The organism is Agarivorans sp. 2_MG-2023 (genome assembly GCF_030548085.1).
Classification (GTDB): Bacteria; Pseudomonadota; Gammaproteobacteria; order Enterobacterales; family Celerinatantimonadaceae; genus Agarivorans.
The window spans coordinates 1-57671 of sequence record NZ_JAUORQ010000013.1; the positions used below are offsets into that span (position 1 = coordinate 1).

Sequence of the window (57671 nt, forward strand, 5' to 3'; positions counted from 1 at the left end):
ACCTTCCGCTCCCTAACCGCGATCCCCTTGTGCCCCTGGGTCAACTGGCGCCACGGGCGCACCTGGGTCAACTGGGTCAACTGGGTCAACTGGGTCAACTGGAGCTATTGGACCTGCGGGCTCACTTCCCCAAATTATCTTGCCTTCAGCATCGTAAAGTACAATGTATTCAGCAGGGCTAAAGCTTTCTGCGTTTAAGCCTTGGCTTGACGGATCGTTAGTAAAATCCCAACCGCTTTGAACGTAATCACCCATGTATAACTCTAATTGAGCGCTTTTTTGACTGTCGCCTACCGGAGAAATTACGCCTCCTAAGCCCTCAATATAATACAAGCCATTTTCACTTCCCCAAGCATGTAGTGGGAAGCTTTTGTTCAGTTGGTTCGAGTCATAGTAAGCCGATACCACTAATTGCTCGGCACTAAAACCTTTGGCTATTTCATCGCTCATATCAAAGTAATAGCGAAAACGGATATCGCTTAATTCTTGAGGAGGGTAGGCCGTTTCATTAGTTAGGCGCAGGTTGATTAAAGCGCCAGAGGTATTGCCGTTACCACTAGGGTAAGCAATTTTTGCATCTATTCTCGCTCCGCTGTTGCCACGCGCTTCAGGGGTAGGGAAATCAACTAAACCTTGGCCACCATATAGATCTACCATACCGGCTAAAGCGCCGGTAAACCCTGCATTCATATCGGTGGCTACTTCTGTCATTGGGAAGTCAGCGCGATCACTTGAGAAGTTGTCGTTATCATCAGGCCCACCCGCTAATGCACCATACAAAATGTGTTTGGGAATAGTGGGGTTGTTAATATCATTGGTGCTGCTGCCATGCGATGAGCGGTGGTGTGCTGCGGTTTGCCAGTTGTCGCCGTAACCCACCATGTAGCTAATTTTGTATGGGTTATCACCCAAAATGTAGTTGATTTGATTGGTGGCGAAGTCGGCGAGTTGTTGCTGAAAACCAAGTTGTTGCTGAGTCTTGTCTAAATGGTTTCTATGAACCAATGCAAGCATAGCGGCCATTGCCGATGCGCGCGCAGAAGCAAAACCATCCAGATAGACCATGCCACCGGGAGTATAACGTTTGTTATTTAGCATTTGCTCTAGGTAGTTAGTGCTATGCAGCTGGTAGTCATAAAAGCCGTTAACGCGGTCGCTAGCGCTAAGGCTTGAGTCTTCAAGATAGCTATCTTGAGTCGCAACGGTTTGCATTAAATAATAAACCGCGTTACGAATGTCGTCCCAAGCTGGGTACCAAGCAAAGTGACCGGTGTTGTCGGCAATCGCGGTATAGCCGGCTTCTGCCTTATGTAAATAGTCGACTTTTTGGGTCGCCAAATATAACCAACCTGCCGCCCACGGGATCTCATCTTTAGCCCCAGACGTTGAGTTATAGTAGCTTTCTGCGTAGTTGTTCCCTAGGTCGTCTACCAATGATTTGGTGTAAGTGCCTGGGTTACCGTTGCCATTGTGATCGAAGTCTTTAGTGGCATAGGCGAAGCTAAATAGTTGCTCTGCATGTTTAAGTAGCTCGGCAGCATATTCAGCATCTTTGGGGTTGTTGATGCTGTTTTTCTTAAAAATGATTGAGGCAATAGTGAGTGCTGCAGCAGTTTGCCCCACCAAATCGGCGCCCGGTTTTTCTAAGGTAAGTTTTAATGCAGGGCGGTAGCTTTCTTTGCCATGAAGGCGTTTTAACTCTGGCCCTTGAACCTCTGGTGGAGCCCACAAAGAGTGATCTATTTGGCCATCACCCACTTGGGCGTAAAATTCGTTCTCTGCTACGTGCGCTTTAAGAAAGTAATCACTTACCCAGCGCATGTTATCGAGTGCATAAGGGAGCTGGCCTGATTGTTCATAAGCATCCCAAAACTCCAAAATACCCCAACCAAAAACACTGGCAGAAAATGCCATCGGTAAACCAAACTTAACGTGGTCGCCAGCATCACTCCAACCACCGGTTAAATCGAGCGATATTTGCTGTTTGAATTGGTTGTATTGGCCATCATCTAAATAAGAATCGCCGCGCCATTCTACTCGGTTGGGTAAAAAGCCATTATGGAGGGGGTTAGCAAGAAAGTTGTTATCTTGGCGAGGAAGGGGGCCAGAGCGTTGGGTATCGTAAAAGTATACGGATTTTTGTAGTGCTTCGGCGTAGTTATGATTTGCGTCGACGGCGTATAACGAGAAGCTACACATAGTGAAACAAGTACTGATAATCGCAGGGATTACCTTCGGTAAAACCGACATTCGAAAACTCCTTTTAATAGTTCAGCCCCAATATTATTGACGCTAATAGTGATACAAATTTACTTTGTGCTATTAAAAAGAAAGCTTATTGATTTTTTTGTTTTTAATGGTATGGGTTTATTTTTAGGCTTGCAAGAATTAGTTTCGACTAAACGGCTGATTGAAGTCATTGAGGTAAATTAGCGGGTGTTTTTTAACGCGGAGTTAACAAAAAGGTCTTATAGATGAGATGATTGCCTCTGCTCTTTCTCGGTTTATCTCAAAAAGAATAAGAGTGAGCAGCCTGGATTAGCTGCTCACTTAGTGGTTTAGCGGAAGCTGTAAGTCACACCTGCGCCAGCCATGGTATCTGATTGGTTGCCACCTTTACTGGTTTGAGAGTGGCTTAATGAACCTCGTAACATCCATTGATCTTCACTGCCAAAACTGTAGCCCGCGCCTAGTGCGATCGCGTTTGAACCATTAAACGACGCAACACCTACACCTACGCCAGCACCACCATTAAACTGCATTTGACTCATGGCGCTACTCATTGCCACACCATTCGATAAACGGCCTTCCATCACATCAATTTTATTGTCTAAGCGATTTATATCTTGCTGAGTTTTAGCTTGTAAGTTTTCAATGCTTAAGCGGTTATCTTCAATAGAGTTTCTATTGGCGTTAATCGATGAGGCATTTTTGCTGATGTCGGTGGTCATTTTTCCCGCAGCGCTTTCTGCACTGCGATTCCAGTTAGACTGCTCTTTCTCTGCTTCAGCGTTCCACTTACGTTGCTTCTCAACTTCGGTATGAATTGAGTTTCGGTTGTTACCGATTTCGTCGCCAGCACCTTTGCTTATCTCATCTAAGCGACTTTTGTTGTTTTCACCCAGTTTTTTATTATCTGAAATGTCTTTAGTGTTTTTATCAACGTTTTCGCCGATGCTTTTTTGCTTGTCTTCAATTTTGCCAATTTGCTTGTCTTGCTGGTTATTGCGGTCTTTCTCAGCGTTAATAGCATCTTTGTTTTTGTTTATTTCGCTGCTGTTTTTATCAACGTTTTCGCCAATGCTTTTTTGCTTGTCTTCAATTTTACCAATTTGCTTGTCTTGCTGGTTGTTGCGGTCTTTCTCGGCATCAATAGCATCTTTGTTTTTGTTGATACCGTTGCCGTTTTCTATTGAGCGCTGTTGGTTGTTATCTGCTTGGTCATTCCTACGATCAACTTCACCTTGGATTATCTTGGCGTTGGCATCGATCCCTTTCGCAGTGTCTACTCGGTTAGCATTTGCACTGTTAATCGCATCTTTTACCGTGATGTCCTTACCCTGTTCATCTTGTCCAATTACTGTGTTGTTATCTACATTGGGGTCATTTTCTACAAGGTGAGTTAGCCGTCGGCGACGAGCGATGAATGTAAATCCTGGGCTTGGCCATTTTTGAATTTGGCGTAGAAACCGCTGGCTGTTTCTATATCGCTAGCGTTGATGGTGCCATCGGCGATGCCTTTTACATACTCTGCCGCTATGGCGTGTTGCTTAGGTCGTGTGTCTGGACTGCCGTCCATGTACTCTCGCAGATTGTCTCTAACTGACTTGTCTGCAATGCCAGCGATAACCTGCGAAGATGCAGACCCAATTGAGTCTTCAATTATTGAAGGTAAGAACATTTCTTCGCTTTCAGTAGCGAAAGATGCTGTTGACAATAAAGTACTTGAAAGTGCTAGAGCAGTTAAAGTTTTTTTCATGGTTTTCTCTCTTAGTTATAAGGCCTCCTTGGCGGATTGATTGATAGTCATTTATCAAGTTTTGTTTAATGTTTTAAAAGTCAATTAACAAAGCGCGTTTGGTGAATTTAATTGTTTATCACTGCCCGTTTTTGTTTACAGGGGCTATTCTATTTATCTAAAAAAAATGCAACACTTTTATGAGAAGGGGATTACCCTGTTATGAGCGTTTAAGCGAAAAGGAGAGCCTATGAGTTTGTCTCTAGAGCAATTAGCGGCTTTTGTTGCCACAGCAAGATCGGGAAGTTTTAAACAAGCAGCGGAAGATTTGCAGAAACACTCGACAACTGTTGGTGAGCAGGTATCTAACCTGGAAATAGACCTAGGTTTGAACTTGTTCGACCGGCAAGTGAGAAAACTTACATTGACGACAGAGGGTAATACTTTGTTGGCGTATGCGGATGCAGTGCTAAATGAAACCAAGCATTTTCAAACAAAGGCTGAATCATTACAGGCTAAGGAGCCTGATGTTTTCCGTTTGGCAGTAGATACGACCATTAGTAGTATTGATTTGGCTCGCTGCTATAAAACGGTTTCTGATACCTTTCCTGCTCTAGAATTCAATGTTAAAAATGGTGACCCGTTTCAAGTATTGGAATGGGTGAGAAATGGCGAGGCTGAAGTCGGCGTGCTGACGTCTAACTTTATGTTTCATAAAGATATTACCCAAACACGTTTGTTCAATTTTGAAGTGGTGAATATTCTTGCTAGTGATTACCAAACTAGTGATGCATTGTTGCCCGACCAAGAGGTGAGGAACATTACTCAAATAGGTTTTGAATTTATTCGAGATGGCCAAGTGAGCAAACAACACTTAATTAGTAATCATATTTTCTACGCAAATAACGTTAATGAAATCATCAAAATGGTTATCAATGGTTTAGGTTGGGCAAGGGTACCGAGGTTTATCGCTGAACCCTTTATAGATCAGGGTTTACTAAAAACATTTAAAATTGAGAGTAATCAACATAGTGAGTGGTTTGTAGAAGCGATTCGACGTACCAATTATTACGCCAATCCGGTGATTAAGTTGTTCTTAGAGGAAGCTAAAAAGCTCCCTCACCGATAAGTTTTTATATGTTAGCTTCAAGCACTCAGTTTTTGTTTTACTCTTTCAATCAAAATGCTCTTGAGTTGCTTGGTTTTAGGTTTGTTATTTAAAGTCCATGGTACTGGCCTGCATTGTTCCATGGTTTTGAAGCCTAGGCGTGCAGTAAGTAAACCTGCGCCAATACCTTGTGCGGCTTTACCCGAGAGCTTTGCAGTAAGCTCGGCACCTAACAGGTCACTGCCCACATCGGTGATCACCTCGCTTGCGGCGGCATAAATCATATTGGCAAACACCGATTTAATTAAGCGGATCCGGCTTAAGTAGCCCAGCTCAATGCCGTATATTTGAGCCACTGACTCAATCATTTTTATGTTACGCCAAAAAATGATAAGCATGTCTACCAAGGCTAAGGGGCTTATTGCCACTAGCACTGCGGCTTCGCCAGACCATTTACTTATGGCTTGTTTAGCACGGTTATCTAAAGGTGTTAGCACGGTGTCGCTGTACAAGCTGACTATTTCACTACTGCTATGGCTGTCGTTTAGCCAGTTTTTCCAGGTTAGGTATTCTTGGCTATCACTTAAGCCTTGTAGCTTAGCGAGGTTTTCACAATAGGTTCTGGCTTTGCTGCTGTCGCTAGTTGCTTGTTCTAGGTAATGTTCGCCAAGTTGATGCTCTTTTTGGAACTTTTTTAAACGGCGTAATTTAGCCAACTCTCTCACTGCAATGGTCAGTAATCCGCCCACAATACTGGCTAATACTACGCTATAAATGGCGGCGCGAGTGGGCGAGCTTTGCCATAGTTCAGCAAGGCTTAAGGCGAGTTCACCTATTGCAATAACGACGGCTGCGCCAAACCCATATTTTAACCAAGGGCTGGTTTTTTGTGGCGTGAGCTCTATATCTAAGGGCTCTAGGTCGGCAATCTCGGGATCTTGTTGCCAATCTGTATCGTCGATGACTTGTTTGCTGGCTAGGGGCGCTTCTTCCTGATTGAGGGGAGTGTTTGCATCTTGTTCTGCGTTAAGCACTTGGCGTTGTTTAATCGGCGGATTCATTTAAATTTATCTCCTAGCAAAAACTCAATGGCTTGGTCGATGCGAATATGGGGTAACGCTTGATAAGGGCTAGCTTGCGGCGGCTGGAATGGGCTAAATTCAAACCCTTGTTGCTGCCAAAATGTGTGTTTGGGCAAACTGGCCGGCACTTCTCCGGGAAACAAAGTGGTTAACTGCTGGCTATCGACATCATTTTGTAAAATGCCCTTAATTGCGTTAATGGTGTGGCCATTGAGTTGGGCTTTGCCTGTTTGGGTGGCTTTGATAGACGCCAGCGCCATAATCTCGGTATTAATGCCTTCAAATTTTACGTGGCGTTTTCCTTCGGCAACCACTTCGCCGAGTAGGTTTACCAAGCGTTGATGCTGCTCGGGGGTTACGTGATCCGCTTTGGTAGCGGCAAACAACAGTTTATCTATTTTTGGGGAAAATAAGCGCCTCAACACCCCTGATTGACCGTAGTTAAAGCTATGTAGAATTTGGTTTACTGCTAGCTGCATATCGCCAAAACTATCGAGACCGCTGTTTAGTGGGCTAAGGCAATCTACCAATACGATTTGGCGGTCAAACTTTACAAAATGCTGTTGATAAAACTGTTTCACAACATGTTCTTTGTAGTATTCGAACCGCTTAACCAACAAGGCCAAATTGCTGTTTTTATTGGTTACTTTTGCCTTAGTAAGTTCTGGTGAAATGGGGAAAAAGGCGAGTACGGGCGCACCGGCTAATTCTCCGGGCAATACAAAGCGGCCAGGTTGAATATGATGCATGCCTAGCTCGGCTTTGCATTGATGCAAATAATCTGTGTAGTGCTGGGCTATGTCTGCGAGTTGGCTTTCATCGGCATTATCGTTAAGCGCTAAGGCTTGAGCCATTGCTTGCCATTGCTCGGCTAATTGAGCTTTGCGTGAATCTTTGAGGCTTAAAGCAATATGCTCACACCACTGGGCGTAATTCATATTTAACAGCGGTAAATCTAATAACCATTCACCAGGATAATCGACAATATCAAGATTAAGCGTGGCGGTGTGGTTGAGTTTTCTCCATACCAACGATTGCGGCTTGTAGCGCAGTTTTAATCTAATTTCACTTACCCCATGAGTTGGCGAGGGCCAACGAGGAGGCTGGCTTTGTAGCGCATCCATTCCGCCTTGATAATCAAAACTGGCTAAATGTAAGTGAGGTTGTGGAGTACGTTTCGACCCCAAAAAACGGTGATCACGGGCTAGTTGCCAGAGCGGCAATTGGTGGTTTTCGGCTCCCAATAATAGCTGGTTAACTAAAGAGGTGATGAATGCCGTTTTGCCTGCGCCACTTAAACCTGTTACCGCTAGGCGCAACTGTTTATCCATGGTGAGTTTGGCTAAGTCATCGGCTTTAGTTTTGATGCTCGATAGTCGAGAAAGATTCATGAATGCAGCAACAACCTTTATTAGAGTGATTAATAGTCAATATCGGGGCGAAGTGAGCAAGAATCAAGTTAGCAACAAACGGCACTGGCCTTGCTCAACAATGCCTAGGGGGTAAATGTATCAAATATTAACAAATGATTAGATTAAACTTTGTTCATGTTGTTTTGAGTCAATGGCTTTGTGTTGTGGGCTAAAGCGTTGCGCTGTTGGTTGTCTGCAGATACTTGGGGGTATTTATTTCGAATTAATTGGAAATATATTTTGACATTCTAGTCTTGTAAATCTATATTTCTGGAATATTCGAAATAATGGTTGGTCACACACCGTATTAACGCCACTAAACGGAGAAACACATGTCTGTATTTAACGATTCATCAAACTATGGTGAAAACAGCTTTATTAAAAACAAAGCCGAGATGCTCAATAATTTTTACGGTACTAGCGATGTTTTTCCTTATTGGGTTGCTGACATGGATTTTCAGGTAGCAAAACCGATTAGCCAAGAGCTACAGCGCATAGTGGAACGTGGCGTTTATTCTTATGAATTTAACGAAAGCGCAGTATTTCGCGCATTGTCGGCTTGGTATCAAAAACGTCATAATTTACCCCTGAATGAAGCTAATTTTACACAAGTGCCCGGAGTGTTGTCGGGTATCGCTCTATTGCTGCGTCAGTTTACGCAAGAGGGTGATGGAGTATTGATCCACACTCCGGCTTATCATCAGTTTGCTAACTTAATTGATAAGGCAAATCGCAAGGTCGTGAAAAGTGAATTAGTAAGCGATGGTTCTCGCTATCAAATAGACTTTGAGGATTATGAGCGCCAAATTGAGCAACACAATGTTAAAGCTGTCATCTTCTGTAATCCACATAATCCAACTGGCAGAGTGTGGAACAAAGCTGAATTAGCCCAGTTAGTTGAGATTTCGCAGCGCCATAATGTTCTGCTAATTAGTGACGAAATCCATTCAGACATTATTTATTCTGGCCAAGGGTTTACCAGCTTAACGAGCTTTGATTATGCCAACGTTATTGCTTTGATAGGCTCGCCTGCTAAAACCTTTGGTATGCATAGCATTGCTAACGGGTATATCTATAGCAATAACTCAACGCTGCTGGCTAATGTTAAGCAACAAGTAGCGGCATTGTATCTTGATCATGGTAATGCCTTTAGTGCGTTTGCCACTGTTGCAGCCTTTGAAAAAGGCGAAACATGGTTAGATGAAATGCTGGTTTATTTAGAGCAAAGTGTTAGTTGGATCAGTGATTTTATTGAACAATATATTCCCCAGATAAAAATGTACCAGCCTGAGGGGACCTACCAAATTTGGTTTGATTTTTCAGGCCTTGGTTTACCGGAAGAACAATTGAAAACCTTAGTGTTTAAAAAGGCCAAAATGGGTTTGACCCCAGGAAGTTGGTTTGGTGCTGAAGGTGTTAACTTTATGCGAATGAACATTGCGACTTCTCGTGAAAACATCATGGAGTCTTTTGGATTACTCAAGAACGCGCTTGAGGGAGTTAAGCCAAACCAGTGCAACCTAAAGGCTGCTGGTGAGGAAAAACCTAGACAATCTTGTTGTTAATGACCCGCAGAGGCCTGTTTTATTGCAGGCTCTAGCGCTCAGACTCTAGTGGTATTTCATCCCATCTCAATGCTGGAATACCTGAACGACATAAGCTCTAGTTTGGCAGAAGTACGCAGTTTATGTCGCTTAAATGCGCACACTGCGTCGATCCCATTTGTATGGTGATTGCGGAATATAATACTAACAAAGGGCGTTTTTTAGGGTTAGGTGCTTTTAAGGAGGCGTGTTGTTTACTCAAACTAAACGTTACTCTGGTTTGTCCAGTGTCACAAATGTAAGCCAGAGATAAGCCTTATCACACTGTTGGCTCACACTTTAGAACATCCTTTTTTCCCTCCATTGACACCAATCCATGAGTTAGTAAATTACCTCGTGTTGATGTTTTGTTGATTTTTATCGGTTTCAGCAAGGCGTTCAACAACATTTGTAACATACGCTAGATTGACCTCAAGGACTGATGATTTGCGCAGGAATGGTGGGGATCTCCACAATACCGACAGTATGGTTTTATTGGTGTTCATGTGAGTGACTGACGTGATTTTATAAATAGTAAACACCAAACTTCACCTGAGCTAGGTATTGATGCTCCTATTGTTCTGAAAGGTACATTTAAACTAAACGCGCATTCTACTAATCGGTCTTTGTGTTCATTCAATATAGTAATCAAGGGAAAGGATATACTAATAATGAAATGTAAAACCAAAGCGAATGCAATTAATACGTGCCTACTTGGCACCTCACTGGCTGTGTTCTCACAACTGGCTAGTGCAGATGTAATTTTACATGCATTTGATTGGCGATATTCAGACGTTGCCGCTAGAGCAGCAGAAATCGCAGAGATTGGCTATACCAATGTATTGGTGGCGCCACCATTAAAATCTGATAGCAGTAACTCACAGTGGTGGGCCCGTTATCAACCACAAGATTATCGCGTGATTGACAACAACCGTGGTAATAAAGAAGATTTTCAAAACATGATTAACGCATTGAATGCTCATGGGGTTAACACCTATGCAGATATTGTGATTAATCAAATGGCCAATGAGCGCGGTAATTCTACCTACTTCCCTGGCTCAGAAACGCTCAGCGAGTATTCAAATAACAGTGAGTACTGGAATCGACAAAAATTGTTCGGTGATCTAAGCAATAACTTATTTACCCCCGGCGATTTTCACGATGGTTTCTGTATCACTAATTGGACCAATGTTTGGGAATCAATGAACGGCCGTATTTGTGGTGGTAATGGTGACCCAGGCTTACCCGATTTAGATCCAAGTAACTACGTGCGTGAGCAACAACGCAACTATGTTCAAGCCATTAAAAACATGGGCGTAAGTGGCTTCCGTATTGATGCCGCCAAGCACATGACGACTTGGCACATTAACCAAGTGTTTAACGATACTATTAAACAAGATATGTACTTGTTCGGTGAGATTATTACTGGTGCTGGTGCGGGTAATGCTGATTACGATACTTTCTTAGAACCTTATTTACGTGAAACTTCACACAGTGCTTATGACTTCCCACTACTAAAAACACTACGTGATGCATTTGACGTAAATGGTAGCTTAGAGGCATTAGCCAATCCTAAATCTTGGGGTGGAGCGATTGACGGCATCCGCGCCTTAACTTTCACCATCACCCACGATATTCCAAGTAATGACGGTTTCCGCTATCAAATTATGAGTGAAGGCAATGAACATCTTGCTTACGCTTATATTCTTGGGCGTCAGGAAGGTGTGCCAATGGTATTTAGTGATGCAACTGGTGTTGACGGTGGTCGCTGGGTTGATGACTACAAACAAGATAACTTGAAAGCTATGGTGAAGTTCCACAATGGCGTTCAAGGGGCCGATGAAGAGGTATTGTATACCGACCAGTGTGCAATTGTTTTACGTCGTGGCCAGGCTGGCCTACTAGGTATTAACAAGTGTGGCTATGATAAAGACATTAGCGTTAATGCGAGTAACTTAAATCACTCTAAAAACTATGTTGACGTATTCACCGGCTCAAGCTTCCAAGCAAGCAGCAGCAATTATACCGTTAATGTACCTGCTGGCTCAGCAAGAATGTGGTTAGCAGAAACGGGTGTGATTATTGACCCAACAGGTGACGTTAATGTGAGCTTTACCTGTAACAATGGTAATACCAACATGGGTGATAGCGTTTATGCGGTAGGTAATAATAGCGCATTAGGTAACTGGCAAGCAGCCAATGCAGTGCAGCTAAGCCCTACGAGTTACCCAACTTGGACAGCCACTATTAAGCTTCCTAAATCAACAGACATTGAATGGAAGTGTATTATTCGTAACGAAAGCGATCCTAGCAATGTGATTCAGTGGCAATCGGGTGGTAATAACTCAGTTAATACTGGAACGGGTGCATCAACAACCGGGAGTTTTTAATCTCCTTGATGCTTGTTAGCGAAAATGTAGAAACTTAAGCGAGAGACGCTAGCCAATAAGCTGGTTTATCGAGCAATTACGTTTACATTATCGCGCTAACATTGATTTAAAGATAACAAAATCCGAGTGTGCTTAGTGGCTCTCGGATTTTTTATAGGCGTGTATCTAGGAGTCAGCGCTTTGTTCAAGCTGCTGCTCACTGAACTGCCATTACCTCACTAACTCTCCCTCTCTTTTCTCTGATGATTTAAATGGTTAAATTGTACATATTTTCCTAAAGGAGTATTAGAAGGTGAAACTCTTACACTCAAAAGTGAAGTGTTTAAATTATTTTTTAAGGAAATCTTTAACTCCCTGAAGAGGCTATCTATTATAGATGATGTTGGATGTACTAGTTGACATTGAGGATTATTGTGTAAATTATTTTAATAATATGGAACATTTTTGATCTTGGCACAGATTATAGAAAAATATAAAGTTTAAAATAGTAACCTTGTTGAGATAGCTAATGAATAGATAGAGTTGATAATTATTTAGATTTGTTGTGTGTAGAATTGGTATTCCAGTAAAATTTATTCTAGCTATTTACTCTAGTGTTTTAAAAAGTATTTTACTATTCTTAAGTTAATTTAAATAGAAGGAATCTATGATAGAGCCCAATATAGAAGATGTTAAGAAAACATTGAAAGAACATGACTTTCCAGTAGATGTTATTGTAGAGGTAACAAATTATTGTAACTTAAGATGTATTATGTGCCCATACCCTGACTTAACAAGATCTAAAGGGAATATGGAATTTTCTATCTTTAAAAAAATTATTGATGAGATATCAGAAGTTAGCCCGAAAACAAGGGTTTGGTTAGCGATAATGGGGGAGCCCCTGCTCTTAGGTAATAAACTGATCGATATGATTAAGTATGCTAAGAGTAAGAACGTTCAAGTCAATCTGAATACCAATGCAGTTTATTTAGATTCGGAATTTGGCCAGAATATCCTAAATTCTGGAGTAGATTACATCATCGTAAGTATTGATGGAACATCTGAAAACTCATACAGTAAAATACGGGTAAGGGGCGACTTTAATAAAGTAGTAGATAATGTATCAAAGGTTTTAGAATATAAATCTAAAAACTCAAAAATAAGAACCGAAATTGTGTCGCAGTTCATCGTGATGGAAGAAAATGAACATGAAGTAGAGGAGTTTAAGAAGTTTTGGCTATCTAAAGGGGCAATAGTTAAAGTTAGGCCAAAATTGGGCTGGGGAGATGCTGTCCAAGCAAGCCATTTGGAACAAGTAAGAACTGAAATTGAGCGATTCCCATGTGCGTGGTTGACTAGAACCGTGTCGATACATTGGGATGGTACATTTTCTCAGTGTGATGCGGACTACGAAGGAGTTTATAGCCCAGGAAGTTTATTAAATAACAGTATCAAGGAGATATGGGATAATAAAATCGCCAAAAGAAGAGCGAAACATTGGATTGGTGACTTTGATTTTGAACCTTGTAAAGACTGTAATGATTGGTTAGCTGGGCGCTCGTATTTTTATCATCCCGAATAAGGGGAATAATAGCGAGGTTAATGTTATTATTTATGGGTGTTTATTATTCTTATTGCGGTTTTTAGTGTTTTAAAGCGTACGGAATTTAATGGGTTTACTGAGCGACTTGTATATATGGGATGTTAATTTTAACAATGGTTTATTTTTTTATTAATATTGCGAGATTGGCTAATGCTTAGAATAGTGAGTCAGGGTAATATAATCTGCGCTATAAGAGCTATTAGATAGTCTATCCTATTCTGTGGGTTCTTCATTAACAAGCTAAGGTATTTATATCAGCTTATTAAGCAGGGTAAGGCTCAGGAGTAGCCATTACAGCTTATTCTTGAGCGTACCTTAATTGTTTTTGACCGAACGTGCGTTTAGCAATAGCAGCGGTATTGCTAAGGCGGATAAACCACCCATTATTAGGAATACACCAGAGCCCATTGGTTCGTATAAAGCACTGCTCAAAAAGGTGAGTAGCGCAGTCCCCATGTTTAAGGCGATGGCTGAGTACAACGCTTGTAGTGGAATAGCCTGAGAGCTTGGCGCTTCTGAGGCTATGTACTTAATAGCCGCCAATTGGGTTAGTGCAAAAGTAAGGGCGTGCATGCCTTGCGACAACATCATTAATGGCAGTATTTCGGTACTACCAAATATTCCCCAACGTAATACGCCACCTATAGCAGCAAGCAAAAACATTTTGTTGGCATTCCAATGCTTAAACCATTTACTGCCAAAAATAAGAATGCTCATTTCGAATACCACGCCAATCGACCATAAATAACCAATGGTCGATTCTGCATATCCAATACTTTTCCAATACAGTGTGCTGTAGGCGTAGTAAGCGGCATGTGAGCCTTGGATTAAAGCGGTGACAGTAATAAACAGCAGAGTGTTTTTTTGTTTTAGTACCGCCCATAAGCGGTGGTTAACGGGTTCGTTTTCACTGGTTTCATCCACCAAAGGTGAAGCAGGGGTGAGTAAACTAAGGCCCCACATTAATACTAGCGAGCCGATTGTGGCATACAAAATGAGCGAGTGAGAATAATAGGTGAGCCCAATACCCAGTAGCGTAGATGAAACAATAAAGGCGATAGAGCCAAATACTCTAACTCGACCGTAATCTAAGCGTAGTTGGCTAACCCATTTGGTGGCAACGGCATCACCTAAGGGAATGAGTGTGGCAATAAAAAAGTTTGCCGCTAGGGTGAGCACCGTTAGCCAGAAATAACCCTCTAACCAACACAAACCTGATACCACTAGAATGCTGGCGAAACTCACCCAGCGGATCCCTGGGAGCAAGTGTTTAGCCGATTTTATTCGTGGCATAAGTAACATATTGCCCATGAATCGAGCCAGCATACTAAAGCCTAATAACAAACCAATTTGGCTAGGGTCTAAGCCTTCACTTTCTAACCATAAGGCCCAAAAAGGTAGAAATACTCCCCAGGCAAAGAATAATCCTGAAAAATACAAACTTATCCAACTGGCTGCTTTGGGTTTAATCACTTTGCCGAACCTTATACTGCTTAGTGGCCGCATTATAGCCTTTATCTCCAAATAACATAGCGGATATTAAGCGAGATTTAGTCGCTAGTTTGCATCACCGTATTGATATTGATTTGATGGTTTTGTGTGGTCGGTTCTATGTAGGGTACGCAACTAGGCTTTCTAGTCGCTATAGCTGGTGATGTCACTAATCTAAAACTTATATTTCAAAAATACTTTATTTATCAATTAATAAAACTGAAATGAGCTCTACATAAGGTGTAGTCGTTTTTTACACTACCTTAACTTAGAGATTGAAATGGATAATCATTTTCCGCTAAAAAAGATGTTGATTGCTTCGGCCATTGCTGTGAGTTTAAGTGCTTGTTGGGATAACTCTAGCAACAATTCTTACAATGAATTGTCGATGGAGCTTCGTTTAATGGAAACGACCGACCTCCACTCAAATATGAAACCTTACAACTACTTCGCCTCTCCAAAAGACAATGCCTTAGGTCCTCAAGACTACGGTCTGGCTCGCACTGCGGTGTTGATTAAAGAAGCGCGAGAAGAAGCCCAAAACAGCATGTTGTTTGATAACGGTGACTTAATTCAAGGTAGTCCGATGGGAGATTATGTCGCTAATTTAGGTACCTCATACTTAGAGAGAAATATTCATCCAGTGTACAAAGCGATGAATTACTTAGCTTACGATGTTGGGAACATTGGTAACCATGAGTTTAACTATGGTTTAGATTATTTAGCTGCGGCTATCTCGGGAGCTAACTTCCCTTATATTAATGCCAACGTTTATCAGTTTGAAGGGAAGCAAACAACTAACAATGTGACGATTAATGAAGAGACCTGTGCGGTAGATATTGATAAGCACTTTGCTGGTAATTACGCTGCTTTCTTTGAGCAATTTGACCCTTACTTTACCCCCTATGAGATTCTAGAGCGTAACTTTACCGCTACCAATGGCACTACTCATTCGGTAAAAGTAGGGGTTATTGGTTTTACGCCACCTAATATTCTGAACTGGGATAAACGGTACTTGGAATGTAAGGTGATGCTGGCAGACATTAAAATGACTGCTGAGCATTATGTTCCCAAAATGAAAGCGGAGGGCGCCGATATTATTGTAGCGATTCCTCATTCTGGTTTGTCGGGTGGCGATCGTGATGGCGAGTTTATGGACAATGCTTCTTGGCAGTTAGCTCAAATTGATGGCATTGATGCTTTAATGTTTGGCCATGACCATAACAACTTCCCAACCGATAGTAATACTTATGACGGGATGGAAGGTGTAGATGCGCCCAACGGCAAAATATTTGGTAAGCCAGCGGTTATGCCGGGATTTTGGGGGAATCATTTAGGTGTGATTGATTTAACCCTAAGAAGCTCCAATGGAGGGGAAACATGGTCGGTTAAATCGAGTAGCGCTAGTTTACGGGCACTTAAGGATGACCCCAACCTGCAAGATGAAATGATTAACTACTTTGTCAGTTCAGATCACGATGGCACTTTAGATTTTATGGCTGAAGAAATTGGTAACATTGACGAGCCAATAAACAGTTATTTTTCAGCCGTTGAATCAGACATATCAGTGCAAATTGTAAACGAAGCGCAGTATTCACAAGGCTTGGCGTGGCAAGAGGATGGCGTGTTAGATGCAAGCATTACTATGCTATCGGTTTCCGCTCCCTTCAAAGGTGGTCGTGGTGGTAGAGAGGATTACACCAATATTGACGGTGATGCGCTAACTCGAGCCAGTGTTGCTGACTTATATGTGTTTGATAACAATACACCAGCGGTGCTTGAACTGACGGTGGCAGATCTTATTGAGTGGATGGAAGTAATTGTTGCTCAGCAATATCAAACCGTAGCAGAAGACGGCGACAGGTTATTGCACCAGCAATTTCGCAGTTATAGCTTCGATGTGTTTTTCGGTGGCTTTGATACCGATGGAGAAAGCTTGTTAACTTATGACATCGATGTAAGCCAAGCCCCTCGCTACCAAGTAAACGAATTAGGTGAGTTGGTATACGATGAAAATGGCGAGTTAATTCAAACCAATAGCCGCCGTATTGGCAATGTTCAATATGCTGGTGAGAATTTAGAAAACCAACTAACTAAAAAGCTGTACGTGGTAACCAACAACTACCGAGCTTCGCAAAGTTGGATGCCGGGCGTTGCTAACGCCACCGTCGCTCATGAAGATGAAGTAGAGTCTAACCGCGATTTAGTTAATCACTACTTGAATGCTAAATCGAACGATTTAAATGACCCTAGTGATATTTTGGAGTTTCCAAATGCTCACAACTTCACTTTAGTTGGCCCTGTTGGCCTTAGTGTTGAGTTTCTATCATCACAGTTGGAAGCCGCAGAAGGTTTTGCTAACCAGTATTTGCCGCGGGTAACACCTACGCAAGAGTTTGATGATGTAGCTGATAACGAGGGTTTTAGAGTGTTTACCTATACCTTTGATTAAGGGCATGTAATGACTTAAAGGTTTAGCCCCAAGTAAAATAGTAAAGGCGCACAGAAGTGCGCTTTTTTTGTAAGAAAGTTGCCAAAGGCTAGTCTAGTATTATTGTAGAACCTACGGTTTTTTATCGTTAAGTAAAGCAATAAAGGGAGCAACTGCATTCGCAAATTTACTTTTCTCTTAAGCCTATTTTTTTGTTCTTCTGTTTTAGCCGAAGGGCCTTATAGGTATGCGGCTATAGAGCATTTGTTTGAACAAAAAGTGGGTATTATTGTGCTCGATGCTGTTTACAAGAAACTTGGGCTGAGCATTGACGTTAATTCCTTACCAGCCAAGCGAGCTCAATCAGAGGCTAGTAATGGTTTGCTGGATGGTGAAGTAATGAGGATATGGAGTTATGGAGAACGAAACAGCCAATTAATTAGGGTGCCTACACCTTATTACTCATTAAATACCACCGCGTTTTATTTAACCGAGCGAGATTTGGCGGTGGCTACCTTGTCAGACTTAGCGCAATATAAATTGGTGATAGTAAGAGGGGTTAAACATACTGCCGATGTAACCGCCAGTTTTAGTGAGGTTGAGCAACTCAGAAATACCGATAAGTTACTAGAGTTTGTGAGCCGTGGAAGAGCAGACGTTGCGCTCACCAATAAAATGGACGGATTAATTGCTCTAGAGCGGTTAAAGCTAAACGAGCAAATTACCTCTTCTGCGCCACTGGCTGTATTTCCTCTTTATCATTACATTCACCGCCGAGAGTTTCATCTGGTTAAGAAGGTCGATAAGGTCATTCAAGATATGCTTAAATCTGGCGAGTTAGCCCAAGTGATTGAACAGGCTGAACAGAGGGTGTTGAGCCAATAACCTTAAAGCCAGTTCCTTAAGCCTGAGAAGTGTCCCGCAGTAGCTGTAAACCCAATAATATAGACGTGAAATAAAGACGATGCTGGCTTAAGCAAATATCGGGTCGAGTCAGTGATCTATTTCGGGTAGAGTGGCGCTTAAACTATAGGAGGATAAGTGATGGAGCAATACTCACTGCAATCACACCGAGAGTATCAGCAAATTAGCCAAGCTATGGCCTACTTGCTTGAACATCAACAGCATCAGCCTGAACTTGCCGAACTATCTGCAACACTTGGTTTTAGTGAGTCACACATGCAGCGTTTGTTTAGTCGCTGGGTGGGGGTTTCTCCAAAACGTTTCTTACAATATCTTACCTTGCAGCGAGCGCAGCAACAGTTGGCTGAGTCTAACTCGGTGTTAGAGTTAGCTTACGATTTGGGTTTGTCTAGTGCAGGGCGCTTATACGACTTGTTTGTGAATATTGCCGCAGTCACTCCTGGTGAAGCAAAGAGCTTAGGTGCGGGTATTCAAATATATTATGGTTGGGGGCTGACCCCTTTTGGCTGGGCGTTTGTTGCCAGCACAACAAGAGGCATTTGTCAGTTAAGCTTCTGCGAAACAGAAGATGATTCAGCTCCCTTAGATGAGTTGAATAAAGCCTGGCCCAAGGCGCAATGTTGTTTAGATGAGACGCTTAGTCAGCAACTATTATCTCAAGTATTTGACGGTGGAAATAGTCAACAACCCTTGTCGTTATGGCTAAAGGGAACAAACTTTCAGTTACAAGTGTGGCAAGCCCTACTTAAGCTGCCTTTTGGCAGTTTGTGTTCTTACCAATTTTTGGCTGAACAGGTGAGTTCTAGTAATGCGACACGTGCAGTCGCGAGTGCGGTGGCGAAAAACCCTATTGCGTTTGTTATTCCCTGCCATAGAGTGATCCGCAGTAGTGGAGCCTTAGGAGGTTATCGCTGGGGCTTAGAACGTAAGCAACTAATGATGGGCCGAGAAGCTGTGTTTAGTGAGAGAGCATTGAATGACCGAGCGAGTTAAATTACAAGCTATTAGTAGTGAGTTGTTAGCCGAGTTATTGGCATTGCAAGTAGGTGAAGCACAACAACATTTTGTTAAACCCATTGCGCAGGTTTTAGATGAATTAAGCGCCCAGCAAACGGCACATTTAATCTTAGCTAACAAGCAGGTGGTGGGCTTTTTTGTTATTGATGCCCATTACCCTTATCAGGCTGAGTTACCCTTACAGCAAAGTGTTTTATTACGTTCATTTTTTGTGGCTAGTCAGTTTCAAGGCAAAGGTTATGGCTTTGCAGCAGGCGCGCAATTAAGAGCTTATGTAGCGGAGCTAAATCCGTCTTTGCAACATTTGGCGCTTACCGTAAATTGTCGCAATAATGGGGCGCAAGCCTTGTATAAAAAGTGTGGTTTTGTAGACAGTGAAAAGCTGTATAACGGCGGGCCAGCAGGGCCACAACATCTTTATTTTTTGGATTTACAATAAGGGTGGGATAGAAGGAAAATAGGAAGCATAACCTAATCCCAGGTTATGCTTCTTCTTGAAGTTACTTAGGCAACTTCAACATTGGCGGCTTGTGGGCCTTTTTGACCGTCTTCAACGTCAAATGCTACTTTCTGGCCTTCTTCAAGTGATTTAAATCCATCCCCCAAAATTGCACGGAAGTGAACAAACACATCAGCGCCTGACTCTTGAGAAATAAAACCAAAACCTTTCTTTTCGTTAAACCACTTAACGGTACCAGTGCTCTTAGACATTGTGTCTCCTGAAACAATTGAAATATTACTCTATTTTTTAGTTTGCTTGGGTTTCGCAGCACTTAGTAATTTGTACAAATTATGCGCTGTCTCTTCAAGCGCAATCATCATAACAACAACTTATGGGCTAGGCATAGTGACAAAAGCAAGCAAAACAACTTTTGCTTGATAACGTTTTCAATCACGTGATGCATCTCACGAAAGTGGTAGATGAAAAGGCCTGTAAATTGAGTAAAAACTGGTGGATTTGGCTACTTAATGGTGTCGTCCAGCAAGAGTTTGTTGAGTAAAAGCATTAAAGCGCTGCTCTAAAAGTTTAGCGTTGCTTTCTTCGCCACTCATTGCCAACAATTGAGCCGCTACTTCAGCGGTGGCCCATTGGCCTTTTATTGGTCGAGATCGCAAGCCGTAACGGGATGCTTGTTCAGGTTGAATTGAAATTACTGGAAATTGATCAAGCCAGGGACTTTGGTGAAACATCTTGCGCGCTTCGCGCCAACTGCCATCAAGCATTATAAAAAGTGGTTTGCGTTTCGGCTCCAGCTCTACTTGGTAATGTACTCGCTCAGGCTGGCTAAAGCTTGCTGGAAAAACCACATAGGGCTGCCAATGCTCTTGTTGGCACAATGCAAGTAGCCCTTGGCAAGGCTCTTTGCGTTGCCAGATAAAAGCGTGGGTATCTGGAATTAAGTCGGCAATAAATCGGCCAGTATTGCTTGGGCGTAGCACTTCCATGTTGTGCATTAACAAAGCAAAACCACATTCACTATTTTGCAAAATAGCTTGCTCACAAAAGCAGTGTTGCTGAGGCATTTGGCAGCTGGTGCAGCGCACACGACGAGCCCCACGGCCTTTAAATTCAGTGGTGGCGGCAGCTTTGCGTTGAGCATAAAGCTCTAGAAATCGATTCACGAGTTATACGGTGCAAGTAAAAAAAATGGGAGTATACGCTAAGCCTTAGCCCAAAACGAATGCGCTGCAACTAGGGGCGTTACTGATTAAGCTAGAACGCAATTCAATTTATGATAACTGACGTAGATGATAGCGCTTTCATTCACACCTTTAAAATTCACCTTGTATGATTATCAACGTTTAATCATGGGTTTATTGGTTTTGTTGAGCTTTTTGTTAAGCTTTCTTGGTTGAATTTTGTCGTACAAGGAAGTGATTATGATTAAAGCTCCCAGTTTGTTTTGGTGGGGAATCTTTACCGGGGTAATTGGTATGTTGTTTTATGCCAATTTTAGGGAGCCCCAAATACTGTTTGATGCGCTTCCGGCCTATCAGTGGATAAAGTTTTCTGCAAATCCCATTCTACTGCCTCGGTATGCATCAGAGTGGTTCCCTAGCTTTCTTCACGTAGTGGGCATGAGCTTGTTCACTGCAGGTTTATTAGGAACTGCAGGAAAACGTTGGTTAGCAATACCGATATGTTGGTTAGGTGTTGATCTCGCTTTTGAGTTTGGACAAGCTACTGAAACCTTGGGGGTTTTAAGCTATGGAAATTTTGAATGGATGGATATAGCAGCACTTGTTATTGCCGCTATTTTCTCTAGCTTTATTCTGCTGCTTCATACTAACAATGCAACCATTAAGCCAAAGAAAGCACGATTTGCTGTTCCCGTCGCTGTCATTGTGGGTAGTGGAATGATGCTAGGCAGCTATCAATCGCCAACTGTTGATCAACAGGCTAGATACATTTGTACTTACCCCGATCAAAGTGAAGCTATTTGTGCTATTGAGCCAATATATTTGGATTGGGAAAGCTTTAGAGGTGAGAAACAAGTGAGTTTTAGCGCTGAAAATAGCAATGCCTTAACACAAGCTTATATCGATGCTGGCTCAAGAGTCGAAGAGTTTATCGGCTTAGAGAATTCCGGAAAGATTTACCTTTACCAGCACTACATGTTTATTATTTCTGAGCTGCGAGGAGTCTACATTTTCGATAATACTCATCGTGAAGCGCCTGTATATTTGGGCTTTGTTCATATAAATGGTGCTTCTGATGTATTGGTTCACCAAGGCATGCTGGTTGTTGCTGCCTTAACGGATTTAGTTCTGATTGATTTTAACAATCTAAATAGCATTTCTACTCAAGAGCTCGCTTTAAGTTACCCAGACTATGATCGCTTGTCTCCTCAAGCCACAATATTTGCAAAGTTTAGTGACGGTTCTGAAGAGTATGAACCCGTGTACTTGGATTACGAAATTGGTTTGGTGATTGGTTACAAGAATGCCGATGGTAAATCCTTCTACTTTTGGTCATTAGAGGAGCTGCTATGAAAATGCTTATTAAAAGACTTAGTGTACCTATTGCGATAGTACTAATGGCTGCCTGTGGCTCAGAGTCAGGCTCAAGTGGTGGCACCGTAGTTTATAGCGGAACAGGCCAGGTTGGTTCCCTTGCCGCTTTAGTAGAGTTTCAAGGCGATCTTCATGCAATAAACATGAGCCAATCTGTTTCGATACTTCGCTCCGAAGAGTTTCTATCAACTGATTATGTTAATAGCCATTCTTGGGGAGCTGAAACATTACACGTGTATGAAAACAGCCATGTGATGGTCGGCCATGCAACTGGTGTAGACATTTATCGTTCCACTGGTGACCTAGATTATCCCGTCGAGTTTGTCGCGCGACTAAGTCATCTTGTTGCCTATGATCCTGTTGTTGCTCACGATGGAGTGGCTTATTACACCACCAGAGATGGTAGTAACGAAATCACCTTTCGGGATGGAATATTTGTTGAAAACATTAGCGATATCCTGGCTTATGTTCCCCCATCTCAAGAAGAAATTGATGAAGGCGCTTCTAGTGAACGACCAAACAGTACATCAATGGCGGAGTATCGAGAACTCGCTGATCCCATTGGCTTAACACTTCGAGAGGGGACGCTTTATGTTTGTGATGCTGCAGAAGGACTGGTTTCCTTAGCACTGGAAATCAATCCTGACGATGCTGCTGAATTTAGTCATATATTAGTTAAGCAAGAGCTTAATGATGTATTTGCTTGCAACGACGTTATTGCCACCGAGCAGGGCCTAATGTTAGTGGGTGAAAATGGCGTTTATCAATTAGATGTTAGTGATTCAGGTTTGAGCGTGGTGAGCCATATACCTACCACATAGATTTAAAACGAGCGGGTGAAGCGATTGCTTCGCCTGCCATCTATCAATTAAGGGAGGGACTAACAGGTTAAAATTTTGGTAGGTGATTTGATTGCGTGGCTTTAATCGTGTGCTATTAATCACATCCATTCTGGTGAGCTAGTAGAAATCTGGCGACTTGCTGCTTTCGAAAAATTTACAGTGCAATCAATAAGGCCCTAGCGAAACAAATACTGCCTTGGGTAACCAAAATAGCGGCGAATTCGATAATGCTGAAATAACATGGCGCTAGCAAAATGTAGCAGTGCCACTGCGCCTAAAATAGCGGCCATTCGTAGCCAAGGTTGGTCGTATGCGCTGCGAATTACGTAAATCTCTGCCAAGGTATTAATCCATTCTGCAGTGAGCAATAACATGGCGCATTGGTTTAAACGTAAACAAATGGGATGTCGAATTAACACGCTGAAGAAGCCCATTACACAAAGGATTACGTAGATTTGTTGTTGGGCATAGTAGAAATGAGCAGCACTAAGCAAAAAACATATGCAGCAGGGGGCCAAAAATAAACGAATGGAAGATTGCATAACATACTGCTCAGTGGTTAAAAATGATGCAGCGAGTGTGTCAATGTATAGCGAGTGAGATAATGATTTAAATCAACTTAAAGATTTTTAGTTGCGTTGAATGAGAAAAGTAAGAGTTAGATCGCACTACCTAAGACCGCTTAAGTAGTGCGTTAAGCTAATGATTTATAAACTTAATTAATCTAAGGTCTTGTATTTAAAGTAATCAAAATCTGCTGCGATATGCTTGCCTGTTAAGTCACAAGCAAACAAACCAAGCAGAGTACCGGTGAAGCGGAACACGTCTTTACTGCCTTCGTCAGATAGGTCGGTGGCATTAAGTGGCTCACCAATGTTTAGCCATGTTGTGCCATCTAGAGAGTAACTAAACTGATACCAATGGGTGTTGAGTTCCAATCGCATGTAAACACGCTCACGGTTACCAATAACGATTTCATCGGTGTACTCAAGGTATTTGTCATCAATATCACCAACAAGTTGAATTGTTTGTTCACCTTGGTCATTAGCGGAGGTTTTTAGGAAGTAGTGGCCACCACGTGAGTAATAGGCTACTAAGCCAGCCATTTGCCTTGGCGAACTTGGCGCAAACTCTACTGCGGTCTCGCTCACACAGTTAAATGCAGTTAGGCGCTGTGCTAGCAGGCTTTGATTGTAGCGAGAGTATAAGTAGTCGCGACCGACTAAACGCGCGTAACCTGGACGTTTGCTTAATGATATCCATGATTCTTCAAACGGGTCTTTAAGTGACTGGTACTTAGGTGCAAATTGGGTTTGGTCAAAGTCATCACGGCTTGCTTCTACCGGCCAAGGGTGTGCGGCCAGTTTAGGCGCTTGAATCTCTACGCGTGGTGTTGTGCCACCTACAACGTAAGGCCATCCGTCGCGCCATTCTACATTTTGCAAGGCGGTTTCGCGGCCAAGAGTACAGCGACCTTGCCCATAGTCCATAGAATAGCTTGGGTTTTCTGGATCGTTAATTGGGCGACCGCATAGGTGAGATAAGTACCACTCACCATTTTGAGTTTCTACTAAAAACCCGTGACCTGCGCGCTGAAGTTCAGCTTCATCTTGATGACGAGAGGTAAGAATAGGGTTTTGTGGGTGAAGATCGTAAGGACCCCAAATGCTCTTAGAGCGACATACCGTGACGGCATGATCATAAGATGTACCGCCTTCGGCTGTAATGAGGTAATACCACCCCTCTTTTTTAAGTATTTGTGGACCTTCAGTACAGCCTAACTTAGTGCCGCCGAAAACTATCTTTTCTTCACCGACCAACTCACCTTTGTCGGCATCAAATTCTTGAAGAATAATCCCACCAAAGTAGTCGGTCTTTTTACGCCCGTCCCACACCATGTTTACCATGTACTTTTTGCCGTCGTCATCATGAAACAACGAAGGGTCAAAACCGTAATCTCCAATAGAGACAGGTTTGCTCCAAGGACCTTCTATATTTTCCGCACTGACTACATAAGCAGGAGTAGACATCCAAGTGCCGCCACGGCAAGAGCGAACATTGGCGAAACAGCACCAAAATTTTCCGTCAGCGTAACTTAAGGCTGGGGCGTAAACTCCTTCGGAATTATCCATGCCACGCATATCTAAATGCTCTACGGTATTAAGCACGTGGCCAACTATTTGCCAGTTAACCAAGTCTTTTGAATGGTGAATCATAATGCCGGGAAACCATTCAAAGGTAGAGGTAGCAATATAATAATCATCACCCACACGGATGATGGAAGGGTCTGGTCGAAAACCAGTAAGGATAGGGTTAGTTATCGTTGCCATAATTACTCCTGAAGTCTGTATTGTTAATTTATTGCTTTAAGAGGGGCTAATATGTAAGGTTTGAGCTTATTTGTATGAAATTATTGCTACTATGCCTGCGCACGCTCTCAGTTTTGAAAACATTCACCTGCCACAAGGCAAACCTTATTACTTAAGGCGCTTTCATATTGTGGATGAACCGAAGATGGTTATTCCTACCCATTTTCATATGTTGGGCGAGATCATGCTCTTCAAAAAAATTGCTGGGCAAGTGGAGATAGATGGTCAAGCCATTGAACTAGGCCGTAACGTTTTGGTGTTTATTCCTTCTTTAGGTATGCATGCAATAGACATGGACGGGGACGACCGTGAATTTAGTTTATTGCAGTTTGAGCGCTACTTGTTAAGTGAGCTAAACCTACTAGAATTCACTAGCCAACTAGAACGCCCCTTGGTGATCCAACTCGATGAGCAACAAGCGGGCTTTTTGCATAGCCAGTTTGAGTGGCTAGAAAATGCCGATGCCAAGAGTGAAGATAGAAACTTAGCCTATAGTTTGCTGCATACCATCTTTTTGTTTCTTGCTCAGCAGCATAAGGGATGTTTGTTTAACGCCGAGCAATCACTGGTAGCGGCGAGGGAAAACAAAGGTCTCTCTAAGTTAATTCCCTTGTTACACCACCTCGAAAATCAGCAAACCCTTAACTTGAATTTGCAGCAGGCCGCCGATATATGCGGGATGTCTAAGTATCACTTTTCTCGCTTATTTAAGTCCTTGTTTGACCAAAACTACAAAGATTATATTCTTAAACGCAAAATCAATACTGCCGTAGCGATGCTTAGTGAAAGCCGCCAAAGCATCACTCAAATTGCTTATGCCTGCGAGTTTTCTGATAGCGCCTATTTTTGTGCCAAATTTAAACAGGTAATGGGAATGTCACCGGGCAAGTTTAGACAATCAACTCAAACTGTATTGTCATTCAATTAGGCTGTTAGTCATTACCTTTAAATCTTATTTAATTTAGATAGTTATTTGAGTTACTGAACTCATTACTGTGAAAATCAACTACGCTAGTGATGAGTTTACGTTAATGAGAATTGGAGTTAAAAACGATGCGGATTTTGGTGATTGGCGCCTTTGGTACTATTGGCAGAAAGCTAGTTCCTGCATTAGTAGAGGCGGGTCATCAAGTCAGTGTATCTTCTCGTGACCCTCATAAGGCAGCTCCGTGGCAAGATCTTGATTGTCCTCGCTTTACTTTAGATTTACTTGAGCCAGATAGTCTGCCAGATGCCTTAGCCAAGGTAGAACTAGTTTATTACTTAATGCATGGCATGAGCGACGGGCAAGCGCATAGTGAGCTTGAGGCCATTGCGGCCAACAACTTAGCGAATGCCGCCAGTAAAGCCGACATTACACGAATTATCTATATGGGCAGCTTGGTATCGGCTAAACCAAAATCAGAGCACATGTTAGCGCGAGTGGCCACTGGCCAAGCGCTAGCCTCCAGCGGAGTGGCTGTTACCGAGCTGCGCGCTGGCATTATTATCTCTCCTGGCTCTGCCGCTTTTGAGGTAATGCGTGACTTAGTTGGCCACATGCCGTTGGCTTTTGTGCCCAAAGCGATTGGAACCAAGGCTCCACCTATCGCCTTAGAAAACGTGCTTTATTATTTGGTTAAATTAGCTGAGATGCCAGAAACCGCAGGTATGGTACTGGACGCAGCTGGCCCAGAGTGGCTGAGCTATCGCGAGTTGATGCTAAAAATTGCTAACCATTTGAATAAAAAAATAAAGATTATGGTGTTACCGGGTTTGCCTATTCAGTTGGCCTGCATGGTACTTGGGGTAATAACGTCGGTACCACAAAGTTTAGCTAAGGCCTTAATTGCAGGCTTAGCTGAGCAACTGCAAGCAAACCCTGAGCCCTTGCGTAAGTTAATTCCGCAACCGCTGATTAGTTTGGATCAGGCCATCGAGCAATTGCTAAATGAAGAGCAAGTACACACTTACCCTAAGCGCTGGCAAGATGGGGTTCCTACTTTTCGTAACTTTTCATCTTTACACGGCTTTTATGCCAAGGCCGCAAAGAAAGTGGTTACCGTGAAAGCAAGTCCGCAAGCCCTGTGGCAAGTGATTAACTTGCTAGGGGGCAAGCACCGCTATTTTTACTTAAACAGCCTATGGGCAATGCGCGAGTGGATGGATTTTGTTGTGGGGGGTAAAGGTCGAGAACATGGCCGAACCGATTACCGGCAGCTAAAAGTGGGTGATAGAGTCGATTCATGGACGATTTTAAGCGCGGAAGAAAACGACTGTTTAGTGATGCGCTTTGGCATGAAAGCACCAGGCGGGGGCGGCATGCAGTTAAGTATTGAAGTCTTGGATGCCGATACTTGTAAATTAGAAGTGGCGTTGTATTGGCACCCTGCAGGCTTTTGGGGCTTGGTCTATTGGTATTTTTTTGCTCCTTGGCACAGTTGGTTATTGTATGGAATGACCAAACAAATGGGTAAGTTGGCTGAGGATATTGAACAAAGGCAGTCTGCCTAATAAAAAGCCACCTATTAAGGTGACTTTTTTGTTGTGACGTTTTGTTGGGCGAGGGCGACTAATAAGGTGCTGGGTAGCGTTTAAATACGTCTGCTATGTCGGCTAACGCTCGCTCACTTAATGGTTGCGAAAATGCATCAATATCTTCTTTTAGCTGGGCTACGCTGGTGGCGCCAATAATGGTAGAAGTCACACCATTGACTTGGTCACACCAAGCTAGCGCTAATTGCGCAGGAGTATAATCATACTCTGCAGCAATTTTTGCGTAATCAGCTACCGCTTTGTGGGCTAACTCCGTATTGCGGAAAATGCCATTGCGCTGCATTAAGGTCCAACGGCTGCCAGCAGGGCGTGCACCATTGGCGTATTTACCACTTAACATACCGCTGGCCAGTGGTGACCAAGGCAAATAGGCAATATTTTCTTGCACGCAATTTTCAATTAAGTAAGCCCAGTCTTTAGCGTGTAGCAAACTAAATTCATTTTGAATCGATACCATACGTGGCAAGTTATGTTGCTCACTCAGCTTTAAATAGGTGTTAATGCCCCACGGTGTATCGTCGGACAAACCGCAGTGGCGAATCTTTCCTGCTTCAACACAGCGCTGTAAGCCTTGGAGTATGTCTAGCATCTGCGCTTGATGATCTGCTGCATCTAGCTCAGTGGGAGTAATTTGATTGGGCCAATGTTTACCAAAGTGCGGGGTAGAGCGGTTAGGCCAATGTAGTTGGTATAAATCGATATAGTCGGTTTGCAAGCGTTGTAGCGAAGCATCAACCGCTGCTACGACAGCATCTCCGGTAATGGGCCCGCCATTACGCACCCATGGTAATCCAGCACCAGCAATTTTGGTGGCTATCACCACATCTTTACGCTGCTGCTTATTGGCTGCTACCCAGTTACCTATAATGCTTTCGGTTTTGCCATAGGTTTCAGCGGAAGGCGGTACTGCGTACATCTCAGCTGTATCAATAAAGTTTACGCCCTGGCTAAGGGCATAGTCGATTTGCTGGTTAGCATCGCTTTGGTTGTTTTGTAAGCCCCAAGTCATGCTGCCTAAGCAAACTCGTGATACCGATAAATTACTGCTTCCAAGTGTAGAAAAATTCATGTCGATTCCATTAAACAACGTTAGCGAAGAGGGACTTAGCTTATGCTAAGCGCAGCTAAATTTGCAAACCTTGCTGAGTGAGTAATTTGTAAGCTAGCGCGTTTTTGCTGGTAGCTGTAGTATTTGCCCTGTTAATTCAGCGACCAACTATTTTGGAATTCATGTGAGCGTAAGTCAGCTAAGCCCTTTACCTATTGATTCAATAAAGTCTGCTTTTTTGAGTGAATTACATCTGCATCACTTAGTTGTTGAAGCTGCCACCGGCTCGGGTAAGTCAACCCGTTTACCGCGTTGGGCAACAAGTTTGGGTAAGGTGTTGGTGGTTCAGCCGCGTCGAATTGCCTGTGAAGCCTTGGCTAGTTATGTTGCAGAGCAAGCTAAGTTGGCAGGAGAGCCTCATAAGGTGGGTTACTCGATTCGCTTTCATTCAACGGTAAATGAACATACCAATATTGCTTTTGTTACCCCAGGAATCGCCTTGCGCTGGTTGGCGGAAAATAAGCTTGGCGAATATGCGGTAATTATTATTGATGAATTTCATGAGCGGCGTTGGGATTCAGATTTATTACTGGCTCTAGTAAAGCAACTGCCGATTCGAGTAGTGGTTACCTCAGCGACTTTGGAAGGTCATAAGCTCTGTGAATATTTAGCGGCAAAACCATTGAAAACTGAAGGCCGTGAGTACCCGGTAAGTTTAAGCTATGAAGCGCGGGAATCGCATCACTTGCCAGATATTACTCGAATCACGGATGCCATAAAAAGCGCCGTGAATAAGGCAATGAAAAAAGATGATGGCGATATCTTGGTATTTTTACCTGGGCGTGGAGAAATTCAACGTAGCCTTGCGAGCCTAGCGGATATAAATGCCGAAGTATTGGCCCTTCATGCCACGATTAGCGCTGAGCAACGTCGATACCTATTGGATGATTCATCGACAAAAGCTCGGCCTCGTCGAGTGATTCTAGCCACTAATGTGGCAGAAACCAGTTTAACTATTCCCCGCATAAGTAGTGTAATTGATTCTGGTTTAGAGCGCCGCACCAAACAACGAGCAGGGCGAACGGTGTTAAGTCTGGAGCGTATTTCTCGGGCCAGTGCCGAGCAGCGCAAAGGCCGAGCGGGTCGAGTTAGAGCTGGCCATTGTTACCGTTTATGGGGGGAGTTTGCGCCGCTTGAACAGGTCACTCCACCACAAATGCAGCGTGAAGAATTACTTGAACCTATGTTGTTTGCTGCTAGTTGTGAGCAAGCGTTAGCTAACTTAGCCTTTTTAGAAGCCTTGCCAGAGAAGTCTATAAACATTGCGACCGAGCGTTTAACAAGTATGCGAGCGCTTACCAGCCCTGCGAAGTTGAGTGAGCATGGGCAACGTTTGTTAGTACTGCCTATTGACAGCTATTTTGCTCATCTTGTGAATCTTATGTCGTCGCAAGCTGAGCGCGAAGCCATGTTGGATCTCGCGGCGGCACTCAGTATTAATAAGGCGATTTTTCAAAAACCTAAGTCGGAACACGGTTTAAAGCAGCTCAGTGAATGGCAGCCGCTGCATTGTGATATGACATTATTGCTGGATTTAATGCGCGGTAAAACCTGGCCAGAAGAGCTACCGGTTAATCAAGAGGCATTACATCAAGCTCAAGAGTTAGCCGAGCAGCTACGCAGTGTAATGGCAATGAATGATTTGGCCGAAGCCGCACCCTATCAAAGAGATAAGCTGATCACGGCCATTTTAGTCGGCGCTAAGGAATTGGTATATGTGCGACGAGAAAAACGCCAAGACGCCATGGGAAACGGGTTTTCTGAGCTACAAATTGGCCGAGAAAGCCTGTTGGCTAACGAGCAGTTGGCAGCAATAGCCTTTGATGTTTACAGCATGCCCGGTCGAGGCCTTAAGCAATTAATGAATATTGGTTTGTGTTTAGCGCCAGTGCCTATCGCTCTGCTGGCGGAGCAGCAATTTGGTGAACTGGAGGCTAAGGGGCATATTGATAAGCAGGGGCGTCAACCAGTGCAACGTGTTTATGCTGGACGAGTGATTGCTAATGAAACCTTAGCCGCTAACCCTGAGCAGTATCGGCTCGGTTTGGCTAGGCGTTTATTGGCTAAACAGCAAGTAAGGTTTAAACAATTAAGCCTACAAAATGACATAGACGCTTGGAACTTGTGGGTTAGTCTTGGTGTTAAGCATGGAGGCGGTGAAGGCAAGGCAATTGAAGCATTAAACTGGCTGAGTGATTACTTACTGCAACTTGGTGTTGAAAACGCCGAAGATTTGGAACTAATAGAGCCTAGTGACATCGTGTTTGATGGTATTCCTGAATGGCAACGTTCAGATTTCGAACAACGCTTCCCTCAGCATTTGGTATTAGCTGATATCAAACTTGATGTGGAATACCTAGGTCGCTCTAAACAAGTGATTGTTCACTATCACTCTGGCGCTAGAAAAGGCGGACCAAAACGTTGGGAGCTGCCTAACTGGAGCGGTTGGCGGATTTTCTATAAAAAGGCCAGCAAACGCGTGGCCTTAACTTAGCTTTTTTCGCTACTGGATCGCTATTTAGACGTCATACGTTTTATGGTGTCGTCTTTTAACAAAAAGTGATGATAAAGCGCGGCGCCAACATGAGCGGCTAATACCACATATAAGGCTTGCGCAGCGTAATAGTGCACCTCTGAGGCAATCCCATTTAACCATTCGTTTTTCTCTGCAAAGCCAGCAATGGTGAATAAGTCGAAGAAGTTAATTGCGTGGCCGCCAGCTAAAGACATGATCATGCCCGAAATAGGCATTGCCAACATCAGCAAGTATAAGGCTATATGTCCGGCGTGAGCCATTTTCAATTTAATGCCTTCGCCAATAGGTGAGGGAACCTTGGTTATACGGTGCCAAATAATTCTTAAGAAGATAGAGGCTAAAGCGATAACACCCAAACCTTTGTGGAGAGAAAATAGCTCAGATTTTTCTGCTCCCCTTGGTAGCGTGTCCATATATAAAGCGATAGCCACCAAAGCGATGATAAGTGCTGCCATAAGCCAGTGAATAAGCTTACTGACTAATCCAAATTGCGTTGAGTTGTTTTTTACGTTCATGGTTAATTGCCATTAAATTTTGTGTGGGTAAACTAACAAAATTGCAACTATTGTAAATTGCCTTTACGCATTTTTACGATCCGTCTCAGTATAGGCAAGATATTGTAGCTTGGGCACTTTTGGCAAATGGCTTGGGTGATGTTTGGTTGGCGGCAATGGCTATGCTAGCATGGCTGAATGAGTAGTAGATGGTCGGAGATTAAGCATTGAAACGATTCCTTAGCGTAGTGTTGCTGATGGCTATCGTCATGCTTTTGGGCTTATTTGCGATAGACCGCTATATCTCTAATCAGGTCTCGGGCCAGTGGTTTCGAGATATGCAACAAGTCCCCGCGCAACCAGTGGCTTTGGTGCTTGGCACCAGCAAGTATGTAGGTAAACGCCTCAACACTTATTATACTTTTAGAGTAGAAGCCGCAGCTAAGCTCTATCACACCAATAAGGTTCAAGCCTTAATCCTCAGTGGCGATAATGCTACCCGCTATTATAATGAACCTGTAACGATGCTAAATGATGTGCTGCGTTTAAACGTACCCAGAGAGCATATTGCGTTGGACTATGCTGGCTTTAGAACCTTTGATTCGATTGTTCGGGCACAACAAGTGTTTGGCCAAAACGCAATCATAATTGTGTCGCAACAGTTTCACGTAGAAAGGGCGCTATATATTGCCAATCAATATGGCATAGAAGCCTATGGTTATGTAGTGGATGATGCGCCTAGAGAGTTTCACTGGCGGGTACGCTTACGTGAAGTACTCGCAAGAACCAAAGCCTTAATCGATTTACATATATTAAAAACTCAACCGCATTTTTTGGGTGAGCCTGAACAAGTTAATACTCGTAGTCCAGAAAGTGAAGTGTAGGTGTGTTATGAATCTAAGAACGTGGCTACTGGCCATACTGTGTGGTTATAGTTTCAGCTCTTTCGCGAGTTCTAACACAGATATCACCCCATTTATTGTTGGTGGCAACGATGCTACTCAAAACTATCCGTGGATGGCTCAGGTATTTGTTGGTAGCCAGCGTTGTGGTGGTGTACTGATTGGTGAGTCTTGGGTGCTTACTGCGGCGCATTGCACCTACGATGTAAATGCTGATGAAAAACACCTCGCCCCGTCTCAAGTGAAGGTAGTACTGGGTGTTTATGAGATGGTTAACAGTAGTCACGCCGGTGCTGTAGCCGTAAGTGAAGTATATCAGCACCCTAATTATGTGAGCCCATCTAGCTCGGGAGCGGCATTTGATTACGATGTTAGCTTACTGCGTTTAGCTACGCCGCAAACTATTACTCCACCGCTTATCAATGCGAGTCAGGTTACCGATGCCTTAAATAGTGGTGGCTTTATGAGCGTTATTGGCTTTGGGCGGGTTAATAGCGATCCATCAAACCCTGAATATCCAGAGGTACTGCAACACGGTAATTTAAGCCTGTATGATACGTCGTCTTGCGCTAGCCGATGGTCCAATTCCACCATTACCGAACGTATGTTTTGTGCCTATGGTACTGACCAAGATGCTTGTTCGGGCGATAGTGGTGGACCGGTGTTTGTTCGTGAAGGCAGTGACTATCGCTTACTCGGTTTAGTCAGTTGGGGCAGTATTGGTTGCCAGAACCGACCTGGCGTTTATGCCGATGTAGGTAAAGTGTGCACTTGGGTGACCGATACCGCCAGCTTAACGGGTGACAATAGTCTGCAATGTAATCAAACTCAGCCCGCTGTTTCTAGCGGAGGCGGAGCAAGTTTCTGGTTGTTATTAATGGTCTTTCCACTTGCCTTGATTCGCTATCGATTCCCACGCCACCTTTTACTGCGCTAATCCTTGCTATTGCTGGCCGCAATCACTAAAATTGCGGCCTTGATAATAATCCAAAATCCCACAGAGTTTTGAGTCCCATGCGTGTTGCCGATTTTTCTTTTGATCTTCCTGATGAGCTAATTGCTCGATACCCAAAACAGCAACGCCGTGACAGTCGTTTACTTTACCTAAATGGCAACTCTGGTGAGTTACAGCATCAACAATTTCCTGATCTACTCGATCATATTCAAGAAAACGATCTTTTGGTCTTTAATAATACTCGGGTTATTCCGGCCCGCTTATTTGGCCAAAAATCCACTGGTGGTAAATTAGAAGTATTGATCGAACGCGTATTAGACGATCACCGCGTGCTTGCGCATGTTCGCTGCTCTAAATCACCTAAACCTGGCAATCAACTGCGTTTAGCTGATGCTTTTGATGCAACTATGATTGCACGCCACGATGCCTTGTTTGAGTTGCGCTTTGACGATACTCGCACTGTGTTAGAGCTATTAGAGAGTTATGGCCACATGCCGCTTCCTCCCTATATTGACCGCCCTGATGAAGATGCAGATAAAGAACGCTACCAAACAGTTTATAACGAAAAGCCCGGCGCTGTTGCTGCGCCTACTGCTGGATTGCATTTCGACGATGCATTGATGCAACAAATAAAAGATAAGGGGGCTGACACTGCTTTTGTCACTTTACATGTTGGCGCAGGAACTTTTCAGCCAGTAAAAGTTGAATCGGTTGATGAGCATGTGATGCATTCAGAGTACGCCGAAGTTGGTCAAGAAGTAGTGAGTAAAATTGCCAAGGCTAAAGCGGCTGGTGGCAGAGTCATTGCTGTAGGTACAACTTCGGTTCGCTCTCTGGAGAGTGCCGCTAAAGATGCCAAATCAAAAGGTGTAGAGTTGCAGGCCTATGCAGCTGAGACCGATATTTTTATCTTTCCTGGCTATCAATTTGAAGTGGTAGACGCCATGGTGACCAATTTTCATTTACCGGAATCCACGCTAATTATGCTGGTATCGGCTTTTGCCGGTAAAGATCATGTTACTCAAGCTTATCAAGCAGCAATCGACAATCAATATCGCTTCTTTAGTTACGGTGATGCCATGTTCATTACCCGTAAAGACGCATAACAAGACCTATGTTGAATTAGCTTAAATCAACATTGTAGAACAACACACTAACTCAATCTGAATCGGACTGTTTTTCCGATCTGAGGTGAACTATGAAATACCAATTATTGGCTCAAGACGGTAAAGCCCGTCGCGGTCGTTTAGAATTTGAACGCGGTAGCGTAGAAACGCCAGCATTCATGCCTGTAGGAACTTACGGCACCGTTAAGGGCATGACCCCTGAAGAGGTGAGCGAAACCGGCGCAGAAATTTTACTGGGTAATACTTTTCACTTGTGGCTACGCCCTGGTCAAGAAGTGATGAAAGCCCATGGCGACTTGCATGACTTTATGAACTGGCAGGGGCCTATTCTTACCGACTCTGGTGGCTTCCAAGTATTTAGCTTGGGTGATATTCGCAATATCACCGAAGAAGGAGTGCATTTTCGCAATCCTGTAAATGGCGATAAGATTTTCTTAACCCCTGAAAAGTCGATGGAAATTCAAAACGACCTGGGGTCAGACATTGTGATGATTTTTGACGAATGTACGCCTTATCCGGCGACTGAAGCAGAAGCGGATAAATCAATGCAAATGTCTTTGCGTTGGGCCGCGCGTTCACGTCAGCGTCATGATGAACTCAACAACAAAAATGCGCTGTTTGGGATTATTCAAGGTGGTGTTTACGAACACCTGCGTGATGTTTCCCTAGAAGGCTTAACTAACATTGGCTTTGACGGATACGCGATTGGTGGTTTAGCTGTAGGCGAACCTAAAGAAGACATGCACCGTATTTTGGATTATGTTGCACATAAAGTACCTGCCGATAAACCTCGTTATTTAATGGGGGTGGGTAAACCAGAAGATTTGGTTGAAGGTGTACGCCGTGGTGTAGACATGTTTGACTGTGTAATGCCAACCCGTAACGCGCGAAATGGCCACCTTTTCACCGGCGAAGGCGTGGTTAAAATTCGTAATGCGCGTCACCGAGAGGACACTAATCCACTAGATAAAGAGTGTGATTGTTATACCTGTCAAAATTATTCTCGTTCCTACTTGCATCATTTAGATAAGTGTAATGAAATCCTTGGCGCTCGTTTGAATACCATTCATAACTTGCGTTACTACCAGCGTGTGATGGAAGGTATACGAGAAGCGATTGCCGCTGGTAAGTTTGACGATTTTGTAGCAGATTTTTACGCTAAATTGGGTCGCGAAGTACCACCTTTGGCGGAATAATGCCCGATTGACCAAGCAAAGCCTTGTTTTTGCTCGGTCAGTCTCCATTTAATAAGATAGTTGTATTTTAATCTTAAGTTTTTTAATTTTTTAGTGAGGGTAACAATGAGCCTATTTATTTCTCCAGCATTCGCCGAAGGCGGCGCAGCATCATCAGCTGGCGGCGGCATGGAACTAATTTTCATGATGGTCATCTTTGCGGTGATTTTCTATTTCATGATTTACCGCCCACAATCTAAGCGTGTAAAAGAGCATAAAAACTTGATGACCTCGTTATCGAAAGGTGACGAAGTGCTAACAACGGGTGGTTTAGTCGGTAAAATCATTAAGATTTCTGAAGAAAACGACTACTTCCAGTTAAGCCTAAGTGATGACACAACAGTTACACTTAAAAAGGACTTTGTTTCAGCGGTTTTGCCAAAGGGCACGTTGAAGTCTCTGTAGTTGTAACTCGGTCACTAGGGATAAGATTTTGTTAAACAGATACCCTTGGTGGAAGAATGTGATGGTGGTCGCTTTGATTGCCATCGGTTTTCTTTACGCCATGCCAAACTTATACGGTGAGGATCCTGCCGTACAAGTTTCTGGCACTCGGGGCGCTCAAGTAGAGCTTGCCCAACTAGATAATATTCGCAACCACCTAACAGCACAATCTATCGACTTTCGCTCGGTTGGCTTTGAAGATGGATTGGCGTTGGTACGCTTACGTAACGATGCCGATCAACTTAAAGTAAAGAGCTTATTACATGATTTGTTAGGTGATGATTACATTGTTGCCTTAAACCTTGCCCCCGCTACACCGGGTTGGTTAGATGCCATTGGCGCGGCCCCACTAAAGTTGGGCTTGGACTTACGTGGTGGTGTTCACTTCTTAATGGAAGTGGATATGGACGCTGCGATAAGCAAAGCGCAAGAAGGCATGATTCAAGATTTCCGTAGTGACTTACGCGAAGAAAAACTGCGTTATGCAGGGGTTCGCGCGCAAGGTGACGCGGTAGTGGTTCGTTTTCGTGATGAAGCGACCCTTGATAAAGCGATTAGTTTCTTAGACCGTAAATATAACGAGTACCAGTTTAGTGATGCTAGCCAAGGCGACCAATTCCGTCTAAGCGCTAAAATGACAGAAGCTAAACTAAAAGAAACTCGTGATTATGCACTTCAGCAAAACATTACCATTATCCGTAACCGAGTAAACGAGTTAGGTGTTGCTGAGCCACAAGTGCAGCGTCAAGGCTCAGAACGTATTGTTGTTCAGTTGCCAGGTGTTCAAGACACTGCGCGTGCCAAAGAGATTTTAGGTGCTACCGCTACGCTTGAATTTAGAATGGTAAATACTGACGCCGATTTACGTGATGCAGCTGCTGGTCGTGTGCCTCCTGGTTCTCAGTTAGCTAAGCGTGTAGACGGTTCGCCAGTAGTATTACGCAATCAAGTCATTTTAACCGGTGACCATATTGTTGGTGCTCAATCTGGTTTTGATGAATACAGTCGCCCACAAGTAAATATCAGCCTTGATAGCCAAGGTGGCAGTAAAATGGCTGGCTTTACTAAAGACAATGTTGGCCAATCTATGGCAACTCTGTTTATTGAATACAAACCTACCGGTGAGAAAGATGCCGAAGGTAAATCAATATTACAGCGCCAAGAAGAAGTGATTAACGTTGCGACTATTCAGTCTCGTTTAGGCCGAAGCTTCCGTATTACCGGTATTGATTCGCCTTCAGAAGCGCAAAATTTAGCCTTGCTATTACGTGCTGGTGCCTTGATTGCACCGATTCAAATTGTTGAAGAACGCACCGTAGGTCCAAGCTTGGGTCAAGACAACATCGATAAAGGCTTTATGGCCATTGTAATGGGCTTGTTGGCGCTGCTTGTATTTATGCCTTTGTACTACCGTAAATTTGGTCTAGTGGCCGACTTAGCTTTAGTGGCGAATGTAGGGGTAATTATTGGCTTTATGTCGATGATACCAGGCGCAACACTCACCTTACCGGGTATGGCGGGTATTGTTCTTACCGTAGGTATGGCGGTTGATGCCAACGTGCTTATTTTTGAACGTATTCGTGAAGAGCTAAAAGATGGACGCAGTCCTCAGCAGGCTATTCACCACGGTTATAGTAACGCGCTTTCAACTATTTCTGATGCCAACATCACCACCTTTATTACCGCGCTTATCTTGTTTGCGATTGGTACGGGTGCTGTAAAAGGCTTTGCGGTAACGCTAGCTATTGGTATTGCCACTTCGATGTTTACCGCTATTGTTGGCACCCGTGTGGTGGTTAACTTGGTTTGGGGCGGTAAGAAAATAGACAAATTGTCTATCTAGGAGCGACGACGTGTTTTATTTGTTTAAACCTAAAGACACTGTGCGTTTTATGTCGCACCGAAAACCATTTATTTGGTTTACTGTATTGCTAATGATTGCTTCTGTAGCAAGTTTAGCGATTAACAAAATCAACTGGGGCTTAGACTTTACTGGCGGTACCTTGATTGAAGTAGAGTTCTCGCAACCTGCTGATCTTACGGAAGTCCGTGACGTAATGAACAACAATAGCTACCCAGATATTGTCGCTCAGTACTTTGGGTCACAAACCCAAGTATTGCTGCGTATGATGCCGCGCGAAGGTGTTGATAGCGAACACCTTGGCGATAGCATTATGGGTTTGTTGCGCTCTGAAGTAGATGCTGACGTTGAAATGCGCCGTATCGAATACGTGGGGCCTACGGTAGGTAAAGAACTCGCAGAGCAGGGTGGTTTAGCCATTATTGCCGCGTTAGGTTGTATTTTACTTTATGTTGCAATGCGCTTTGAGTGGCGTATGGCACTTGGTGCTGTATTAGCCTTGGCACACGATGTTATCGCAACATTGGGCTTGTTCTCGTTGTTACAGTTAGAGTTTGACCTAACGGTAATCGCCGCCTTGTTGACGGTAGTGGGTTACTCCTTGAACGATACCATTGTTGTATCCGATAGGATTAGGGAGAACTTCCGTAAGTTACGTAAGGGCGACCCGGAAGAGATTATCGATGTATCGTTAACTCAAACCTTTAACCGAACTATTGTGACGTCATTAACTACCATTATGGTATTGATTTCGCTCTTCCTATTAGGTGGCGAACTTATCCATAACTTTGCAACAGCATTGTTGTTTGGTGTGTTTATTGGTACTCACTCTTCTATATATGTTGCTAGTACGCTAGCGCTCTATTTAGGTATTAAGAAAGAAGACTTTATGCCCAAAGAGTTGGAAGAGAAAGAAGGCGCTGACCAAGACCCAATCATGTAAATTTCAAAACCCGCTTCGGCGGGTTTTTTGTTCTTAAGGAGAAGATAACATGGCCCATAATCCCCGCTTTTTAGCCTTAGTAGACGATTGCCGAAAGCGTATTAAGGAATGTGATGTTCACCAAGTGCAGCAATGGCTAGCGCAAGGTCTCGAGTTCAAACTGATTGATAATCGCGAGCAAGACGAATGGCAAAAGAGCCGCATTCCTGGTGCCCAATACATGGGACGGGGGGTGTTGGAACGCGACGTTGAAACATTGATCCCAAATCTGGATAGTATGATTGTGATTTATTGTGGTGGTGGCTTTCGCTCTGCATTAAGCGCAGATAACTTAGTGAAGATGGGGTATACCAATGTTATCTCTATGGATGGTGGCATTCGAGGCTGGAAAGACGCTAACTATCCTTTAGAAGGGGCATAAAATGAACGAGCTTAGTCACTTAACTGTCCACTCTTTCGATATAGCTGAGAACACTCACTATTTCTTAGACAAAGCTCAAGCTGATTTAGCCTATCAACACGCTGAAGATAAAAACGACTATCCAGAGTGGCGCGAACCTACTCCAGTGTTGCAACTGTTGGAGATAAAAGATGCTTTGTTAGGTGAGTTTGCTAAACGCATCGCTTTTCTTGAGCTGCAACTAGAGCGCGCCGAGTTAGGTTCCGATAGTTTTGATTTGGGGGCTAGTTAATCGTCTAAGTCCCAGCCCAATTCTTGGTTAAACTTATCAAGGTGAGGTTTAACCAAATCTATATCGTTTTGTGGAACAGCTTCTAATTGAGTGATCCACTGATCGCTAACCTCAAACATTTGTAGCATTTGTTGCTTCTGCTCAGCACTTAGTTCGGGATTATCTAGCAGCTCTTGCTTCATGGTTTTGTATTGCTCAAGTTGTGCCATATTGTCTTCAGAGCTAGCGGCCATGGCTGCAAATACCACTTGCTCAGTAGTTTGTGCCCAGCTTTCAATATTTAAATCATGTTTAGCTAGTATCGCTGCCACTTCATCACTCTTACTACTGCGGCTTAATTGACTCGCCATTTCATCAGCAAACTGACTCGGGTTATTAATATCTTGGAAAGTATTCTCTTGTTCTATTTGTTCAATGACGGGCACTAGCTGTTTGCTGGCACTAAACCAACTGTTTAACTGTGACTCGGTAAGGTTCGCCGCATGGGCAATACCGCTGACAAAAAACAATAAAGAAAAGAGGAATTTCATACCGTTACCTTAAATTTATACTTTGTATATAAGGTAGAGGCATTGCAGATAAAAATAAAGCGGGTATTGCCCGCTTTATTTTCAGTATTGGTTTTTTCGCTTAACCTTTTAAAGCGTCGGTTAAGTGAGGGCGGAATGTGGCAAGCATGTGCTTGAGTACTTTAGGGTTAGCACAAACAACATTACCCGTTTGGTAGAAATCAGTATTACCCGCGATATCTGCAACAATTGCACCTGCTTCGCGAGCAAGTAATTCACCAGCGGCTACTTCCCATGGCTTGAGGTTTAATTCAAAGAAACCGTCGTGACGGCCAGCAGCAACATAAGCTAAATCTAATGCTGGGCTTCCGCTACGGCGAATGTCGCTACACTCAGCAAAAACAGCACCAAACATAGCTAAGTAGCTTTCGGTGTAATGCTTGCGGCGGTATGGGAAACCCGTGGCGATTAAGGTGCCTTCTAAATCTTTGGTTTTATTTACACGTAAACGGTAACCGTCTAACTGAGCACTTTTTCCGCGAGAAGAAGCAAATAGCTCATTACGTAAAGGATCATACACTACGCCGTGTTCGGTTTTTCCTCGAACGCGTAAGGCAATAGATATAGCAAAGTGGGGAATACCTTTAATGAAATTGGTGGCTCCATCCAGTGGGTTAATAACCCATTGATATTCGTCATCCGTGCCTTTGCTCAAACCATTTTTCTCTGTCACGAAAGAGTGCTCAGGGAAAGCGTTACGTATGGTGTCGACGATGCTTTTTTCAGAAGCCGCAACAACGTTTACTAGATAGTCGTTAGCGCCCTTTGGCGTTGCGTCAACTTTGTCTAATTGCTCATAAGCTTGAGTTACAACTTTACCTGCGTTTCGCGCAGCGCGAACCGCTATGTTTAGCATAGCATGCATGAATTACCACCAATTTGTAGAAAGAACATAAAAAATAACCGCAGGATTATAGTGAATAGTGTTCACAAACACAATTTATTATAGACAACAGATTTAAACTTTTTCCAATCTAGCGACTAACGCTAGGGCTATGTTACAATCCTGCGCATTAAATTTAGGGTGAAGTAATACTAATGTTGGAAAATGTTCGAGTGGTTTTAGTTGGCACCAGCCATAGTGGCAACATTGGTTCGGCAGCACGTGCCATGAAAACCATGGGCATCACTGATTTATGTTTGGTTGCTCCAGAAGCCGAAATAGACGGCAAGTCGGTAGCGTTATCGGCAGGCGCCTCCGATGTACTAGGCGGAACCACTATTGTAAATGAGTTGTCTGAAGCTGTAGCTGATTGTCAATTGGTGATCGGTGCTAGTGCTCGCTCACGTACATTAGATTGGCCAATGCTTGATGGACGTGAAGCTGGCGTAAAACTGGCTAGCGAAGCCCAAGAGGCCAAAGTCGCCATTGTATTTGGTCGAGAGAATAGCGGCTTGAACAATACTGAGTTACAGCAATGCCATTTCCATGTCTGCGTGCCTGCCAATCCAGAGTACAGTTCGCTTAACCTCGCTATGGCGGTTCAGCTATTAAGCTACGAAGTTAGAATGGCCTTTTTGGATCTACAAAACATCCATCCTGAAAGCCCCGTTGAAGACTACCCGCATGCCGATGATCTAGAGCGTTTCTATCAGCATTTTGAGCAGAGCATTGCCGATAGCGGCTTCATCATTAAACCTCATCCGGGTAAAGTAATGGAAAAGGTTCGCCGAATGTTCAACCGTATTCGCATGGAAAAACAAGAGCTTAACGTGATGCGTGGGATACTCACTGCATATGACAAACACATCTCTAAACCAGAAAAATAAACCTGACTAATTTACTAGGTTTTATACTTGACTAAATTAGTCGGATATGGAAAGATTGTGACCAAGTTCACGCGATAAATGGGTTGGATATGCGCTTAACTTCTAAGGGACGCTACGCGGTTACAGCAATGTTAGATGTTGCTCTTCATATGGAAGAAGGGCCGGTTTCTCTAGCTGATATTTCTGAAAGACAAGGTATCTCGTTGTCTTACCTAGAGCAACTTTTTTCAAAATTACGTAAACATGGCTTAGTCACTAGTGTACGTGGCCCTGGTGGCGGTTACCGACTAGGTATGGATGCTGATGATATTGCAGTGGGTATGGTGATTCACGCAGTTGATGAGTCTATTGACGCTACGCGCTGTCATGGCTCAGCAGATTGCCAAGGTGGTAAACCTTGCTTGACCCACTCGTTATGGAATGACTTGAGCGAGCGTATCGCTGACTTCCTCGATAATATTAGCTTAGGCGGCTTGATGCGCGAGCGACAAATTGTAAATGTTGCTCATAACCAAGACCAGCTTCAGCATGTTGATACCAACACGATACAAATTAGTTTATGACGCTCGCTTTCACCGAGTAGTAACGGAGAACTTTAATGAAATTGCCAATTTATCTTGATTACTCAGCAACTACCCCTGTAGATCCACGCGTTGCTGAGAAGATGATGCAGTACCTTAGCGTAGACGGTATCTACGGTAACCCGGCTTCACGTTCACACCGTTTCGGCTGGCAAGCAGAAGAAGCGGTAGATATCGCTCGTAACCAAATTGCCGAATTGGTAAATGCCGACCCGCGCGAAATTGTGTTTACTTCTGGTGCCACAGAATCAAACAACCTTGCAATCAAAGGTGCTGCACACTTTTACAACAAACGCGGTAAACATATTATTACCTGTAAAACTGAGCATAAAGCAGTACTTGATACATGCCGCCAGTTAGAGCGTGAAGGTTATGAAGTCACTTACCTTGACCCAGAAAGTAACGGCGTAATTAGCTTAGAGAAACTAAGCGAAGCCTTACGTGAAGATACGGTGCTAGTGAGCATTATGCACGTTAATAACGAAATTGGCGTGATTCAAGATCTTAACGCAATTGGTGAGCTTTGCCGTTCACGCAAAATTTTATTCCATGTAGATGCGGCGCAAAGTGCCGGTAAAATTGAAATTGATTTACAAGCCTTGCCAGTAGATATGATGTCGTTTTCTGCGCACAAGGTGTACGGCCCTAAAGGCATTGGCGCGTTGTACGTGCAACGTAAACCACGTATTCGCTTAGAAGCACAAATGCATGGTGGTGGCCACGAACGTGGTATGCGTTCAGGTACTTTACCAACTCACCAAATCGTGGGCATGGGAGAAGCGTTTGCCATTGCTAAGCAAGATATGGCGAAAGACAACGAACATATCCACGCGTTACGTGACCGCTTTTGGGCTGGCATCAAAGATATCGAAGAAACTTACGTTAACGGCGACTTTGAGCAACGTGTAGTGGGCAACCTAAATGTCAGTTTTGCTTACGTAGAAGGTGAGTCATTGATCATGGCGCTTAAAGACCTTGCTGTATCGTCAGGGTCTGCGTGTACCTCTGCCAGCTTAGAGCCTTCTTATGTACTACGAGCCTTGGGTTTAGATGACGAGCTAGCGCATAGTTCAATTCGCTTCTCGTTTGGCCGTTTCACTACAGTAGAAGAAATTGATTACGCAATTAAAGTGATTAACGAAGGAATTGGCCGCCTCCGCGAAATGTCTCCATTGTGGGACATGTTTAAAGACGGAGTGGACCTAAGTCAGGTCGAGTGGGCTCACCACTAAGTATTATAATTAACGGATTTGGAGAGATATCATGGCTTATAGCGAAAAAGTAATCGACCACTACGAAAACCCACGTAACGTAGGTGCGTTTGAAGATAAAGAAGACAGTCACATTGGTACTGGTATGGTTGGCGCACCAGCTTGTGGTGACGTAATGAAGTTACAACTTAAAGTAAGCGATAGCGGTATTATTGAAGATGCGCGCTTTAAAACTTACGGATGTGGTTCAGCTATCGCGTCTAGCTCATTGGTTACCGAATGGGTAAAAGGCAAAAGCTTAGATGAAGCGCAGTCGTTAAAAAACACTGATATTGCTGAAGAACTAGCTTTACCACCCGTTAAAATTCACTGCTCAATTTTGGCCGAAGACGCCATTAAAGCAGCGATTGCAGATTACAAAAAGAAAAACGCCTAGAGCTTTAAGGATCCGTTATGGCTGTATCACTAACCGAATCAGCGGCAACCCATGTTGGCCAGTTCTTGAATAACCGCGGCGCAGGCGCTGGGGTTCGCTTAGGTATAAAAACCTCAGGCTGTTCGGGTATGGCTTATATTTTGGAGTTTGTTGACCAACTCGCTGATGACGACCAAGTTTTTGAAAGCCACGGTGTTAATGTCATCGTAGATGAAAAAAGCTTGTTGTACATCGACGGTACTGAGCTGGACTTTGTTAAAGAAGGCCTGAATGAAGGTTTTGTATTTAACAATCCGAATGTATCCGGCGAGTGTGGTTGCGGAGAGAGTTTTAGCGTTTAAATGGAACACGCTATGAATCATTTTGAATTATTCTCTCTACGCCCTTCATATCAGCTAGACCTGCAAGGTTTAGCTGATTGTTATAGAGAGCTACAACAGAAATACCATCCTGATAATTTCGCTGCCGATGCCTCTGAGAATCAAGCTCAAGTTATGCAAAAAGCCGCGCAAATTAATGATGCTTATCAAACCTTGAAAGATCCCCTTTCACGCGCCCAATATTTGTTGAGTCTGCAAGACATAGAGCTTGGTGGAGAGCAACAAACCATCAACGATATTGAGTTTTTGATGGCGCAAATGGAGCTTAGAGAACAGCTAGCAGAAATCGAAAATGCTGCTGATCCCGAGCAAGCTCTTGAGGATTTTTCCAAACTACTTAAGCAGCAACGAAGTGACTTGAGCTCTAGCTTTGAAAAAGCCTACAATGAGCAAAATTTTACTTTTGCTGCGGATCAGGTTCGTAAGCTCAAATTCTATGCACGTTTGCAACAGCAGTTGCTCCAACTCGAAGAGAAGATTTTAGATTACTAATCTATATGGCATTACTACAAATTGCAGAGCCTGGGCAATCGGCTGTTCCTCATCAACATAAACTCGCAGTAGGTATCGATTTAGGTACGACTAATTCTCTGGTTGCTACGGTTCGTAGTGGTAAATCTGTTACTTTAGCTGATCATGACGGCGGCATTCTTTTACCGTCAGTCGTCCGATATCATGCGCAAGGCGTTGATGTTGGTCAGTCAGCTAAAGCCCACGCTGTGACCGATCCTAATAACACGATTACCTCAGTTAAGCGTTTATTAGGTAAAGATATTTCTGATATCGACCTTAGCGGATTACCTTATAATTTTACTGAGGCTAGCTCACCTCAAATCAAAACGGTAAGTGGTGTCGTTAACCCTATTCAAGTATCTGCAGAAATTCTCAAAAGCTTAGCCAAGCGCGCTACCGAGTCTTTACAAGGCGAGCCTGATGGTGTGGTAATTACCGTTCCTGCTTATTTTGATGATGCACAGCGGCAAGGTACTAAAGACGCAGCCCAATTAGCCGGTTTACATGTACTTCGCCTGCTGAATGAACCTACTGCAGCGGCTATTGCTTATGGCTTGGACAGTGGTGATGAAGGCGTTATTGCTATTTATGATTTAGGTGGCGGGACCTTTGATATCTCTATTTTGCGTTTATCGAAAGGGGTGTTTCAAGTACTCGCTACTGGCGGTGATTCTGCACTAGGTGGTGATGATTTTGATGACGCTTTGGTTGAGTGGATTGCTGAGCAAGCAAAGATCACTGGCCAACGTTCAGCCCAGTTACAACGTGAATTGTCGCGCATTGCTAACCAAGTAAAAGTAAACCTATCGGAACACTCACACTCTGATATCGAATTAGATATTGATGGAATTCATTGGCAGGATTCTATTAGTCGTGAATTGTTTGACGAGTTAATAGAAGGTTTAGTTAAACGTACTATTCGCGCTTGTCGCAGAGCATTACGCGATGCCGAGGTTGAGCTCGAAGACGTTAACAATGTAGTAATGGTGGGGGGCTCTACGCGGGTACCTAAAGTACGTAGCGATGTTGCCAACTTTTTTGCTAAACCGCCATTAACGAATATTGACCCAGACCAGGTGGTGGCTATTGGTGCGGCTATTCAAGCAGATACCCTAGTAGGCAATAAAAAAGACGGTGAGCTGTTGCTACTGGATGTAACTCCACTATCTTTGGGCATTGAGACCATGGGCGGTTTGGTGGAAAAAGTGATTCCTCGAAACACCACTATCCCGGTGGCGCGTGCTCAAGAATTTACCACTTTTAAAGATGGTCAAACGGCCATGGCTATTCACGCTGTGCAGGGTGAGCGTGAATTAGTAGATGATTGCCGCTCTCTCGCCAAGTTTGCCCTTAAAGGTATTCCGCCTTTAGCTGCCGGTGCAGCGCATATTAGAGTGACTTTTCAGGTAGATGCCGATGGTTTGTTATCGGTAACTGCTATGGAAAAATCAACGGGTGTACAATCCTCTGTTGAAGTTAAGCCTTCCTATGGCTTAGAAGATGCAGAAGTGGCGCGCATGCTGAAAGATTCAATCACTAACGCAAAGCACGATGTTACGATGCGTATGTTGCGAGAACAACAAGTTGAAGCGGCTCGCTTTATAGAAGATATGAGCGCAGCGTTAGCGGAAAGTGGTGAGCGATTATTGGATGCAGCCGAGCGTCAGCAAATTAAACTGGCGGTAGACGCGTTAGCGCTTGTAGCTTCCGAAGATAGCGTACCTGCGATTGAGCAAGCCATTAAACAACTAGATAGTATCAGCCAAGATTTTGCTGCAAGGCGAATGGATGATTCAATTAAACAGGCTTTAACAGGCCAGCAAGTAGATAGGATTTAAGATGCCTAAAGTGATTTTCTTACCCAATGAAGACTTATGTCCAGAAGGGTCTGTTGTAGAAGCCAAAGAAGGCGAAAGCGTACTTGATATTGCATTGCGCCAAGGCATAGACATTGAACATGCTTGTGAAAAGTCGTGCGCCTGCACTACATGTCATGTAATTGTTCGCGAAGGGTTTGATTCTTTAGAAGAAAGCGACGAACTGGAAGATGATATGCTAGATAAGGCGTGGGGTTTAGAGCCTGAGTCACGTTTAGGTTGTCAGGCTTTAGTTGCTGATGAAGATTTAGTAGTAGAAATTCCAAAATACACGATTAATATGGTGTCTGAACAACATTAAGGAATCTTGCTAATGGGGTTGCGTTGGATAGATGTAGAGCAAATAGCGATAGAACTGGCCGAGCAATTTCCTGAGCAGGATCCGAAACAAGTTCGGTTTACCGATTTACACCAATGGGTTTGTCAGTTGGACGATTTTGAAGACGAACCCCAGCATAGCAACGAGCGCATTTTGGAAGCAATTATTTTAGCCTGGATGGATGAACTAGACTAAATTCCGGTGGCTTGTTGTCAATTAGTCAAATGAGGAAGTATTGATGACCGCCGTAATGGACCTCGTATTATGTGCAAAACCAGCTGCAGCCCACTGGGGCGATAACGCGCTGATAAGTTTTGAAGCCAACCAAGTAAACGTTCATGTTACCTCTCAAGGCGCTTCTCGCCTGCAAGATATTCAAAAAGCTGCCCGTAAACTGGATGCCCAAGGTTTAAAACACCTTTCATTTATTGGCGACAGTTGGGATGTAGAAGCCTGTTGGGCTTTTTACCAAGGATATTACAATGCCAAACAAGATAACCAGCTAGAGATAGTTGTGCTAAGTGATGCTGATCTGGCTAAGTTTAATGCACTAAAAGCAGCTGCAGACTGGACCCGTAAAACTATTAACCTTGGCCCTGCGGCTATCTATCCTCAAACTTTATGTGAATCGGCAGCTAAGTTTTTAACTGAGCTAGCACCAGAGCACGTATCTCATAACATCATTTCTGGCGAAGACCTGTTAACAGAAGGATGGGTTGGCACCTATCAAGTAGGTAAAGGCAGTAGCCAAGCGCCTGCCATGTTACAGCTTGACTATAACCCTTCAGGAAACCCAGATGAGCCTGTAGCTATTGCGCTGGTAGGTAAGGGCATCACGTTTGACTCTGGTGGCTACAGCATTAAACCATCTGATGGCATGTCGATTATGAAAAGCGACATGGGCGGCGCTGCAACCGTGACTGGCGGCTTAGGATTGGCTATTGCAAACGGCTTAAACAAGCGCGTGAAACTGTTTTTATGCTGCGCTGAGAACATGGTATCAGGTGATGCTTACAAACTGGGTGATGTTATCACCTACAAAAACGGCGTAACGGTAGAAGTACTAAACACTGATGCAGAAGGACGTTTAGTGTTAGCCGATGGCTTAATCGCCGCGAGTGAATTAAAACCTGGAAAAATTATTGATGCTGCAACGCTAACTGGCGCGGCAAAAATGGCGCTTGGCCGAGATTATAATGCAGTGTTTGGTTTTGATGATGACTTAGTTCATCAAGCTCTACAAGCTGCTAAAGCTGAAAACGAAAAAGCGTGGGCATTGCCATTGGAGCCATTTCACAAAGGTCAAATTGGCTCTTCATTTGCGGATATAGCAAATATATCCTGTGGTGAAGGCATGGCTGGCGCTTCTACTGCGGCAGCTTTCTTAGCTCACTTTGTTGAAAAATCAGAACAAAACTGGCTGCACTTTGATCTGTCGGGTTCTTACCAAAAATCGGGTAACGCACTGTGGGCAACGGGTGCAAAAGGTCACGGTATTCGTACCATTTCACGGTTGTTAAGCGAGTAGAGCTACTTTATCATTCTTAAAGGTTACCAATTGACTGGTATCACTAATTTTACAATGGAGCTAGTAAATGGCGTTAGAACGTACTTTTTCTATACTTAAACCTGATGTAGTGGCTAAAGATGCGATTGGTGCGATATACGCTCGCATGGAGTCTGCGGGTTTACGCTTGGTAGCAGCTAAAATGTTGCATTTGTCGCAAGAACAAGCCGCGGGGTTTTACGCGGAGCATGACGGCAAACCATTTTATGCACCTTTGATTGAGTTCATGACCTCGGGTCCAATCATGGTTCAAGTACTTGAAGGCGAGAATGCCGTACAACGTTACCGTGATTTACTGGGTGCGACTAATCCAGCAGAAGCGGCAGCAGGTACCTTACGTCACGATTTTGGAACGGCTATGCCGCCAAATGGCACCCATGGCTCTGATTCACCGGAGTCTGCGTCTCGAGAAATAGCCTATTTCTTTGAAGACAATGAAATTTGTCCAAGATAATAAAAGGGGCTTAGGCCCCTTTTTTAATAAGCGGATAAAAGGTGATTGATTAATAGTTAGCTATTTACGCTGAGTGCCGAGATTAACTGGCTTTCTGTTGTCATAATTTGTACAATTCGGCGCTTTTTTTAAATGGTCAGTCGTGGAGTTAAGCGATGAGTGAAAATAAAACAAATTTACTTGATTTGAACCGAGACGGATTACGTAAGTTTTTCGCAGAGATCGGGGAAAAACCTTTCCGCGCCGATCAAGTAATGAAGTGGATCTATCACTTTGGCGTAGACGACTTCGATCAGATGAACAATATCAATAAAGCGCTGCGCGAGAAGCTTAAAAAACAGGCCGAAGTAAAAGCGCCAGAAATTAGCACTGAACAACGCAGTGCCGATGGCACCATTAAGTGGGCTATGTTGGTGGCGGGGCAAGAGATTGAAACGGTTTATATCCCAGAGGGTGACCGAGCAACCCTGTGTGTCTCTTCACAAGTAGGCTGTGCCTTGGAATGTACTTTTTGTTCTACCGGGCAACAAGGCTTTAACCGTAACCTAAAAGTGTCTGACATTATTGGCCAAGTATGGCGCGCAGCGCAGGTAATTGGCCATAAAGGTGTTGAAGGTAAGCGACCTATTACTAACGTGGTTATGATGGGCATGGGTGAACCTCTGCTAAACCTGAGTAACCTGGTACCTGCTCTAGAGCTGATGCTTGATGATAATGGTTACGGCTTAAGTAAACGTCGCGTTACTGTTAGTACCTCTGGTGTGGTACCTGCCTTAGATAAACTAGGTGACCAGATAGACATAGCCTTGGCGATTTCATTACATGCTTCTAACGATAAACTTCGTAGCGAAATTATGCCGATCAATGATAAATACAACATTGAAGCATTTCTAGCCGGCGTTAAGCGTTACATTGATAAGTCTAATGCCAACCGTGGCAAGGTAACGGTTGAATACGTGTTACTAAATGGCGTTAACGATTCAATGGAGCAAGCGCACGAACTTGCCGAAGTGTTGCGCGATACGCCGTGTAAGATTAATTTGATTCCGTTTAATCCATACCCAGGGTCTCCATTCACCAAACCAAGCAACAGCCGAGTGGATCGCTTCAGTAAAGTATTGATGGAGTATGGCTCTACTGTGGTAGTGCGTAAAACTCGCGGGGATGATATTGACGCCGCTTGTGGGCAGTTAGCGGGTGACGTTGTCGACAGAACCAAAAGAACAATGAGAAAACGGATGCAACAGCAAGAAATTTCAGTCACAATTCAATAACTAACCTTATCGTAGGATGGATATGAAACGCTGGTTGTACTTGTTTTTGGCGGTGTTTTTAGTGACCGGTTGTGTCACTGAAACTCGCGTTGATGGCCAAGAAGTAAACAATAAAAATAATCAACTTGATAAAAATGCGGCGGCAAAAACCCGCATTAGCCTTGCACTCCGTTACCTTGAAGCTGGCGATGCCGAGCAAGCTAAACGTAATCTTGAGTTAGCTCAAGAGCTTTCCCCTAATTTGGTCGATGTGTACATTGCCCAAGCTCACTTTTATCAGCGGGTTCGTCAACCCGACCGAGCGCTTGACGCCTATAAGCGCGCAAAATCGATTGAACCAAGAAATGGTGACGTATTAAATAACTACGGCGCTATGTTGTGTCAGCAAAAGAAATACGATGAAGCTGAATCACTATTCAAGCAAGCACTCGCTAATCCAGAATATGTGCAAGTGGCGGGTACTAATGAAAATGCTGGCTTATGTGCGCTTAATGCCGGCGATTTAGACAAAGCGCTAAAATACTTCACCAGTGCACTAGCTTACAATATTCGTCGTCCTGCATCGTTGCTTGGTGCGAGCGAGATTTACCTGCAAAAAAATAAACCCGAGCAAGCCCGCTTATATCTACAACGGTATGATAGTATGGCTCAAACAACTGCTGAGAGTGCCTTTGCTTGGGTTCGCCTAGAAAGCGCTGCTGATAACTTCGCAGAAGAAGCGCGCTGGGGATTAACGCTTCAACAGCAATTTCCTAAATCTGAACAGACTAAACGATATATAGCTAATGACTATTAAAGCCGAAATTGAGCCAGCTGAGCTAAGCGAAGACATTGAAGTTGTTAGCCCTGGCCAAATGCTACAAGAGGCGAGGGTGGCCGCTAAGTTGAGCCAAGGCCAAGTAGCCGAGCGCTTAAAGTTACGTTTGCAGGTAATTGTAGACATTGAAGCCGATAGTTTTGATAGTGGGCTGTCTAACACCTTTGTGAAAGGCTACTTGCGAGCGTATGCTCGTTTGCTGAATGTATCAGAAGATTTAGTATTATCTAGTTATACCCACCTACATGATGCTCAAGAGCAGCGCACTGAAATGCAAAGCTTTTCGGGGCGTATTAAGCAAGAAACTCACGATAGCCGATTAATGAAGTTCACTTATTTAGTGGCTTTTGGCATCGTTGTGTTACTGGTCATGTGGTGGTGGCAAGAAAAGAATCAACAAAGCTTGTTTGATTCGCCAGAGCCGTCTGTGGTTGAAACCAGTGACAGCCCGATAATAGATCCGATTGCCCCCACTCTTGAAAACCAAGATGCACTAGAGCCCCAATCAGAAAATTTCTTAGAACCTCTGCGCAGTGAGACGGTATCTGAAGAGTCGGCGAGCGTTGAGCAAGTCACAGAGCCTGTTGAAGTAGAAACTCAAGCTGAAGCAGCACCAGAGCAAGCTAAGTCTGTGAACACTCCAGTTAACGATACCGATCAGGCTGAATCACAATCTGCTGAACTTAACACTGTTGTTGAGCCAGTCAATCAAATGCAGTCTTCGGCGGCAGAAACACAGCAAACACCGGCCGCTAACTTTACCGCGCTTACCATGAGTTTTGACAATGAATGCTGGGTGGAAGTGCGCGACGCCGATGGCAAACGCCTAGTTGCAGATATTAAAAAGGCAGGCCAAAGCCTGTCAGTGAGTGGTCCAGCACCTTACAGCATTGTGTTAGGCACAAATGCTGGCGTTAGTGTGAAATACGGACAAGAGAACATCGATTTATCGTCATTTAAAGGCGGTAAAGTGGTGCGAATGACAATACCTAACAACTAAGACCTTTCGAGTATGATGAACCAGCCAACTCCAATTCAACGCCGTAAATCAACTCAAATTATGGTGGGTAATGTACCTGTAGGCGGAGGCGCGCCTATTACTGTGCAGTCTATGACTAATACCCGCACCGACGACGTAGCTGCTACGGTTGAGCAAATAAACCGTATTGCTGCAGTGGGCGGTGATATTGTTCGCGTATCGGTACCCACTATGGATGCTGCAGAAGCCTTTAGAAAGATAAAGCAGCAAGTGTCTATTCCGGTGATTGCAGATATTCACTTTGATTATCGTATTGCCCTTAAAGTGGCTGAATACGGCGCTGATTGTTTACGTATAAACCCAGGTAACATTGGTAATGAACAACGGATCCGCTCAGTGGTCGATGCTGCTAAAGACCGTAATATTCCGATTCGGATTGGTGTAAATGGCGGTTCTTTGGAAAAAGATCTTCAAGAAAAATATGGCGAACCTACGCCAGACGCTTTGGTTGAATCTGCCATGCGCCATGTTGATATTCTTGACCGCCTTAATTTTGATCAATTTAAAGTAAGCGTTAAAGCATCAGATGTGTTCTTGGCGGTTGGTGCTTATCAAGGTTTGGCTTCGCGGATTGACCAACCTTTGCATCTCGGCATTACCGAAGCTGGCGGCTTGCGCAGTGGCTCGGTTAAGTCGGCAGTGGGCTTGGGCATGTTATTGTCGCAAGGCATTGGTGATACATTGCGTGTATCGCTGGCAGCTGATCCTGTTGAAGAAATTAAAGTCGGTTTTGATATTCTTAAATCGTTACGAATACGTGCTCGCGGAATTAATTTTATTGCGTGCCCAAGCTGTTCACGCCAAGAGTTTGATGTAATTGCTACGGTTAATGCCCTAGAGCAACGCTTGGAAGACATTGTAGAGCCAATGGATGTGTCTATTATTGGTTGTGTAGTTAATGGGCCAGGCGAAGCGCTTATCTCCGATTTGGGCATTACTGGCGGCAATAAAAAAAGCGGTTACTACCAAGATGGCGTGCGTCAAAAAGAACGTTTTGATAACGACGATTTAGTGGATGCGCTAGAAGCAAAAATACGCTCGCGCATCGCTGTTAAAAACATTAGCTAATCGCGCAACCGCAAATAATTTACCTCTATGGTTAAAGGCCCTATAATCGAGGGCCTTTAATAGTTATTGACCTGTTTTATTCGAGATTAATGTGGCTAAACAAATACAAGCAATACGCGGCATGAATGATTGCCTTCCAAGTGATACACCTGCTTGGCAAAAGGTAGAATCAGTTATCCGTGACGTGGTTGCCGCTTACGGTTACAACGAAATTAGAATGCCAATTGTTGAAAGTACAGATTTGTTTAAGCGCTCTATCGGTGAAGTAACCGATATCGTTGAAAAAGAAATGTACACTTTTGACGACCGCAATGGCGACAGCTTAACCCTGCGCCCAGAAGGTACAGCAAGTTGTGTACGTGCAGGTAATCAAGCAGGTTTACTGTATAACCAAGAGCAACGCCTTTGGTATATGGGACCAATGTTTCGCCATGAGCGACCGCAGAAAGGCCGCTATCGTCAGTTCCATCAAGTAGGTATCGAGTCGTTTGGTATTGCAAGCGCTGATATTGATGCTGAAGTGATTATGTTGTCGGCGCGTTTTTGGAAAGCCTTTGGCTTAGAAAAACACGTTACATTGGAGCTAAACAGCTTAGGCTCTAACGAAGCGCGCGCTAACTACCGTGATGCTTTAATCGCTTACTTAGAATTGCATAAAGACGCGCTGGATGAAGATGCTAAACGTCGTATGTACGATAACCCTCTACGTGTATTAGACAGCAAGAACCCAGAGGTTCAAGCGGCATTAGCTGATGCACCGAGTTTAAATGAGTACCTCGATCAAGAAAGCGTAGAGCACTTTGATAAATTACGTTCTTTGCTTGATAACGCGGGTATCGAGTACACAATAAATCCTCGTTTAGTACGAGGTTTAGATTATTACAACCGCACCGTATTTGAATGGGTAACCAGCAGCCTGGGTTCACAAGGTACGGTGTGTGCTGGCGGCCGATACGATGGCTTAGTTGAACAACTAGGTGGTAAAGCCACTCCTGCTGTTGGTTTTGCCATGGGTATGGAGCGTTTAGTATTACTGTTGGAAACGCTGGAACTATTGGGTGATTTACCGACAGGCGCCGATGTTTATGTGATCAATGCTGGAGAAGGGACACTTGGAGCTGCATTTTCATTAGCTGAACAATTGCGAGATGCGTTACCCTCTGTGCGGGTGATGAGCCACTGTGGCGGTGGTAACTTTAAGAAACAATTTAAGCGTGCTGATAAATCAGGCGCGAAAGTAGCGCTAATCATCGGCGATGATGAGTTGGCCAATCAGCAGGTTACCGTTAAGTACCTGCGTCAAGATATTCAGCAGCAGTGCATCGCTCAATCTGAGTTAGTTGCTTTGCTTAATACCGTATTAGTTTAGTTAAGGAGAGACAGTGGACATTTATTCTACTGAGGAACAGCAAGTTCAAGCCATCAAAGATTGGTGGAAAAAGAATGGAACATCAGTGATCGGCGGTTCTGTATTAGGTTTAGCAGCAGTATTTGGCTGGCGTTATTTTGGTGAGTATCAGGTTAGTCAGCAAGAAGCTGCTTCAGATGCCTACGAGCAAGCTGTTACTCAATTAGCGCTTAATTCAGAAGAACTCACTCCTTTAGTTAATTATGTCGCAGCTAATCAAGGCGACAAGAATTATTCAGTGTTTGCTTCTTTGTTGTTAGCCAAAGAGTTAGTGGCTAAAGAAGATTTTGCACAAGCCCAAACACAACTTCAGTTGGCTTTAGATGGCGCACCTGAAGAGCTGAAAGGTATGGTTTATACACGGTTAGCACGTGTACAGGCTCAACAAGCTGCATTTGACGACGCGCTAGCAAGTTTAGAGTTGGTCAGTGACCCGGCTTTAGTGGCGACCGTTGAAGTTATTAAAGGTGATATTTACCTTCAACAAGGTGAAAGTGCGATGGCTCGTCAAGCATACCAAGCAGCAGTCGCTGCCGGTGCCGCAGAGCAAGATCCTAGCGTAAACCTTAAATTGAACGACCTAACTGAAGTTGAGGCCGCTAATGGTTAAAGCTTGGCGTAGTGTCAGCTTAGCTTGTTTACTTGTTGGTTTGTCAGCTTGTTCTTTGTTCAACTCTGAAGAAGATGTTGTACAAATGGCACCAGTGCCAGAGTTTAGCAACCAGTTTACGGTGGCTAAGCAGTGGGAAACTCGAGTAGGCGATGGTGTAGAGAAATACTTTTCGGCCTTGTCCCCGGTGGTGGCTTACGATTCTGTATTTGCTGCCTCCCGTTTTGGCGAGATCCGTGCTTTTGACTTAAATGGTGAACGTCTATGGCAACAAAACCTTTCCAAAGTTGAAAGTAACAATCGCTTCTCAGGTAACACGCCTAATGCGCGTGTTTCTGGCGGTTTAACTGCAGCTTACAAACGTATTTATCTTGGTACTGAAAATGCTGATGTATTTGCCTTAGATGCTGAAACAGGCGAGATTGTTTGGCAAGCCGCCGTGTCTGGCGAAGTACTAGCAAACCCTGCTGTAGAAGATAGTGTGGTAGTGGTAATGACCAGTAATGGTCATTTAGTGGCTCTTGATGCGCACAGTGGTGAGCAAAAGTGGGACATTAAAATCGACCAACCTTCGTTGTCATTACGAAGTAAAGCGCCAGCGGTTATTTCTAATGGCGCAATCATTTTAGGCCGTAGTGACGGTAAGATTGGTTTGTACTTGTTAGAAAGTGGCCAGTTATTATTTGAAAGCAAGCTTGCTCAGCCTAAAGGCTCTACTGAAATTGACCGCATTGTCGATGTAGATAGTCGTCCAGTGTTAGTCGGCTCGCAGCTATATGCTGTAGCTTACAACGGCAACCTTGTGTCGGTAAATTTACGCAGTGGTGAAGAGCAATGGAGACGTAGTTACTCTGCCTACCAAAACTTAGCAACTGCGGGCTTAAGCTTGTTTGTTACCGATGTGAGCGACAATGTTTATAGCATTGAGCGCAATAATGGTGTTGAACAGTGGACCCAAGGTGCACTGTCTTACCGCATTGTTACCGCACCAGCGATAGACGGTAATCAAATCATCGTTGGCGACAGCGAAGGTTACTTATATTGGATAAACCGAGAAACCGGTGAATTTACTAGCAAAATGTTAGTAGATAAAAGCGGCTTATATGTTGCGCCTGTGGTAACCTCCGACAAAATTATCGTTCAAACACGAAATGGTAAGCTAATTGCGCTAGATCGCAGTTAAGTTGTTATAATTGTGTACAAAAGGCTCATGATTAATTGATCATGAGCCTTTGTCATGTCATGTATTCTAAAAAATGAGGCCCTTATGCTTCCTGTTGTTGCCTTAGTGGGACGCCCAAACGTTGGCAAATCTACATTATTTAATCGCCTTACACGCAGCAGGGATGCGCTAGTAGCCGACTTTCCTGGACTTACTCGCGACCGCAAGTACGGACAAGCTAAAGTAGCCGAGCAAGAATTCATTGTTATTGATACCGGTGGTATCGATGGTGATGAAGAAGGTATCGATGCGATGATGGCGCAGCAATCGTTGCAAGCCATTGAAGAAGCTGATGCCGTGTTATTTTTGGTTGATGCTCGTTCGGGCATGACAGTTGCGGATGAAGCGATTGCGCATCATCTACGCAAACAAGAAAAGAAAATTTTCTTGGTGGCCAATAAAACTGACGGTATTGATGCTGATGCAGCTTGTGGCGAGTTCTACGCTTTAGCCCTTGGTGAGGTTCACCACATTGCAGCGGCTCATGGTCGTGGCGTAAACATGCTACTCGAAGAAGCTT

At 43.8% G+C, this 57671-nt stretch carries 55 protein-coding genes (1 of these 55 running past the window's edge); 41 read left to right on the forward strand and 14 right to left on the reverse strand.

Annotated features, from left to right (window positions below; all coding sequences use genetic code 11):
* Positions 1-12: 12 nt before the first annotated feature.
* The 3 genes from Q4549_RS17650 to Q4549_RS17660 form a co-directional block, all read right to left on the reverse strand.
* Positions 13-2250, reverse strand: a complete 2238-nt coding sequence (locus Q4549_RS17650; RefSeq protein WP_303557229.1) for a glycoside hydrolase family 9 protein — start codon at positions 2248-2250, stop codon at positions 13-15.
* Between the two features lie 308 nt (positions 2251-2558).
* Positions 2559-2951, reverse strand: coding sequence for a YadA-like family protein (locus Q4549_RS17655; protein ID WP_303553744.1), 393 nt, complete (start codon positions 2949-2951; stop codon positions 2559-2561).
* Between the two features lie 671 nt (positions 2952-3622).
* The gene (locus Q4549_RS17660) at positions 3623-3979 is read right to left on the reverse strand and encodes a hypothetical protein (protein WP_303553745.1); all 357 of its coding nucleotides are present in this window, start codon (positions 3977-3979) and stop codon (positions 3623-3625) included.
* 229 nt (positions 3980-4208) lie between these two features.
* Here Q4549_RS17660 and Q4549_RS17665 point away from each other — a divergent pair, with 229 nt between their 5' ends.
* Positions 4209-5087 (forward strand): LysR family transcriptional regulator, encoded by an 879-nt coding sequence (locus tag Q4549_RS17665; RefSeq protein WP_303553746.1) that lies wholly within the window; start codon positions 4209-4211, stop codon positions 5085-5087.
* Between the two features lie 17 nt (positions 5088-5104).
* On the opposite strand, the gene Q4549_RS17670 is transcribed toward Q4549_RS17665, so the two are convergent.
* On the reverse strand, positions 5105-6127 hold the full coding sequence (locus tag Q4549_RS17670) for a YcjF family protein (protein ID WP_303553747.1): 1023 nt from the start codon (positions 6125-6127) through the stop codon (positions 5105-5107).
* Positions 6124-7539: a YcjX family protein gene (locus Q4549_RS17675; RefSeq protein ID WP_303553748.1), complete on the reverse strand. Its 1416-nt coding sequence runs from the start codon at positions 7537-7539 to the stop codon at positions 6124-6126. The genes Q4549_RS17670 and Q4549_RS17675 overlap by 4 nt, the downstream gene beginning before the upstream one ends.
* A gap of 353 nt (positions 7540-7892) precedes the next feature.
* Between Q4549_RS17675 and Q4549_RS17680 the strand changes: the two genes are divergently transcribed.
* The 3 genes from Q4549_RS17680 (at position 7893) to Q4549_RS17690 (ending at position 13094) form a co-directional block, all read left to right on the forward strand.
* Complete coding sequence (locus Q4549_RS17680) at positions 7893-9125, forward strand: MalY/PatB family protein (RefSeq protein WP_303553749.1); 1233 nt, start codon at positions 7893-7895, stop codon at positions 9123-9125.
* A 689-nt stretch (positions 9126-9814) separates the two neighbouring features.
* The gene (locus Q4549_RS17685) at positions 9815-11533 is read left to right on the forward strand and encodes a carbohydrate-binding module family 20 domain-containing protein (protein WP_303553750.1); all 1719 of its coding nucleotides are present in this window, start codon (positions 9815-9817) and stop codon (positions 11531-11533) included.
* Positions 11534-12179: 646 nt separating this feature from the next.
* Complete coding sequence (locus Q4549_RS17690) at positions 12180-13094, forward strand: radical SAM/SPASM domain-containing protein (protein WP_303553751.1); 915 nt, start codon at positions 12180-12182, stop codon at positions 13092-13094.
* A gap of 336 nt (positions 13095-13430) precedes the next feature.
* Here Q4549_RS17690 and Q4549_RS17695 read toward each other — a convergent pair whose 3' ends face one another.
* Entirely contained in the window at positions 13431-14588 is a 1158-nt protein-coding gene (locus tag Q4549_RS17695) for a 3-phenylpropionate MFS transporter (protein ID WP_303553752.1), read from the reverse strand.
* Between the two features lie 298 nt (positions 14589-14886).
* Here Q4549_RS17695 and Q4549_RS17700 point away from each other — a divergent pair, with 298 nt between their 5' ends.
* The 4 genes from Q4549_RS17700 to Q4549_RS17715 all read left to right on the forward strand — a co-directional run bounded on the left by Q4549_RS17700 (position 14887) and on the right by Q4549_RS17715 (position 19417).
* On the forward strand, positions 14887-17058 hold the full coding sequence (locus Q4549_RS17700; RefSeq protein ID WP_303553753.1) for a bifunctional 2',3'-cyclic-nucleotide 2'-phosphodiesterase/3'-nucleotidase: 2172 nt from the start codon (positions 14887-14889) through the stop codon (positions 17056-17058).
* Positions 17059-17301: 243 nt separating this feature from the next.
* The gene (locus Q4549_RS17705) at positions 17302-17922 is read left to right on the forward strand and encodes an ABC transporter substrate-binding protein (RefSeq protein ID WP_303514995.1); all 621 of its coding nucleotides are present in this window, start codon (positions 17302-17304) and stop codon (positions 17920-17922) included.
* A 159-nt stretch (positions 17923-18081) separates the two neighbouring features.
* On the forward strand, positions 18082-18954 hold the full coding sequence (locus Q4549_RS17710; RefSeq protein WP_303553814.1) for a methylated-DNA--[protein]-cysteine S-methyltransferase: 873 nt from the start codon (positions 18082-18084) through the stop codon (positions 18952-18954).
* Entirely contained in the window at positions 18938-19417 is a 480-nt protein-coding gene (locus Q4549_RS17715) for a GNAT family N-acetyltransferase (protein WP_303553754.1), read from the forward strand. The genes Q4549_RS17710 and Q4549_RS17715 overlap by 17 nt, the downstream gene beginning before the upstream one ends.
* Before the next feature lie 65 nt (positions 19418-19482).
* Here the strand turns inward: Q4549_RS17715 and Q4549_RS17720 are convergent, their stop codons facing one another.
* On the reverse strand, positions 19483-19689 hold the full coding sequence (locus Q4549_RS17720) for a cold-shock protein (protein ID WP_137672783.1): 207 nt from the start codon (positions 19687-19689) through the stop codon (positions 19483-19485).
* A gap of 255 nt (positions 19690-19944) precedes the next feature.
* The gene (locus tag Q4549_RS17725) at positions 19945-20601 is read right to left on the reverse strand and encodes a tRNA-uridine aminocarboxypropyltransferase (protein WP_303553755.1); all 657 of its coding nucleotides are present in this window, start codon (positions 20599-20601) and stop codon (positions 19945-19947) included.
* 258 nt (positions 20602-20859) lie between these two features.
* Here Q4549_RS17725 and Q4549_RS17730 point away from each other — a divergent pair, with 258 nt between their 5' ends.
* Positions 20860-21972 carry a hypothetical protein gene (locus Q4549_RS17730; protein ID WP_303553756.1) on the forward strand — a complete coding sequence of 371 codons (1113 nt, stop codon included), beginning with the start codon at positions 20860-20862 and terminating at the stop codon, positions 21970-21972.
* Positions 21969-22814, forward strand: a complete 846-nt coding sequence (locus Q4549_RS17735; protein ID WP_303553757.1) for a hypothetical protein — start codon at positions 21969-21971, stop codon at positions 22812-22814. The genes Q4549_RS17730 and Q4549_RS17735 overlap by 4 nt, the downstream gene beginning before the upstream one ends.
* A gap of 197 nt (positions 22815-23011) precedes the next feature.
* On the opposite strand, the gene Q4549_RS17740 is transcribed toward Q4549_RS17735, so the two are convergent.
* Both Q4549_RS17740 and Q4549_RS17745 read right to left on the reverse strand, forming a co-directional pair.
* A complete protein-coding gene (locus Q4549_RS17740; RefSeq protein ID WP_303553758.1) occupies positions 23012-23377 on the reverse strand; it encodes a hypothetical protein in 366 nt (121 codons plus the stop codon).
* Positions 23378-23554: 177 nt separating this feature from the next.
* A complete protein-coding gene (locus Q4549_RS17745; RefSeq protein WP_303553759.1) occupies positions 23555-25165 on the reverse strand; it encodes a glycoside hydrolase family 43 protein in 1611 nt (536 codons plus the stop codon).
* Between the two features lie 169 nt (positions 25166-25334).
* On the opposite strand from Q4549_RS17745, the gene Q4549_RS17750 reads away from it, so the two are divergent.
* Both Q4549_RS17750 and Q4549_RS17755 read left to right on the forward strand, forming a co-directional pair.
* The gene (locus tag Q4549_RS17750) at positions 25335-26132 is read left to right on the forward strand and encodes a helix-turn-helix transcriptional regulator (RefSeq protein ID WP_303557232.1); all 798 of its coding nucleotides are present in this window, start codon (positions 25335-25337) and stop codon (positions 26130-26132) included.
* A 125-nt stretch (positions 26133-26257) separates the two neighbouring features.
* The gene (locus Q4549_RS17755; RefSeq protein WP_303553761.1) at positions 26258-27697 is read left to right on the forward strand and encodes a DUF2867 domain-containing protein; all 1440 of its coding nucleotides are present in this window, start codon (positions 26258-26260) and stop codon (positions 27695-27697) included.
* A gap of 58 nt (positions 27698-27755) precedes the next feature.
* On the opposite strand, the gene Q4549_RS17760 is transcribed toward Q4549_RS17755, so the two are convergent.
* Positions 27756-28808 (reverse strand): aldo/keto reductase, encoded by a 1053-nt coding sequence (locus tag Q4549_RS17760; RefSeq protein ID WP_303514974.1) that lies wholly within the window; start codon positions 28806-28808, stop codon positions 27756-27758.
* 163 nt (positions 28809-28971) lie between these two features.
* Here Q4549_RS17760 and Q4549_RS17765 point away from each other — a divergent pair, with 163 nt between their 5' ends.
* The gene (locus Q4549_RS17765; RefSeq protein WP_303553762.1) at positions 28972-31341 is read left to right on the forward strand and encodes a helicase-related protein; all 2370 of its coding nucleotides are present in this window, start codon (positions 28972-28974) and stop codon (positions 31339-31341) included.
* 20 nt (positions 31342-31361) lie between these two features.
* Here Q4549_RS17765 and Q4549_RS17770 read toward each other — a convergent pair whose 3' ends face one another.
* On the reverse strand, positions 31362-31898 hold the full coding sequence (locus Q4549_RS17770; protein WP_303514968.1) for a cytochrome b: 537 nt from the start codon (positions 31896-31898) through the stop codon (positions 31362-31364).
* A 206-nt stretch (positions 31899-32104) separates the two neighbouring features.
* Between Q4549_RS17770 and Q4549_RS17775 the strand changes: the two genes are divergently transcribed.
* The 9 genes from Q4549_RS17775 to Q4549_RS17815 all read left to right on the forward strand — a co-directional run bounded on the left by Q4549_RS17775 (position 32105) and on the right by Q4549_RS17815 (position 40036).
* Positions 32105-32761: a vancomycin high temperature exclusion protein gene (locus Q4549_RS17775; RefSeq protein ID WP_303514965.1), complete on the forward strand. Its 657-nt coding sequence runs from the start codon at positions 32105-32107 to the stop codon at positions 32759-32761.
* Positions 32762-32768: 7 nt separating this feature from the next.
* The gene (locus Q4549_RS17780; protein ID WP_303553763.1) at positions 32769-33716 is read left to right on the forward strand and encodes a serine protease; all 948 of its coding nucleotides are present in this window, start codon (positions 32769-32771) and stop codon (positions 33714-33716) included.
* A gap of 77 nt (positions 33717-33793) precedes the next feature.
* Positions 33794-34840, forward strand: coding sequence for a tRNA preQ1(34) S-adenosylmethionine ribosyltransferase-isomerase QueA (gene queA / locus Q4549_RS17785; protein WP_303553764.1), 1047 nt, complete (start codon positions 33794-33796; stop codon positions 34838-34840).
* 92 nt (positions 34841-34932) lie between these two features.
* Complete coding sequence (gene tgt, locus Q4549_RS17790; RefSeq protein ID WP_303514958.1) at positions 34933-36057, forward strand: tRNA guanosine(34) transglycosylase Tgt; 1125 nt, start codon at positions 34933-34935, stop codon at positions 36055-36057.
* A 105-nt stretch (positions 36058-36162) separates the two neighbouring features.
* The gene (yajC, locus tag Q4549_RS17795) at positions 36163-36501 is read left to right on the forward strand and encodes a preprotein translocase subunit YajC (protein WP_137672795.1); all 339 of its coding nucleotides are present in this window, start codon (positions 36163-36165) and stop codon (positions 36499-36501) included.
* Between the two features lie 28 nt (positions 36502-36529).
* Positions 36530-38383, forward strand: coding sequence for a protein translocase subunit SecD (gene secD, locus Q4549_RS17800; RefSeq protein ID WP_137672796.1), 1854 nt, complete (start codon positions 36530-36532; stop codon positions 38381-38383).
* A 49-nt stretch (positions 38384-38432) separates the two neighbouring features.
* Positions 38433-39344 carry a protein translocase subunit SecF gene (secF, locus tag Q4549_RS17805; protein WP_303515093.1) on the forward strand — a complete coding sequence of 304 codons (912 nt, stop codon included), beginning with the start codon at positions 38433-38435 and terminating at the stop codon, positions 39342-39344.
* Between the two features lie 49 nt (positions 39345-39393).
* On the forward strand, positions 39394-39765 hold the full coding sequence (locus tag Q4549_RS17810) for a rhodanese-like domain-containing protein (protein WP_303553765.1): 372 nt from the start codon (positions 39394-39396) through the stop codon (positions 39763-39765).
* Position 39766: 1 nt separating this feature from the next.
* Positions 39767-40036, forward strand: a complete 270-nt coding sequence (locus Q4549_RS17815; RefSeq protein WP_303514951.1) for a hypothetical protein — start codon at positions 39767-39769, stop codon at positions 40034-40036.
* Here the strand turns inward: Q4549_RS17815 and Q4549_RS17820 are convergent.
* Together Q4549_RS17820 and suhB are read right to left on the reverse strand one after the other, a co-directional pair.
* Positions 40033-40566: a hypothetical protein gene (locus Q4549_RS17820; protein WP_303553766.1), complete on the reverse strand. Its 534-nt coding sequence runs from the start codon at positions 40564-40566 to the stop codon at positions 40033-40035. The two genes, Q4549_RS17815 and Q4549_RS17820, sit on opposite strands and share 4 nt — an antisense overlap.
* A 100-nt stretch (positions 40567-40666) precedes the next feature.
* Positions 40667-41470 carry an inositol-1-monophosphatase gene (gene suhB, locus Q4549_RS17825; protein WP_137672801.1) on the reverse strand — a complete coding sequence of 268 codons (804 nt, stop codon included), beginning with the start codon at positions 41468-41470 and terminating at the stop codon, positions 40667-40669.
* A gap of 173 nt (positions 41471-41643) precedes the next feature.
* On the opposite strand from suhB, the gene trmJ reads away from it, so the two are divergent.
* The 19 genes from trmJ to der all read left to right on the forward strand — a co-directional run.
* The gene (gene trmJ / locus Q4549_RS17830; protein ID WP_137672802.1) at positions 41644-42375 is read left to right on the forward strand and encodes a tRNA (cytosine(32)/uridine(32)-2'-O)-methyltransferase TrmJ; all 732 of its coding nucleotides are present in this window, start codon (positions 41644-41646) and stop codon (positions 42373-42375) included.
* Positions 42376-42464: 89 nt separating this feature from the next.
* Positions 42465-42938, forward strand: a complete 474-nt coding sequence (gene iscR, locus Q4549_RS17835; RefSeq protein WP_137672803.1) for a Fe-S cluster assembly transcriptional regulator IscR — start codon at positions 42465-42467, stop codon at positions 42936-42938.
* A gap of 35 nt (positions 42939-42973) precedes the next feature.
* Positions 42974-44188, forward strand: a complete 1215-nt coding sequence (locus Q4549_RS17840; RefSeq protein WP_137672804.1) for an IscS subfamily cysteine desulfurase — start codon at positions 42974-42976, stop codon at positions 44186-44188.
* Positions 44189-44219: 31 nt separating this feature from the next.
* On the forward strand, positions 44220-44603 hold the full coding sequence (iscU, locus tag Q4549_RS17845) for a Fe-S cluster assembly scaffold IscU (protein ID WP_137672805.1): 384 nt from the start codon (positions 44220-44222) through the stop codon (positions 44601-44603).
* 17 nt (positions 44604-44620) lie between these two features.
* Positions 44621-44944: an iron-sulfur cluster assembly protein IscA gene (gene iscA, locus Q4549_RS17850; RefSeq protein WP_137672806.1), complete on the forward strand. Its 324-nt coding sequence runs from the start codon at positions 44621-44623 to the stop codon at positions 44942-44944.
* A 12-nt stretch (positions 44945-44956) separates the two neighbouring features.
* The gene (hscB, locus tag Q4549_RS17855; RefSeq protein ID WP_137672807.1) at positions 44957-45475 is read left to right on the forward strand and encodes a co-chaperone HscB; all 519 of its coding nucleotides are present in this window, start codon (positions 44957-44959) and stop codon (positions 45473-45475) included.
* 5 nt (positions 45476-45480) lie between these two features.
* Positions 45481-47334 carry a Fe-S protein assembly chaperone HscA gene (hscA, locus tag Q4549_RS17860; protein WP_303553767.1) on the forward strand — a complete coding sequence of 618 codons (1854 nt, stop codon included), beginning with the start codon at positions 45481-45483 and terminating at the stop codon, positions 47332-47334.
* Between the two features lies 1 nt (position 47335).
* Positions 47336-47674, forward strand: a complete 339-nt coding sequence (gene fdx / locus Q4549_RS17865; RefSeq protein WP_303514939.1) for an ISC system 2Fe-2S type ferredoxin — start codon at positions 47336-47338, stop codon at positions 47672-47674.
* A 12-nt stretch (positions 47675-47686) separates the two neighbouring features.
* Positions 47687-47887 (forward strand): Fe-S cluster assembly protein IscX, encoded by a 201-nt coding sequence (gene iscX / locus Q4549_RS17870; protein WP_137672810.1) that lies wholly within the window; start codon positions 47687-47689, stop codon positions 47885-47887.
* A 43-nt stretch (positions 47888-47930) separates the two neighbouring features.
* Complete coding sequence (pepB, locus tag Q4549_RS17875) at positions 47931-49220, forward strand: aminopeptidase PepB (RefSeq protein WP_303553768.1); 1290 nt, start codon at positions 47931-47933, stop codon at positions 49218-49220.
* Between the two features lie 67 nt (positions 49221-49287).
* Positions 49288-49713, forward strand: a complete 426-nt coding sequence (gene ndk, locus Q4549_RS17880) for a nucleoside-diphosphate kinase (RefSeq protein ID WP_137672812.1) — start codon at positions 49288-49290, stop codon at positions 49711-49713.
* A gap of 155 nt (positions 49714-49868) precedes the next feature.
* On the forward strand, positions 49869-50987 hold the full coding sequence (locus Q4549_RS17885) for a bifunctional tRNA (adenosine(37)-C2)-methyltransferase TrmG/ribosomal RNA large subunit methyltransferase RlmN (protein ID WP_303553769.1): 1119 nt from the start codon (positions 49869-49871) through the stop codon (positions 50985-50987).
* A 22-nt stretch (positions 50988-51009) separates the two neighbouring features.
* A complete protein-coding gene (gene pilW, locus Q4549_RS17890; RefSeq protein ID WP_161985121.1) occupies positions 51010-51783 on the forward strand; it encodes a type IV pilus biogenesis/stability protein PilW in 774 nt (257 codons plus the stop codon).
* Positions 51773-52804 carry a cytoskeleton protein RodZ gene (rodZ, locus tag Q4549_RS17895; RefSeq protein WP_303553770.1) on the forward strand — a complete coding sequence of 344 codons (1032 nt, stop codon included), beginning with the start codon at positions 51773-51775 and terminating at the stop codon, positions 52802-52804. The genes pilW and rodZ overlap by 11 nt, the downstream gene beginning before the upstream one ends.
* A 15-nt stretch (positions 52805-52819) precedes the next feature.
* Complete coding sequence (gene ispG, locus Q4549_RS17900) at positions 52820-53911, forward strand: flavodoxin-dependent (E)-4-hydroxy-3-methylbut-2-enyl-diphosphate synthase (protein WP_303553815.1); 1092 nt, start codon at positions 52820-52822, stop codon at positions 53909-53911.
* 91 nt (positions 53912-54002) lie between these two features.
* On the forward strand, positions 54003-55280 hold the full coding sequence (hisS, locus tag Q4549_RS17905) for a histidine--tRNA ligase (protein ID WP_303553771.1): 1278 nt from the start codon (positions 54003-54005) through the stop codon (positions 55278-55280).
* A 13-nt stretch (positions 55281-55293) separates the two neighbouring features.
* Entirely contained in the window at positions 55294-55929 is a 636-nt protein-coding gene (locus Q4549_RS17910) for a tetratricopeptide repeat protein (protein WP_303553772.1), read from the forward strand.
* Positions 55922-57112 carry an outer membrane protein assembly factor BamB gene (gene bamB / locus Q4549_RS17915; RefSeq protein WP_303553773.1) on the forward strand — a complete coding sequence of 397 codons (1191 nt, stop codon included), beginning with the start codon at positions 55922-55924 and terminating at the stop codon, positions 57110-57112. Before Q4549_RS17910 ends, bamB begins: the two co-directional genes overlap by 8 nt.
* 84 nt (positions 57113-57196) lie before the next feature.
* Positions 57197-57671, forward strand: partial view of a ribosome biogenesis GTPase Der gene (gene der, locus Q4549_RS17920; protein WP_137672819.1) — the beginning only. The gene runs 995 nt beyond the window's last position; only the first 475 of its 1470 coding nucleotides appear in the window; its start codon is at positions 57197-57199; its stop codon lies beyond the right edge, outside the window.

Excerpts from the sequence above, each read along its gene's own strand:
- Q4549_RS17740 (WP_303553758.1), bottom strand. The coding sequence starts at position 23,377 with ATGCAATCTTCCATTCGTTTATTTTTGGCCCCCTGCTGCATATGTTTT.
- Q4549_RS17730 (WP_303553756.1), top strand. The coding sequence starts at position 20,860 with ATGATTAAAGCTCCCAGTTTGTTTTGGTGGGGAATCTTTACCGGGGTA.
- Q4549_RS17745 (WP_303553759.1), bottom strand. The coding sequence starts at position 25,165 with ATGGCAACGATAACTAACCCTATCCTTACTGGTTTTCGACCAGACCCT.
- suhB (WP_137672801.1), bottom strand. The coding sequence starts at position 41,470 with ATGCATGCTATGCTAAACATAGCGGTTCGCGCTGCGCGAAACGCAGGT.
- fdx (WP_303514939.1), top strand. The coding sequence starts at position 47,336 with ATGCCTAAAGTGATTTTCTTACCCAATGAAGACTTATGTCCAGAAGGG.
- iscA (WP_137672806.1), top strand. The coding sequence starts at position 44,621 with ATGGCTGTATCACTAACCGAATCAGCGGCAACCCATGTTGGCCAGTTC.
- Q4549_RS17755 (WP_303553761.1), top strand. The coding sequence starts at position 26,258 with ATGCGGATTTTGGTGATTGGCGCCTTTGGTACTATTGGCAGAAAGCTA.
- secF (WP_303515093.1), top strand. The coding sequence starts at position 38,433 with ATGTCGCACCGAAAACCATTTATTTGGTTTACTGTATTGCTAATGATT.
- Q4549_RS17720 (WP_137672783.1), bottom strand. The coding sequence starts at position 19,689 with ATGTCTAAGAGCACTGGTACCGTTAAGTGGTTTAACGAAAAGAAAGGT.
- Q4549_RS17710 (WP_303553814.1), top strand. The coding sequence starts at position 18,082 with ATGGAGCAATACTCACTGCAATCACACCGAGAGTATCAGCAAATTAGC.
- iscR (WP_137672803.1), top strand. The coding sequence starts at position 42,465 with ATGCGCTTAACTTCTAAGGGACGCTACGCGGTTACAGCAATGTTAGAT.
- hscB (WP_137672807.1), top strand. The coding sequence starts at position 44,957 with ATGAATCATTTTGAATTATTCTCTCTACGCCCTTCATATCAGCTAGAC.
- Q4549_RS17840 (WP_137672804.1), top strand. The coding sequence starts at position 42,974 with ATGAAATTGCCAATTTATCTTGATTACTCAGCAACTACCCCTGTAGAT.
- Q4549_RS17885 (WP_303553769.1), top strand. The coding sequence starts at position 49,869 with ATGAGTGAAAATAAAACAAATTTACTTGATTTGAACCGAGACGGATTA.
- Q4549_RS17760 (WP_303514974.1), bottom strand. The coding sequence starts at position 28,808 with ATGAATTTTTCTACACTTGGAAGCAGTAATTTATCGGTATCACGAGTT.
- pepB (WP_303553768.1), top strand. The coding sequence starts at position 47,931 with ATGACCGCCGTAATGGACCTCGTATTATGTGCAAAACCAGCTGCAGCC.
- iscX (WP_137672810.1), top strand. The coding sequence starts at position 47,687 with ATGGGGTTGCGTTGGATAGATGTAGAGCAAATAGCGATAGAACTGGCC.
- Q4549_RS17670 (WP_303553747.1), bottom strand. The coding sequence starts at position 6,127 with ATGAATCCGCCGATTAAACAACGCCAAGTGCTTAACGCAGAACAAGAT.
- iscU (WP_137672805.1), top strand. The coding sequence starts at position 44,220 with ATGGCTTATAGCGAAAAAGTAATCGACCACTACGAAAACCCACGTAAC.
- ispG (WP_303553815.1), top strand. The coding sequence starts at position 52,820 with ATGAACCAGCCAACTCCAATTCAACGCCGTAAATCAACTCAAATTATG.
- Q4549_RS17780 (WP_303553763.1), top strand. The coding sequence starts at position 32,769 with ATGAATCTAAGAACGTGGCTACTGGCCATACTGTGTGGTTATAGTTTC.
- Q4549_RS17690 (WP_303553751.1), top strand. The coding sequence starts at position 12,180 with ATGATAGAGCCCAATATAGAAGATGTTAAGAAAACATTGAAAGAACAT.
- Q4549_RS17660 (WP_303553745.1), bottom strand. The coding sequence starts at position 3,979 with ATGAAAAAAACTTTAACTGCTCTAGCACTTTCAAGTACTTTATTGTCA.
- Q4549_RS17810 (WP_303553765.1), top strand. The coding sequence starts at position 39,394 with ATGGCCCATAATCCCCGCTTTTTAGCCTTAGTAGACGATTGCCGAAAG.
- Q4549_RS17820 (WP_303553766.1), bottom strand. The coding sequence starts at position 40,566 with ATGAAATTCCTCTTTTCTTTATTGTTTTTTGTCAGCGGTATTGCCCAT.
- Q4549_RS17770 (WP_303514968.1), bottom strand. The coding sequence starts at position 31,898 with ATGAACGTAAAAAACAACTCAACGCAATTTGGATTAGTCAGTAAGCTT.
- pilW (WP_161985121.1), top strand. The coding sequence starts at position 51,010 with ATGAAACGCTGGTTGTACTTGTTTTTGGCGGTGTTTTTAGTGACCGGT.
- tgt (WP_303514958.1), top strand. The coding sequence starts at position 34,933 with ATGAAATACCAATTATTGGCTCAAGACGGTAAAGCCCGTCGCGGTCGT.
- yajC (WP_137672795.1), top strand. The coding sequence starts at position 36,163 with ATGAGCCTATTTATTTCTCCAGCATTCGCCGAAGGCGGCGCAGCATCA.
- ndk (WP_137672812.1), top strand. The coding sequence starts at position 49,288 with ATGGCGTTAGAACGTACTTTTTCTATACTTAAACCTGATGTAGTGGCT.
- queA (WP_303553764.1), top strand. The coding sequence starts at position 33,794 with ATGCGTGTTGCCGATTTTTCTTTTGATCTTCCTGATGAGCTAATTGCT.
- rodZ (WP_303553770.1), top strand. The coding sequence starts at position 51,773 with ATGACTATTAAAGCCGAAATTGAGCCAGCTGAGCTAAGCGAAGACATT.
- Q4549_RS17715 (WP_303553754.1), top strand. The coding sequence starts at position 18,938 with ATGACCGAGCGAGTTAAATTACAAGCTATTAGTAGTGAGTTGTTAGCC.
- Q4549_RS17655 (WP_303553744.1), bottom strand. The coding sequence starts at position 2,951 with ATGACCACCGACATCAGCAAAAATGCCTCATCGATTAACGCCAATAGA.
- bamB (WP_303553773.1), top strand. The coding sequence starts at position 55,922 with ATGGTTAAAGCTTGGCGTAGTGTCAGCTTAGCTTGTTTACTTGTTGGT.
- trmJ (WP_137672802.1), top strand. The coding sequence starts at position 41,644 with ATGTTGGAAAATGTTCGAGTGGTTTTAGTTGGCACCAGCCATAGTGGC.
- hscA (WP_303553767.1), top strand. The coding sequence starts at position 45,481 with ATGGCATTACTACAAATTGCAGAGCCTGGGCAATCGGCTGTTCCTCAT.
- Q4549_RS17675 (WP_303553748.1), bottom strand. The coding sequence starts at position 7,539 with ATGAATCTTTCTCGACTATCGAGCATCAAAACTAAAGCCGATGACTTA.
- Q4549_RS17680 (WP_303553749.1), top strand. The coding sequence starts at position 7,893 with ATGTCTGTATTTAACGATTCATCAAACTATGGTGAAAACAGCTTTATT.
- Q4549_RS17700 (WP_303553753.1), top strand. The coding sequence starts at position 14,887 with ATGGATAATCATTTTCCGCTAAAAAAGATGTTGATTGCTTCGGCCATT.
- Q4549_RS17735 (WP_303553757.1), top strand. The coding sequence starts at position 21,969 with ATGAAAATGCTTATTAAAAGACTTAGTGTACCTATTGCGATAGTACTA.
- Q4549_RS17665 (WP_303553746.1), top strand. The coding sequence starts at position 4,209 with ATGAGTTTGTCTCTAGAGCAATTAGCGGCTTTTGTTGCCACAGCAAGA.
- Q4549_RS17685 (WP_303553750.1), top strand. The coding sequence starts at position 9,815 with ATGAAATGTAAAACCAAAGCGAATGCAATTAATACGTGCCTACTTGGC.
- Q4549_RS17650 (WP_303557229.1), bottom strand. The coding sequence starts at position 2,250 with ATGTCGGTTTTACCGAAGGTAATCCCTGCGATTATCAGTACTTGTTTC.
- Q4549_RS17815 (WP_303514951.1), top strand. The coding sequence starts at position 39,767 with ATGAACGAGCTTAGTCACTTAACTGTCCACTCTTTCGATATAGCTGAG.